Source organism: Candidatus Paceibacterota bacterium (assembly GCA_035452965.1).
Lineage (GTDB): Bacteria > Verrucomicrobiota > Verrucomicrobiia > Limisphaerales > UBA8199 > UBA8199.
This window is the reverse complement of sequence record DAOTCE010000036.1, coordinates 1-49325: the sequence shown is the minus strand read 5'-3', so window position 1 is coordinate 49325 and position 49325 is coordinate 1. Positions and strand designations below refer to the sequence as shown.

Annotated in this window: 28 protein-coding genes; 12 read left to right on the top strand and 16 right to left on the bottom strand. The window is 62.7% G+C overall.

Going from position 1 to position 49325, the window contains the following annotated elements; all coding sequences use genetic code 11:
* Window positions 1-326: 326 nt before the first annotated feature.
* From P5205_19050 to P5205_19040, 3 genes are all read right to left on the bottom strand, one after another.
* Window positions 327-725, bottom strand: coding sequence for a hypothetical protein (locus tag P5205_19050; GenBank protein HSA12462.1), 399 nt, complete (start codon window positions 723-725; stop codon window positions 327-329).
* Between the two features lie 4 nt (window positions 726-729).
* Window positions 730-1248 (bottom strand): DUF3592 domain-containing protein, encoded by a 519-nt coding sequence (locus P5205_19045; protein ID HSA12461.1) that lies wholly within the window; start codon window positions 1246-1248, stop codon window positions 730-732.
* A gap of 435 nt (window positions 1249-1683) precedes the next feature.
* Window positions 1684-1863: a hypothetical protein gene (locus P5205_19040; protein HSA12460.1), complete on the bottom strand. Its 180-nt coding sequence runs from the start codon at window positions 1861-1863 to the stop codon at window positions 1684-1686.
* A gap of 148 nt (window positions 1864-2011) precedes the next feature.
* Between P5205_19040 and P5205_19035 the strand changes: the two genes are divergently transcribed.
* Window positions 2012-3256, top strand: a complete 1245-nt coding sequence (locus P5205_19035; protein ID HSA12459.1) for an ATP-binding protein — start codon at window positions 2012-2014, stop codon at window positions 3254-3256.
* Window positions 3257-3895: 639 nt separating this feature from the next.
* Here the strand turns inward: P5205_19035 and galK are convergent.
* From galK to P5205_19020, 3 genes are all read right to left on the bottom strand, one after another.
* Window positions 3896-5059: a galactokinase gene (galK, locus tag P5205_19030; GenBank protein HSA12458.1), complete on the bottom strand. Its 1164-nt coding sequence runs from the start codon at window positions 5057-5059 to the stop codon at window positions 3896-3898.
* A 262-nt stretch (window positions 5060-5321) separates the two neighbouring features.
* Window positions 5322-6080 carry a hypothetical protein gene (locus P5205_19025; GenBank protein HSA12457.1) on the bottom strand — a complete coding sequence of 253 codons (759 nt, stop codon included), beginning with the start codon at window positions 6078-6080 and terminating at the stop codon, window positions 5322-5324.
* Window positions 6081-6411: 331 nt separating this feature from the next.
* Complete coding sequence (locus tag P5205_19020; GenBank protein HSA12456.1) at window positions 6412-8442, bottom strand: hypothetical protein; 2031 nt, start codon at window positions 8440-8442, stop codon at window positions 6412-6414.
* Window positions 8443-8607: 165 nt separating this feature from the next.
* On the opposite strand from P5205_19020, the gene P5205_19015 reads away from it, so the two are divergent.
* Entirely contained in the window at window positions 8608-9477 is an 870-nt protein-coding gene (locus tag P5205_19015) for a ThuA domain-containing protein (GenBank protein HSA12455.1), read from the top strand.
* A 24-nt stretch (window positions 9478-9501) separates the two neighbouring features.
* On the opposite strand, the gene P5205_19010 is transcribed toward P5205_19015, so the two are convergent.
* Together P5205_19010 and P5205_19005 are read right to left on the bottom strand one after the other, a co-directional pair.
* Window positions 9502-10533: an LOG family protein gene (locus tag P5205_19010; protein ID HSA12454.1), complete on the bottom strand. Its 1032-nt coding sequence runs from the start codon at window positions 10531-10533 to the stop codon at window positions 9502-9504.
* A gap of 81 nt (window positions 10534-10614) precedes the next feature.
* Entirely contained in the window at window positions 10615-11064 is a 450-nt protein-coding gene (locus tag P5205_19005; protein ID HSA12453.1) for a host attachment protein, read from the bottom strand.
* A gap of 193 nt (window positions 11065-11257) precedes the next feature.
* On the opposite strand from P5205_19005, the gene ileS reads away from it, so the two are divergent.
* A complete protein-coding gene (gene ileS / locus P5205_19000; GenBank protein ID HSA12452.1) occupies window positions 11258-14092 on the top strand; it encodes an isoleucine--tRNA ligase in 2835 nt (944 codons plus the stop codon).
* Between the two features lie 72 nt (window positions 14093-14164).
* The gene (locus P5205_18995) at window positions 14165-16093 is read left to right on the top strand and encodes an MFS transporter (GenBank protein HSA12451.1); all 1929 of its coding nucleotides are present in this window, start codon (window positions 14165-14167) and stop codon (window positions 16091-16093) included.
* Between the two features lie 517 nt (window positions 16094-16610).
* Here P5205_18995 and P5205_18990 read toward each other — a convergent pair.
* From P5205_18990 to P5205_18980, 3 genes are all read right to left on the bottom strand, one after another.
* Window positions 16611-17828 (bottom strand): FIST N-terminal domain-containing protein, encoded by a 1218-nt coding sequence (locus tag P5205_18990; GenBank protein HSA12450.1) that lies wholly within the window; start codon window positions 17826-17828, stop codon window positions 16611-16613.
* A 259-nt stretch (window positions 17829-18087) separates the two neighbouring features.
* A complete protein-coding gene (locus P5205_18985; protein ID HSA12449.1) occupies window positions 18088-25920 on the bottom strand; it encodes an autotransporter outer membrane beta-barrel domain-containing protein in 7833 nt (2610 codons plus the stop codon).
* 42 nt (window positions 25921-25962) lie between these two features.
* Window positions 25963-29685, bottom strand: a complete 3723-nt coding sequence (locus P5205_18980) for a delta-60 repeat domain-containing protein (protein ID HSA12448.1) — start codon at window positions 29683-29685, stop codon at window positions 25963-25965.
* A gap of 975 nt (window positions 29686-30660) precedes the next feature.
* Between P5205_18980 and P5205_18975 the strand changes: the two genes are divergently transcribed.
* A complete protein-coding gene (locus tag P5205_18975) occupies window positions 30661-31299 on the top strand; it encodes a DUF1080 domain-containing protein (GenBank protein ID HSA12447.1) in 639 nt (212 codons plus the stop codon).
* A gap of 6 nt (window positions 31300-31305) precedes the next feature.
* On the opposite strand, the gene P5205_18970 is transcribed toward P5205_18975, so the two are convergent.
* From P5205_18970 to P5205_18960, 3 genes are all read right to left on the bottom strand, one after another.
* Complete coding sequence (locus P5205_18970) at window positions 31306-31863, bottom strand: hydrolase (GenBank protein ID HSA12446.1); 558 nt, start codon at window positions 31861-31863, stop codon at window positions 31306-31308.
* Between the two features lie 94 nt (window positions 31864-31957).
* Window positions 31958-33718 (bottom strand): DNA polymerase/3'-5' exonuclease PolX, encoded by a 1761-nt coding sequence (gene polX, locus P5205_18965; GenBank protein HSA12445.1) that lies wholly within the window; start codon window positions 33716-33718, stop codon window positions 31958-31960.
* A gap of 148 nt (window positions 33719-33866) precedes the next feature.
* Window positions 33867-34445, bottom strand: a complete 579-nt coding sequence (locus P5205_18960; GenBank protein ID HSA12444.1) for a hypothetical protein — start codon at window positions 34443-34445, stop codon at window positions 33867-33869.
* A 161-nt stretch (window positions 34446-34606) separates the two neighbouring features.
* Here P5205_18960 and thiD point away from each other — a divergent pair, with 161 nt between their 5' ends.
* The 6 genes from thiD to P5205_18930 all read left to right on the top strand — a co-directional run bounded on the left by thiD (window position 34607) and on the right by P5205_18930 (window position 42816).
* The gene (gene thiD / locus P5205_18955) at window positions 34607-35404 is read left to right on the top strand and encodes a bifunctional hydroxymethylpyrimidine kinase/phosphomethylpyrimidine kinase (protein ID HSA12443.1); all 798 of its coding nucleotides are present in this window, start codon (window positions 34607-34609) and stop codon (window positions 35402-35404) included.
* 59 nt (window positions 35405-35463) lie between these two features.
* Window positions 35464-35757 carry a hypothetical protein gene (locus tag P5205_18950; protein HSA12442.1) on the top strand — a complete coding sequence of 98 codons (294 nt, stop codon included), beginning with the start codon at window positions 35464-35466 and terminating at the stop codon, window positions 35755-35757.
* A 35-nt stretch (window positions 35758-35792) separates the two neighbouring features.
* Window positions 35793-36143 carry a hypothetical protein gene (locus P5205_18945; protein HSA12441.1) on the top strand — a complete coding sequence of 117 codons (351 nt, stop codon included), beginning with the start codon at window positions 35793-35795 and terminating at the stop codon, window positions 36141-36143.
* An 89-nt stretch (window positions 36144-36232) separates the two neighbouring features.
* Window positions 36233-37615: a TolC family protein gene (locus tag P5205_18940; GenBank protein HSA12440.1), complete on the top strand. Its 1383-nt coding sequence runs from the start codon at window positions 36233-36235 to the stop codon at window positions 37613-37615.
* A gap of 20 nt (window positions 37616-37635) precedes the next feature.
* On the top strand, window positions 37636-39561 hold the full coding sequence (locus tag P5205_18935) for an efflux RND transporter periplasmic adaptor subunit (GenBank protein HSA12439.1): 1926 nt from the start codon (window positions 37636-37638) through the stop codon (window positions 39559-39561).
* 15 nt (window positions 39562-39576) lie between these two features.
* Complete coding sequence (locus P5205_18930; GenBank protein ID HSA12438.1) at window positions 39577-42816, top strand: efflux RND transporter permease subunit; 3240 nt, start codon at window positions 39577-39579, stop codon at window positions 42814-42816.
* A 3-nt stretch (window positions 42817-42819) separates the two neighbouring features.
* Here the strand turns inward: P5205_18930 and P5205_18925 are convergent, their stop codons facing one another.
* Window positions 42820-44877 (bottom strand): NAD(+) synthase, encoded by a 2058-nt coding sequence (locus P5205_18925; GenBank protein HSA12437.1) that lies wholly within the window; start codon window positions 44875-44877, stop codon window positions 42820-42822.
* A gap of 462 nt (window positions 44878-45339) precedes the next feature.
* Here P5205_18925 and P5205_18920 point away from each other — a divergent pair, with 462 nt between their 5' ends.
* Window positions 45340-48210, top strand: a complete 2871-nt coding sequence (locus P5205_18920) for a DUF2339 domain-containing protein (protein ID HSA12436.1) — start codon at window positions 45340-45342, stop codon at window positions 48208-48210.
* A 231-nt stretch (window positions 48211-48441) separates the two neighbouring features.
* Here P5205_18920 and P5205_18915 read toward each other — a convergent pair whose 3' ends face one another.
* The gene (locus P5205_18915) at window positions 48442-48945 is read right to left on the bottom strand and encodes a rubrerythrin family protein (GenBank protein HSA12435.1); all 504 of its coding nucleotides are present in this window, start codon (window positions 48943-48945) and stop codon (window positions 48442-48444) included.
* Window positions 48946-49325 lie beyond the last annotated feature (380 nt).

Genomic DNA, 49325 nt, shown 5'->3' with positions numbered 1-49325 from the left:
AGACTCCACTGAGGTCAACTCCATATTACATTCTCATTAACTGACCCCTTTAAGAAAACCGAGCCGGAGGGAGCCGGGCAGGAGACGTCCGGTCCGCTCCTTTCGGTTCGAAATGGGGTTCAGCCAGGACATCCGCTCAGAACGCGCTAGACCCGGATGGCTGACTGAACGGATCGCTTCGCCGCGCAAAACGCTCGGTCGGTGTTCCGATTCAAACGACGAAAACGCAGGTTCGTGTCGGCTGGCAGAGCTCGTCGGAAGAGCTGCGGCAAAAACCGGTTTAAAACGAATCGGACGGCAACGCTTTTTTCTGTTGGACAAATGCCCTAATGGCTGACCCCTTTCCATTTCCCTTTCGAACGACACACGTGCTGGCCTTTTTTGCAGAGCATGGAAATGGTTTTGCCGAGCAGCCAATAAAGAAAAACCTGCATTACAAGCAACGCGAGATTGAAAGCCGGCAACCAGGCAGGTAGCCATGCCAACATCTCGTCGTTCACTGAAGCCGTGGTCAGGATAAACACAGGCATGCACGTCACAAACATGAGCCAGTAAAGCGCGTTTCCCACGAAGGTTTCATGGAAGAAGTCCGGCACAACAGAGCCTTCCACCGGGTTGATGCGGAAGAGGATTGTCCCGCACATTAACGCAAACCCCAGAAGCCCAAAGATAAGCGGCAGCGGATCTCTTCGTGAAACAGTCGGGTTGGCTGGAACATGCTTCATTTATTCAAGCGGAAGGGTTTCCGAAGACCTCTTTTCGCCAGTGCACCGACCAGTACCACAAAATGCCTCCACAACTGGCAAGCAACAGGCCGCCACCTGCAAACAGGACGGTCCAGCCCCAGACCGCTAGAAACTCGTTCAGCAGAGCACTGTCCGGATCTCTGGAAGAATACAGGACCTCAACTGTATCGCCCACCTTGTGACGTCTGGCCAAGGTCCAGCCCTTTAACGGGTATCCGGAGGCGCAGCGCACAACATTCGAGTTACCGTTGGAATCAAGAAAAGAAAACACGGGGTACATTGTAGTTTTGCGATCAAATTCCACCTTTTCCAGAACGACGATTTTCCCGGCAGCCCTGCTTGCGGTGGCGCAGAATCTCCGTGTCGTCTGATACGTGAAGAATCCGACGCATAAGGCCACCAGACCGGCCAGGGTTAAGCCAAGTCCAAGCCGCTTCTGGAAACGGATATCCTTCTGAATGTCGGGAGAAGGCATTTTCAGTCTGGGCATTCTTACTGTCATATGTTCTCCCTTTCTAACAGCAAAATTCGGCAAATGTTACACCGCCTCCGCCGAGCATGTTTTAACCCAAATTATTCAATTCTCCGCAGTGCATTTAGCTGATAACTTCAGAAATCAGGGGGGCCGGAACGAATTCCGGGCCAATGTGGAAGGCCTGCAGCACCCACTGATACTGAATTTGCTTTTGCGCGCGGCACGTACTCAGCGCTGAGCGAGTGAGGGAGAATTGGTTTTCGCACTCAGCAGGCATGCCGTGAGCGTGTCAGGAGGCATGGCCAGAAGTCAAACACTGCTTTTTCCCGCTCGGCGAGGCTTCTTGCCCGGCTCCAGCGGCTGGTCTTGACTTGGCGAACGCGCCCGAGGCCCGGGTGCGTCCGGACCGGCCTGAGGGCGGGCAGACCCTACCGGCAGCCTGGGGCGCGGCGGTATCGTCTTTCAGTCAGTGAGCACATTCTCATAGTGGGGCTTCAGATCCACGTCGTCACGGGGTTCGTAGGTGTATGGCCCCGGGAAGCCCAGTGGCGGCGGTCTGGGCGGCGGATTGTGCCAGGCGCCGAGGTGACGGAGGATGTTCTCGACAACCCGAGGGTCGTCAATGACGGCGATAACGCGCATGGGGTTCCGGCAAACGGGACAGCGGAGCGGTCCACGTGCCAGACGCGCAGGGTGAGGTCGCGCCAGCCTTTGGAGGGAAGTTTGGCGAGCGGCGGGGGTAGGCTAATTATGTGGTTGATTATCATCCAGGCTGTGGTTGATTATCCGCATGATTCGCCGCCATCTGACTGACCATCTGCTGGAAGCCCTTCGAGATACGCCCGTGACGCTGGTCGTTGGCGCCAGGCAAACCGGCAAGAGTACCCTGGTGCAGGCGGCAGAGGTTGCCAAGGGCCGCCAATACCTGACCTTTGATGATGCCGGCCTCCTGGCGGCAGCCCAGCGTGACCCGCAAGGATTCATTGCCGGCCTGAGCACTCCCGTCACCCTTGACGAGGTGCAACATGTGCCGGGACTGTTTCCAGCGATCAAGATGGCGGTTGACCGGCAGCGTGAGCCGGGGCGCTTTCTGCTGACCGGTTCGGCCAACGTCCTGCTGCTGCCGAAACTCTCGGAGTCACTGGCCGGGCGCATGGAGGTGCTGACGCTCTGGCCCTTCTCGCAGGGAGAACTGGAGGGGGTGTCCGAAGGGTTCGTGGACGTGTTGTTCGGGAAGGAGCCGGCTTGGGGCCGGAAAGGGGCGGCTGGTCCGCAACGCGCTGAATTGTTCCGGCGCGCCCTGGCGGGGGGTTATCCCCTGGCGCTGACGCGTCCGTCCCCGGCGCGGCGCGGGGCCTGGTTCCAGTCCTACATGACGACGATCCTGCAACGGGATGTCCGCGATCTGGCCAACATCGCCGATCTCACAGCGGTACCGCGCCTGCTGGCGCTGGTGGCCACTCGGGCGGGTGGACTCCTCAACTTCGCGGACTTATCGAGGAGTCTCGGGGTGCCGCAGACGACGTTGAAGCGATACTTCGCACTGCTGGAGAAGACGTTCCTGGTCCAGTTGTTGCAGCCCTGGGCAACCAACCTGGGCAAGCGCATCATTCAGACGCCGAAGGTCTATCTGAATGACACGGGCCTGCTGGCGCATTTGGTGGGCTTGACGCCGGAGCGCCTGGAGTTGGACGCGAGCCTGGCCGGAGCCCTGCTGGAGAACTTCGCGTTGATGGAATTGCGCAAGCAGGCCGGATGGAGCCAGACCCAGCCGCAATTCTTCTATTGGCGCACCGCGTCCGGTCAGGAGGTGGACCTGGTGCTCGAGGACGCCGCCGGGCGGTTGGTGGGGGTGGAAGTAAAGGCCAGCTCGACCTTAAGCGGCGGCGACGTGCGGGGGTTGCAGGCGCTGGCGGCTGTGGCTGGAAAACGGTGGGTCCGCGGCGTCGTGCTCTATACCGGGACGGAGATTATTCCCTTTGCCGGCAATCTTCATGGCCTGCCCCTGGGGCTGCTCTGGCCTGGGCGCGGGTAGTGTTTGTTTTGATTGTGATGGGGTGATCCGGGAGGGTTGCGCCGGTCTTTTTGTAATGGCTGCACCAGGGCGAGTTTCGTCGGAGCTGTGAGCCGGTCGCCCTCCCCCTTCCCCCTCCCATGCGCTCGGCGCGCATGGGAGGGGGACGATCTATTAGGACGTGATACCCCGGGTGGCGGCCGTCTGACGGCCTTACCCGGGGCTAATTTCTGGCACCGCCTACGGGGTGCTTTGACTGGCGCGCTTGCGCGCGGAGCGGTGGAAGGGGGTAGATAGGACTGATGGGACGAATTGGCTTCCCAAGCCCGCCACGAGATAGGTGCCCCAGTATGCAGGAGCGCTTCGCGCTTTGTGGTGCCAATCGCCGATAGCCGGATAGCCGATGAACGGGGAGAAATGGCAAATGGCAAATTGCTAATTGCAGACGGGCGGAGTCATAAAAGGGGGCAGCGGAGCGGATCCGCGTGCCAGACGCGCAGGATCAGATCACGCCAGCGCTTGGAGGGGAGTTTGAGCGGCGGCGGCGGGGAGACGCCGGGGCGGTGGAACACCCGTTCCGGGGGTAACCCCGAAGTGCGACGGTGGTATCACCCTGCGATTGCGGAAAGCGCAGCTATTTCCGACACCGAAACAAACCGCTTAGCCCGCTTTGAGCACACAGGCGCCCGCAGCGGGGCGGGAGGAGAAGATAGATGTCTGCCGACCGGTTTTTCTCTCGTAAGCCTCATCCAGTTTGCGAGTGAGGCGCTGAACGGCTTCGGTTTCGACCAGGAGCACAGCACAACCGCCAAAACCGCCGCCGGTCATTCGGCATCCGATAACGCCTCCTCCCGCGCCGATCGCCCGGGCGACTTCCACCACCGCGTCCAGTTCGGGGCAGCTTACTTCGTAATCATCGCGGAGGGAGGCGTGGCTGGCGTACATCAGTTGGCCGACAGCAGGCCATTCAGAAGCTTGAATCGCCTTGGCCGCCTCGAGGGTGCGCGCGTTTTCGGTGATGACGTGGCGGGCGCGGCGAAAGGCAACCGGGTCCATCTGACCGCGAGAGGCTTCGAGCATTTCAGGCGTTGCGTCGCGCAGGGACGCAACCTTCAAGGCGCGGGCGGCGATTTCGCATTGTGTGCGCCGTTTGGCATATTCGCTCTCCGCCAGCTTGTGGCGGATTTCGGTGTTGACGATCAAGACCGTCACATCGGGATTCGTCATCGGCACCAGGGTGGTAGTGCGTGAGCGACAATCCAATAATAGCGCGTGGTTTTCCTGGGCGAGAATGGAGGTGAACTGGTCCATGATCCCACAAGGCACACCGGCGTAGTCGTGCTCGGCGTGCTGGCAGAGGAGGGCTTTTTCGACCGGGTCGAGCGGGGGGCCGGCGATGCTTTCGAGGAGGGTGGCAGTGGCAACTTCCAGCGCGGCGCTGCTGGCCAGCCCGCCGCCAAACGGAAGGGTGGATTCGATGACGGCGTCGAAAGCGGGCAGCTTCGTGCCGCGCCGCTGGAAGCCAGCGATGACGCCGCGGACGTAGTTGGACCAGCCGGGCGAGCCCGGGGTGACTTCGGGGCGCATGTTGAAGGCCGCGGTTTCCCCCGTAGTCACGCTGTGCAAGGTCACCTCGCGGCCGGGGTTGCGGTGCGCGGCGATGACAATGTGCCGCTCAATCGCCATGGGCAGCACGAAGCCGTCGTTATAGTCGGTGTGTTCACCGATCAGATTCACCCGGCCCGGCGCGGCAACCAGCCAGCGCGGCGAATGGCCGAAGCATCTCTCAAACAGCTCGGCACTCCGGTCTGCTATCGAATCCAAAGACATAGACTGATGGATAATAGGATAGCCGTCGAAGGCGGGGAAGGCGAATGCTTACGTTCAGGAATGAGTTGTCTTATTCTTCAACCACACCTGCTGATTGAAGGCAGACCACGGTGAGGCGAGACTGTCGGCCAGAACAATGGCGCAATTGAAGCCTGGGGGCACCACTCTTTGAAGGGGAACCGGAGCTCCATAGTTTTCGCCGTGAGCGGCAGAGGCAACCACCCGAGGCCCTCTTCGCCCTCTCCTTCTTGCCACTTCAGAGCTTCAGCACAGCGTGAAACGGACCGAAGCCCAATTTCCTGCACGTGACCAAGTACAGCAGAAGCGCCAGGGCCGCAGCGAAGATCAGACATATAACCACCACAACCTGGAGCGCCCGGATTCGCCGCCTGCGGAATGCCGTTTCGGCGTTGAGAATCGCCCGGCCACCGATGGGCAGATTGCGCGCTTGCGGGCGCTTCAAGCCCGGCGGAGAACCCGGTTTGGGCTCGTGGGCCGCACTCGCAGGCTGTTCTGTCGCCCCAGGCAAATGCAGGCTCGAGGGCTCGGCCGGGCCAAGCGTGGCCGTGCCGAAGCCGGTCTCCAATCCAAAGGCGGCGGGGAGTGCGGCTGAAATTTTAGCCAGACCTGTGCTCATCCGCCATTGGAAATAGGTCATAATGAGCATCGTCAAAACGCTGATCGCCGCAAAAGTGCCTACCACGATCAGCACCGCCTCGTTGGAACTCTGCATCGCCGCCCAGTCCCGCGCGCGCTGCGCCGCAAACGCCTCCTGCATGGCCTGCAACCCGTTGGACAAGGCCTCGGCATTTTGAGCCGCCGCCGTTTTGGTTTCCTGACGGTTCTCCTGAATGGCCAGTTGAGTGGCGCGGAGCTGTTCCTGCAATTGCACAAACACCCGCAGCAACTCCTGCGCACTCACCTGTTCGAGTTGGCTGGTGGCTGGCGGCGGGGAGTTGGTCTCCTCTCCAAGAACCTCCCGCGGGTTGGCAGCCAGCGCCAGCGCGCAAACCATGGCCGCGCAAACGAGTAAACGCGGAGAATTCCTGAGCGGCCCCGACCGGGAGCGGCCCCCAGCGACCGCGCTGCGTCTTCTCAACGGGCAGAACGGTGTCACGCTCATGCTGTATATTTGACCGAGTTGCAGGTGGAGATCAACGCCTAAATGAGGCGTGGTCCGAGCGGGGAGATCCAGTGGCAAACCGGACGGGAAACCCGGAACTCAGGCAAGCGATCGTCACGCTTGCTCGTCACAGCGTTGGCACGCGGGGCAAATGGTCCTTGTTGGAACCGCGCGCGAACTGACCTTGCTCATGGAGGGGGCTGCAATGTTTGGGGCGCCCCAACTATCGGCCGGCGTTCGCCCACAGCGTGTGCATCTTCCGCTGCTCCCGGCTGCTTGCCTTTTCATATCCCTTCAACAGTGCTTCCAAGCCGTCGCATAGTTTAGTCGCGGCAGCCGCATACATGCGGTCAGCCGCCGCCTCGCTGGCGGCAGGCAGGGGCTTGATCTTCCCCTCCCCGATCAGATGCCGTCGCCGGCCCGCTGCGGCGACGCAATTTGCCGCCAATCGCGCGTGGGCGGCTTCATAGCTTGCGCCTAATCCCTCGGCCGCCATACGCCGCGCAAACTCGCGCAGCCGGCCGGCCCGCGCTTCCAACGCGGCGAGGTCGCCTGCCGAAGCCGGACATGAACTGCCGGAGATTCCCAAGGACGATTTGGCTGGTGAAACCATATGCCCTTCTGGTTTGCCATTGCCCAGAGTGATTTCGACCCTGGCCAGCACCGGAGTCTTGGCGTAGGGCAGAAAGACCGTCGCGCGGTCAAAGTGCTTCCACTTGCGCCCGTTGATTCTGACTGCCGTGATCGGCCCCGCGCCGACGGTGGACAGCAAAATCCGCTTGTTCCCGAATCGCACCGGGTCGCACTGCTCCAACTCCGTGATGGCGGGCGGCACATGCGGCACCAGCGTGAGGCCGTCCGCCCGGTAGAGATACTCGAACAAGCCGCGCATGAATGCCGCCGCCGGGCCGAAGCTGTCGTAACAAAGGTTGACTGGTTCATTGGGCTGATAGACGTCGCTGCCGCACTTGGTCAGCGGGTTGTCCATCCGGAACCGCTCCGCGAACGTCAGCAACTGGCGCATGGACCGCCGCGCGTCCTCGAATTTCCCCAGCCGGCAGTAACCCAGCACCATCCGCGCCTCGCAAGTGGACCAATGTCCCCCATTGACCCACGTGCCGTAGCCCCACAGCCCTTCCGCTTTCTCATACATGTCGTCGTAGGACGGGTAGTTGGGCAGCACGAAATGATGCGGCCGCAGTCCGGGCAGGGACGCAATCTTCTTGTAAATCCGTTCCGCCTGCGCATCGTCCACCACGCGGAAGGCAATCGCGTCATGGTTGGGCGACGCCTCAAAGTAACCATGCCGTTCCGCGCCGAACACCCCGTGCCGGACGCCGTCCGGGTCGAGCGAGCGGATGAAGTAGCCTTCGTCGGCCGTCAGCAATGGCAGCCCGCGCCGCGCAAGTTCGCGCCGTTGAGCGTAGAGCGCCGCCTGCTCCTTGCGGCTCGCCAGCTTTTCCAGCTCTATCAGCCGGTCCAGCGCCGCGATGTAGGTAACGGACAGCCCCGCCAGGTAGGCGTTGGCGTAGGTGCCGTCGGGCCGCTTCCATCCCGCGTAGCTCGGCGCCAGGAGATTGCCCGCCGGGCCGGCCAGGAACAGGTTGTTGGCCGGGTCACGCCGCGTCTCGATGAAATTCGCGCTCCGCTCAAGCACAGGCAGGTAATGCGCGATCGCTTTTGCGTCCCGGCTGATCAGCAGCAGTTCCGCCTGCAGGACCACCCCTGCCGCGGTGAATTCCATGCCCCAATCATGAATCCCTGTCCGTCCATCACCTTGTTTATAGACGATCCACCCGGGGCGCGCGGCGTCGCACAAGCACCCATCGGGCGCCACCCAGTCAAACGGCGGCTTGGCCCCGACCCGCTTGCCATCTCCCATTTGGTCGAACCACAAGTCCTGCGCGTTCTGCAAGAACGTTACGAAAGGCTCTTGCAGCAGCGGCAGGATGGCGTAGGTGGTGCCGTACGAATTCTGGATCCACCAGGCGTCCCAGGTCGGGCCTTCGACCAGCCCATTCCACTTCGGCTCATACAGCATCGCCAGGTTTTGGAGCTCGGCATCCGGCTCGAACATCCGTCGCGCCGTCTCCAGCAGGCGCAGGTATTCAACGTCTCCGACCCCGCGATAATGCCTGCCTTCGAACCGCCGCTCAGTTGCATCGGCAGCCATTATGGGGCCGCCTTCCAGTGTTGCGAACAGCCCAACAGCCAGAGCGATTGTGTCCACCCAGTATGCGGGAAGTGTTTTCATGGTCAGTTTGCGATCCGATAGTCTCACACTTCGCCCTGTTTGCCAACACCCGCACCCGGCACAAAACAAGGGCTGCAAAGCGCTGGCGATCCGCCTGGACTCGTCCCCAGGCGCGTCCCTGCAAATCCCGGTTGTGCCAGAAAGCCCGCGGTGTAGTTTAAGCCCATGCACCACATTCCAATCGCGCTCCTCACTCTGGCGACCGCGCTCACGGCCTCGGCCGCGGACAAGAAGGTCGTCTTCCTCGCCGGCCCGCCGAGCCATCACGCGGGCGACCACGAGCATCGCGCTGGCTGCCTTTTGTTTCAATCCTGCCTCGGCCGCATCCCAGGCATCATCTCCGAGGTCTGCAGCAACGGCTGGCCCCAGAACCCGGATGCCGCCTTTGCCGGCGCGGCGGCCATCGTCATCTACAGCGATGGCGGCGGCGGTCACCCCTTCGTCCAGGGCGACCGGCTCAAGATCTTGGGCGAGTTGATGAAGAACGGCGTCGGATTGGCCTGCCTCCACTACGCGGTGGAACCGACCAAAGAGAAGGGCCAACAGGAATTCCTGGACTGGATTGGCGGCTGCTTTGAGCAGCACTGGTCAGTGAACCCAACCTGGCGCCCGGAGTTCCAGCCGCTGCCGACACACGCCATCACGCGCGGGGTGAGCCCGTTCCGCATCAACGACGAGTGGTATTTCCACATGCGCTTCCGCGACGGGATGAAGGGGGTCGTGCCGATTCTTTCGGCGGTGGCGCCCGCCAGCACGATGAGCCGACCGGACGGACCGCACTCGGGCAATCCGGCGGTTCGGGAGGCTGTGAAGCGGGGCGAACCGCAAATCCTCGCCTGGGCCAGCGAACGCCCGGACGGCGGACGGGGCTTCGGCATCACGGGCGGCCACTTTCACTACAATTGGGGCAACGCCGATTACCGCAAGTTGGTGCTCAATGCCATCCTCTGGACCGCCAAAGTCGAGGTCCCCGCCGCCGGGGTGGAGTGCCCAGTCACGGCGGAAGACCTGCGCCAGAACCTGGACCGCAAATAACCGCCACGCGGCTTCCGCTCGCCTTCAAACGCTGTTGAGCACATCAATCAACTGCCGCAGACGGCCATAGTCCTTGCGGTTGAAGTTGAAGGCAACACGCGGCAAATCCACCTGATCGTCATCCGCCCGCTCCTCCGGCGTTGCCTTGATGCGTTTCATGGGCGGACCGAGGTTGATATCAGCGAAGTCCTCGTTCATCGCTTCCAGGGCGGAGTCGCTTGGCGCGTGCTTGAGCCGGATGATGAACAGGTCTTTGACGAAACGGGTGGAGTGGAAGTTGCGGTAGAACCGCGTAATAATCTTCACCGCCAGGTCAATGTTGTCGGTGATTTGGTAGAGGTTCAGATCGTCGGGCGAGATTAGCTGGTCCCGCAAGAGGTGCTCGCGCACATGCCGGTCCCAGGTCTTCCAGTAGGTGCCGCCCGGACGGTCCACCAGCACCAGCGGCATGAGCTGGCTCTTGCCGGTCTGCATCAGCGTTAGGGCCTCGTAACCTTCGTCCAGCGTCCCAAATCCCCCCGGGAACAGCGCGATGGCATCCGAGTGCCGGATGAAGATCAGCTTGCGGGTGAAGAAGTACTTGAAGGTGACCAGCTTTTTGTCCTCGCGAATCACCGGGTTGGCGCTTTGTTCCCACGGGAGCCGGATGTTGACGCCGAAACTCATCTTCGGGCCGGCGCCCTCGTGCCCGGCCTGCATGATACCCGGTCCCGCGCCGGTAATCACCATGAAGCCTGCCGCGGCGATTTTCCGGCCAAATTCGACCCCCTGCTGATACTCCGCTTGTGTCGGCTGCGTGCGGGCCGACCCAAACATCGTCACCTTGCGCACATGGGAGTAAGGCGCAAAGAGCTTGAACGCGTAACGCAGCTCCCGCAGCGCGGTCTGAATGACCCGCACATCGCCGCTGTGCTTGACATCCTTCAGCAGCTTGAGCCCGTTCTCGATGATGTCGGCAACGTTCTCCTCATTGTGCCCTCCGTGCCGGTACTCGATCAGTTCCTGAATCCGCCGCTTCAGCTCAGGGTCCACCGGCGGCCTTTCTGCTCTCTTCATGGAGCCAAGGATAGCGGCTGGCCGCCCGAAAGCAACTGGACCGTGATGGGTGCTTTCGTATTCCGCTCCTGCCCCACGAGGTCAGAAGTGGCGGAGGATTTCCGCCCGGTCCGCCTTCGTCAGGTCGGCCGGGACATTCTTTTCAATCTTAGCCCGCACCTGGGGATCCAGTTCCTCCAGCAGTTGGTGGTTGATCTGGCGGCTGGCGGCCAGCAGGCAGCGCTCGACCTCCGGGCGGCGTGCCAGGGCGTTGAACCGCTGCGCCAGCTGCCGGACCAGCCGCTTGCGCTTTTCCAGCGCGATGTTATGCCGCTCGCCATCCGACATGGCCCCGCTCGCGCCGGCCACACCCCCGCTGCGCGGAAACCGGCCGGCAAGGTCCGTCACCGCGTCCACCAGCTTGCCGTGAGCGTCGGCGCTTTTGAATTCTTCAATGAGTTCCAGCCGCGGTATATGGGTGGGGTGGTTATTTTCAAGTCGGTAGGCTTTCAAGCATCCAAGGTCTGTGACTACAACCAGAGTATTCTTCATAGATTTGCTTCGGCGATGTGTCGCACGGGTCAGCCCTTTGGCGCTGCCCGTCCCGGCATTAAGGTTAGCACAGGTTGTCCGGATGCGCTTCCGGAAAGTCGCACGCCGGACCTTTGTTCAATCCCCGCCGTTGGGCCGTTCGTTTGACACTACTTTGGGCGGCTGGTAATGTCCGCCTTCTTTAAGACGCTGCATGGACTACAAGAACACATTAAACCTGCCGCAAACCGACTTTCCGATGAAGGCGGACCTCGTCGCCCGGGAGCCGGCGCGGCTGAAACAGTGGGAAGCCGCCGGCCTTTATGCCGCCGCACAGGCCCAGCGCGTGGGAGCGGAGAAGTTTATCCTGCACGACGGCCCGCCGTTCGCCAACGGCGACGTTCACATCGGCACCGCCCTGAACAAGATCCTCAAAGATATCATTGTCAAATACAAGACGCTACGCGGGTTCAGCGCGCCCTACGTGCCGGGCTGGGACTGCCACGGGCTCCCCATTGAGTTCAAAGTCACCCAGGACATGCGCAAGGCTGGCGACACCACGTCGGATGCGGCGGCCATCCGCAAGGCGTGCGAGGCCTACGCGCGCAAGTACATTGATATCCAGCGGGGCCAGTTCAAGCGGCTCGGCGTGCTGGGCGACTGGGATAATCCTTACCGCACACTCAACAAGGGATATGAAGCCGAGGAACTGCGCCTGTTCGCGAACCTGGTGGAGCAGGGCTTCATCTATCGCGGCAAGAAGCCGGTGTACTGGAGCATCCCCTGTCGCACCGCGCTGGCTGAGGCTGAGGTCGAATACAAGGATCACGTAAGCCAGAGCGTGTATGTGAAGTTCCCGCTGGCCGGGCACCCCGGCACTTCGGTCGTGATTTGGACCACCACGCCCTGGACTCTGCCCGCCAACCTTGCCATCGCCTACAACTCCACTTTCAGCTACTCGCTCGTGCTGGTCGGCCAGGAGCAGTACATCGTTTCCGCCCTCCTGTTGCCCGCGGTCGCCGCGAAGTGCGGCTGGCAGGATTACCAGATTCTCCGCAGCCTCGACGGCGGGCACCTGGGCCAAATGGAGTACCAACACCCCTTCTGCAACCGCACCGGGAAGTTCTTCCGCGGCGACAGCTTCGTGGACAACGAGACCGGCACGGGTTTCGTGCACTGCGCTCCGGGGCACGGCCTGGAAGACTACCACCTCGGCACCGAACAGGGCCTGCCGATCTATTCACCCGTGGATGACGACGGCAGATTCGCCTACACCGACGACCTGCCGCAGGAGCAGCAGATGCCCGCCGGGATGATCGGCAAGTCCATCCTGGAGAAGCACGGCAAGAGCGACGCCAACGAAGTTGTCTTGCACGAACTGCGCGCCCGCAAGGTCCTCCTGCACCAGGAAAACTACCCCCACAGCTATCCCCATTGCTGGCGCAGCAAGACCCCCATCATCTTCCGGGCCATGGACCAATGGTTCGTCGAGGTGGACCACGCCAGTTTCCGCGAGCGGGCGCTGGCCGAGATTAACCGCGTGGAGTGGGTGCCCGACTGGGGCAAGAGCCGCATCGAGGCCGCCATCAAGGGCCGGCCTGACTGGTGCATCTCCCGCCAGCGCACCTGGGGTGTGCCCATCCCTGCGTTCTATGACGCGCAGGGCCGCCCGATCCTCGATGCGCAGATCGTGCGCAATGCCGCAGCGCTTTTCGCGCAACACGGCTCGAATGTCTGGTTCGAGAAGTCCGCCGCGGAGCTGTGGGCGATGCTCAAGCCGGCGGATTGGAAGGGGCCCGTCCCCGCCTCCAAGTCCAACGACACCCTCGACGTGTGGATTGACTCCGGCTCCTCTTCCCGCTCGGTCCTGATGCAGCGCCCCGAGCTCCGCCATGCAACAGGCAACAAGGAACTAACAGCCTCGGATTGGCAGGCCGACATGTACCTGGAAGGCAGCGACCAGCACCGCGGCTGGTTTCAATCCTCTTTGCTGCTCTCCCTGGCCGGCAATGGCGCGACGCCCTTCAAGACCGTCCTGACCCACGGCTTCATGGTGGACGCCGACCGCGAGAAGATTTCCAAGAGCAAACAGGCCCAGAGCGGTTACGAGAAGCCGCAGACCGCGGACGCCTACGTGAAGAAGTGGGGCGCGGACATTGTCCGGCTCTGGGTTGCTTCGCAGGACTTCCGCGACGACATCATCGTCAGCGAGGAGCGCATCAGCAAAGTGGCCGAGACCTACCGTGTCCTCCGCAACGCCTTGCGCTACCAGCTCGCGAACCTCTACGACTTCGATCCCGCGAAGCACGCGGTGCCGGACGACAGGCTGACCGGGCTCGACCGCTGGATGCTGGGCGCGTTCTCCCAACTGGAGCGGGAAGTCCTCGCCGCCTACGACCGGTACGAGTTCCACGTCGTCTACCAGAAGGTCAGCCAGTTTGTCGCCGTGGAGCTGTCCGCCATATACCATGATGTGGTCAAGGACCGGCTATACACCGACCCGGCGAACTCACCCCGCCGCCGGTCAACTCAGACCGCGCTGCACCGCATGGTCGGCGGTCTCTGCAAGATGCTGGCTCCGATCCTGGCGTTCACCGCCGACGAGGCTTGGGCGTTTGTGCCCGGCAAGACCGCCGATTCGGCCCACCTGCTCACGTGGGAACCGCTTGGCTTCCAGCGCGACGAAGCCGAAAAATCGGACTGGAAGGCCTTGTTCGAGCTGCGCGCGATGGCTCTGCCGGAGCTGGAAAAAGCCCGGCAGGCCAAGGCGATAGGCAAGGCGCTGGAAGCAAAGGTCACCATCGCCGGCTTAAACCCCGCGTTGGCCGCGAACCAAGCCCATCTGGAATCCCTGCGCGAACTCCTGAACGTCTCGCAACTGGAAATCAAGCCGGCGGACGAAGCCGCGCTGGCGGTTTCCGTCGCCAAAGCCGCCGGCGACAAGTGCGAGCGCTGCTGGCATTGGGAAACCGACGTCGGCTCCCAGCCCGAGCATCCCACCCTTTGCGCCCGCTGCGCAAAGGCGGTGCAAGGGCTGCCGACCGCATAGCGCGGCGGCCAACGGGCAACTCTCCGCTTGCCGCTGCCGCGCGTTTGCTGCTAGAACGTGTCGTGTAACAACATGACACCCGCCACCTCTGCCAAAGCCGAAGCGAAACCGGTCGAAACCAAGCACACGACCCGCAACCCGTGGTGGTGGGTCCCGAGCCTCTATTTTTCGCAGGGCATCCCCTACGTGATTGTCATGACCATGTCCGTGGTCATGTACTTCCGCCTCGGCATTTCCACCACCGACATCGCCCTCTACACCAGTTGGCTCTACCTGCCCTGGGTCATCAAGCCCCTCTGGAGCCCGCTGGTGGATATCACGCGCACGAAACGCTTCTGGGTGGTCTCGATGCAGTTCCTGGTCTCCTTCGGCCTGGCGCTCGTCGCCTTCTCGGTTCAGGGCTCGGCGTTCTTCAAATGGTCGCTCTTCCTGTTCTGGATCATGGCCTTCGCCTCCTCCACCCACGACATCGCGGCGGACGGATTCTACATGCTCGCCCTCACCAAGCACGAGCAGGCCTGGTGGGTCGGACTCCGCAGCACCTTCTACCGCACCGCGATGATCGTCGGCAGCGGCTTGCTGGTCGTGCTTGCCGGCGTCCTCGAAAGCAAGAACGGCCTCCCGCCCGTCGCCATTCCCGTCCAGGCCAGCGCCACTGCCCCGGTCGTCTCCGCTTGGGACCCTGCCACGGTCAAGCTCGCCGCCGCTGACGGCGACCTGCGCGTCGTCGTCCAGCCCGCCTCGCTCGACATTGCCCTGGCAGGCCGCACCGCCGAGGAAGCCAAGGCTGTCATCACCCAGGCCAAAGCCTGGAATCGCCAGCATCGCTTCATCGCCGAGGAGAACCCCGTCAAAGCCAAACCCGCTGCCACCAACTGGTGGTCCGTTTATGTCTCCGGCCCCCTGGGCGGTTTTCTCACCAATCACTTCCCCAAGCCGCCCAGAATTCAGGCCACCGACACCCCTGCTGCCGGCAACATCGGCGTAATCTACCTATCCCTCTCAAAAGCGCCCCCTGCCGACCAGCAGGTGGCCGTCAACTTCGGCCGCAAACCCCGGGGCATCGAGTATATCGGTTTTGGCAAGAGCGACCGCGGTTTCCGGCTGGTCGAAGGCGAACGTTTCGTCTTCAACTCCGACAACTGGAACCAGCCCGCCATGGCCGTGATCCAGCTCGATCCCAAGCTGAAGACCGATACTGCCGTCACTTTCGTCACCAGCTCCGGCAACATTCCCCTCGCCTGGTCCATCACCCTGTTCTTCGTCGCCGGCATCTTCCTCGCTTTCAGTTGCTGGCACAGCATCATGCTCCCGCGCCCCGCCGCTGACGGCCCCGTCAAAACCCATCACAGCCTCCTCGGTGAGTTCTTCGCCACCCTGGGGTCCTTCTTCCAGAAACCGGGTGTCCTGCTGGCCATGGCCTTCATCCTCCTCTACCGCTTCGACGAGGCCCAGCTCGTCAAGGTTATTTCACCCTTCCTTCTCGACGCGCGCGAAGCCGGCGGCCTGGGGTTGACCACGAGCCAGGTCGGCCTCGTCTATGGCACCTTCGGCATTCTTGCCCTGACCTTCGGCGGCTTGCTCGGCGGCTTCACTGCGGCCAAACACGGTCTTAAGAAAATGCTCCCCATCATGGTGGCTTCCATGTACCTGCCCAAGCTTGCCTTCGTTTTCCTCTCCTGGACCCAGCCCTCCAGTTTTCTCGTCGCCTGCGCTGCCGTCGCCCTCGAACAGTTCGGCTACGGCTTCGGCTTCACCGCCTTCATGCTCTACATGCTCTTCTTCGCTGACGGCCCCCACAAGACCGCCCACTACGCCATCTGCACCGGCTTCATGGCACTGGGAATGATGATCCCAGGCTTCTGGAGCGGGTGGGTTGCCGATCTGGTGGGCTACAAACACTTCTTTGTCTGGGTCATCTGCTCCGCCGTCCCCGGATTTGTCCTCGCGATGGTGCTCAATCGCAAGATTGACCCCAACTTCGGCAAGAAGACCGGGTAGCCGACCCATCGTTTGTCGTGGGCACAGCTCATGCGCAGCCTGCTCAGGGTTTGCCACTGGCTTACCGCTAGCCAACCACTGGCTTCGCACGCCGGCTTTTTGAAGTTTTTCGCGGATTTCCAAGGCGCACCGATGGCGATCCGCCGTCTCAAACGTCCTTTTTGACCTCCAACACCGCCGCCGGATGGGTGACGGCGCTGTTCAGGTGGTGTCCATCGGCTTGCTGCTGGGTGGAGGATAGCTTGTTGGGGCGGTCAGGCTACGGTGTGTATCCCATGGGGAGCGCTCCCCATGGGATACACACCGTAGCAGCACCGTGCCGTCGCCGGATCACCAAGCCAAAGGCGCCTGGATTAGAGGGGACTGGAACAGGCAGGCAGGCGGCACCACTGTCTCAAAAATGGACAGTGCGCGGGTCGAATACTGGGGCTCGGCATCCTTCCCCGGAAGGACGCATACCGGTGAAATTCGGGAGAATTCTATTTCACCTTGGACCCAGATCGTCGTGCTGGCTCTTTCAGCCCCCGGCTACTGGGTTCGCCTGCTCCAGCTTCTTCACAAACAGCGCCAAGGACGCGGTGTAGCCGTGCAGGAAACTCTTCTCACCCACGGGGCCGATCTCGCCGTTGCAGAAGAAGCCGGCCAATCCGATCGGGCCGAAACGCTGCTGGACCATTTGCGCGTCGTGATTTGGGCTGCCGAACAAACTCTGTCCGCGCCCATTGCAACTGCACAGGCAGCCGCCGTAGATCGGAGTGTCGCCCAGTTGCTTGCGGGCGCGGGTGAGCAGCTCCTGCATGTCCTCGTCGGCGGCGGCGGCCGAACGGCGCTGGAACTGCACCGTCTGACCCAGGTGCGGCAACGCTCCCACGGCAATGCTGCCCGAGCGCGGGTCGGCGCCCAAAAGGTTGCGGATGAGAAAATCGCCGCGATGGAAGTCCTCCAGGTACTCGTTGACGACCAGGCCGATGAAGAGGTTGCCGCGCGCGGTTTTCTGCTGGTCTGCCGGGAGCTGGTTGAATGTTTCGGCCAGGACTTCGTAGGCCGGTCGATTGCCAATCTGGTGAATGATGTTCTGCTCCACCTTCGTGAGGGTCCAGGTCTCACCAATGGGCGTGCAGCCTTGCGAAGTTACGCCCACCAGCCGCACGGCTCCGCCGACCGAAATCGCCACACCGCCTTCTTCGAAAACCTCGCCGTTCAGATAGACCTGGGTCGTCTGCTCGTTAGGTTCACCGCTGGCCAGGCCGCCCAGCACCGGTTGCGGTGCGTAAGCCTCGTTCCAGGTTCTGAGCCAGGTTTCACTGTCCAGGTGGAAGGGATCAATGAAGACCAGCCAGCCATTGGATTGCCCGGGCTCGACGCCAGTCTCCAGGTGCCAGTAAGCGGGGCCGTTGGCTTCCTCCAATTGTTCCTGCGCAATGTGGATCGCCTTCAACTCGGCTCCCGGCAACGCATACAATCCCAGCGTCAGGCCCGCGTTTTGCTCGACCTCATGGTCGCCGACGATCAGGCTCCGGCTCGAACAGCCGGCAAGCAGCGGAATTCGGGCATGCACCCGCAGGATTTCCAGCACCTGCCGGGCATGGGGGAAGAAGCGCGGGGACATGAACACGAGCCCCAGCGAAACGCGCGGCGCATCTAGCTGGACGCGCAAACTCTCCGCCCACTTTTGGAGGCCCGCCTCATTGAAGTCATGCGGCCAATGGGCGGCCGTTGAATGCTCACGGCCCATATAGCCAACTTAGCGAGGAAGGCGCGGAATGCAAACAAGAACAAGATGGCGGCGCCAAAGAAGTCAGGGGGAGTGACAAAATCGTCGCAGAAGCACGAAAACACGGCAGGCGAAAAGCCAGTTGGTGTCTGATGGGCGGGCGATGGATGGCAACGGAGAAAGCCGTGCGCCTGAAAGTCGATTGGGGGGTGCGCGAAGGCCGGCGCTCTTGACCAGCCACCCGGGATCCATGGGACATCAACTCAAAGCGGGTTTGGCGTTAGAACGAAAACCGCAGCTCCCCCCCAACCATGTGTACCGAATAGTCATCCCGCAGTTCGCCGTTGTATCGCACCGAGGTCGAGACGCCTTTCCCCAACAGCAACGTCAGCGCCGCCCCCGTGCTGAGGCCGTTCGGATCCAGGTCCCGGCCGGGCAGCCTGAACGCGGCTTGGGGCGAACCGGCATAGGATGCGATGATTTCTCGATCGTCAATGTTGAACTTATAGTTCCAGGCCGCGCTCAGCTCCGGGATGAGTGTGAAATTGCTGCTTCGCAGCACGCAGGCCAGTCGCACCCCCAACTCGGATGCCAATGCCTGCGTCTGTCGGTCCCGCAGCCACAGGCTCACGCTATCCGCGCCCGACTCCTCGAAGCTGTCTTCGTCAAGGTAGCTGTATTGCAGGGACGCAAAGGGTTCCAGCGCCCAGCGTTTGAACTGCCAGACGTATCCCCCGGAGATAAAGCCGCCGAGGGCGTGGCCGTAGTGTGTGCTCTGCGCCGTGCGGGAAAGGCCGCCGACGGCGAGATTGCGGTGACAATCGTAATCGTTGTAGCCATAGGAAAGCACGCCCTCAACATGGACGTGGTTCCTGAAATAGCTTCCGTAAGCTGCGCCGGAGTAGCTTTTGATGTCGCCGCCACCCCGACGATCGTCCAAGTTCAGGTGGGTTGACGCGTAGGCGGCGCTGAGCCCCAGCGTCAGCGCGTCGCCCAATGCCCGATCGTAACCCAAGGATAACCCCCATGGGCTGAAGCTGTAGCCGGTGTAACCGTCGTCCGAATCCAGGTTGCCCCACTGGCCAAAACCAGTAAACCAGATGCTATTCAGCAGGTTCGCTTCCCTTTGTCGTTCCCGGGCGAGGAGGCTGCCGATTTCCCCGGTGGCGCCGGCGTAGGCCAGCAGCATGGGATTCTGGCCAGGCACCATGGCATCCCGCGGGTCGCCCGTGGCGGAGGCGGCGTTCAGCCGCAAGGTGTCCAGTCGTTGCTGCATGCCGCGGCTATATTGCCGCACGAGATTATGAGTCACGAGGCTGTAGTCGTCGTACGAGTCCGGACTGAGGCTGGAAAAGGCCGCGGGAAACTCCGGCTCCGACAATTGCTGGAACGTGTCGAGCACCTGGGCCAGGTCGCCGTCGATTCCGGGCAGGACTCTGTCCAGGTAATTGCCGACCGCCCGCTCGACACGGTTCTGGGCCACCGTAGTGAAACTCCGGGCCTCCGCTTCCACCCGGGCGCGATCGGGCAGATAGTGCAGCCCGAACGTGATCAGGGGCCGTGGCGCGGGCAGGTTCGTTTCGGAAAACGTCCCTGTCAATCCGTTCGTGGCCACGATCACATCGTAGAGAGTGCTGCCGATGGCAAACGGCCCCGCCCCTCGTTGGACCTTGAACTCTCCCGCCAGTTCCGCGTTGGCCGGGGTGCGAAAGAAGCCGCCGCTTCCATCCCGTTGCAACTGCGTTTCAAAAAGGCTGTTACTGCCAAACTGGTAGCCGGAGTTGAGTTGCAGCGCGCCCGCCTCGATCTTCATCCACCGCACGGTTGCCAACTGGGACAGGGAAAACGTGCCCGCACCGCTCTTGATTGCCTGCTCGAAGCCAGCCACGTTCCCGCCACCGGCCAGGCTGCCCGCTCCATGTAACGTCAGCCGATCCGTGCCCGCTCCTGCATTCACGGTGCCCTCCAGCGTCGGCGCGCCCGACAGTTCCAACGTGTCATCTCCGGCCCCAAGCAGGATGCCGCCGCGCGTGTAGGAGTTAGCCAGCAGGCTGACGGTGTCATCGCCCGCGCCGGAGTCTATGGCGGTGCCGGCGACCCACCCCGTGGCGTTGAAATTAGTCGAGGTGAGGGTGCCGCTGTTGTAGATGGTGTCGTGGCCGCTGCCGGTCTGGATTCCGAAGACCGAGGCCGAGGCGGCGCTGAAACGATACTCATCATCGTTGTCTTCGGTATCAACCCAAACGCCGGCGGTCGCATGGGAGGTGACCGCGATCGTGCCTTCATTGAGAATGTAGTTATTGCCGTTGCCCGTTAGGATCCCGCCGGCGCGGGCGTTGGCGTAAGCGGTGCCGCGCGCTTCTTCGTCCCGGAAGACGCCCACGTTTTCATCGGCGTAGGCGTTGGCGAAACTGTCGCCATAAGCGGTCACTGAAATCAGGCCCTTGTTCACAAGCACATTGTCGCCGTTGCCGGCCAGGATTCCTTGGGCGAGCGCGTCCGTGGTCATATACGCGACGCCGGCGGGGTGATAATCGCGGGAATGTCCGTTGGCATACACGTCGCCCCGGGCACGGCCCTCAACCGAAAGGACGCCATTATTCACGAAGCAACCCGGGCGGTCATCGAAACGCATGCCGACGGCATGGACGACAGAAGTGCCGGAGCTTTCGGCCCCCACACTGCGGACCCAGACGCTGCTGTGGGCATAGCCGATGCGCAGCCGATTGCCGGCATCATCTTCCCCAGCGGAGGCCAGCACGTGCACGGCGCCCTCATTGAAGAAGAAATTCGTGGCGCTGGCGCCCGCTGCCGGGGTAAACCCAGTCGCGTCGGCGTAGAGGTTGGCCTTCGCATAGGTATTCTCGGCACCAGTGTCGGCCTCGGAATAGGAGGTGGCGCGGGCAACGATGTTCATCTCGCCGGCGGCAGTGTTGCTTACGACACCGTCGGCCTCGATGCCGATCGCATAGGCATCCACGTCAGCAAACGAATTGGCCGTGGCGCGGTAATCGCGCGACCAGGAATAAGACTTCGGGACCGCGTGGCCCCAGGTCGTCACATCAAGTGAGCCATTGTTGACAACGGAGTTCTGTCCCGCGCCTGCAGCGATGCCCTTGCCGGTGGCCGCGACATAGGCCAGCGAGTCGGATCGCGGGTAGCGATACCAAACGTGGGTGTTGGCGGAGACAATGCCGTCGGACCGCGCGTTGACTGTAATGCTGCCGTCGTTGGACACCGCATCGGCGCCGCTGCCGGTGGCGATACCTGTAGCATTGGCTGTTATGGGGACATAGCTGGCGCCGGATTTTCCTCCTGCCACGGAAAGGGCGTCCCGTCCACTATCACTGTTGGCATAAGAAGCATTGCCTAGCGCGTCGGTGGTCTTTACGGCTGCGTTGACTGTAATCGTTCCGTTGGAACCGTTAATGAGCGTATTGCCATCATTGCCGGCGAGAATGCCGGCCGCAGTCGCCACTGGGCGCGCGTAGGCTTCTGATAGGGTGGATTCGAACTCGGCAGAACTGACCGCGTAAGTCTTGGCCAGCGCGACGGCGGAAGAGGTGATGGAGCCGCTATTCTGCGCGAAGTTAACCGCTGCCCCCAGGTCAATGCCAGCAGCATTGGCGGTGGCGGCGGCGTGGCTTTTGGCCTGGGCCCGCGTGTCGAGATCAAGCGTGATCTCCGAATCCGAATCGGCCTGCGCGCTGGCATATCCCAGGACGTTGATGGCTCCGGCGTTGCCGACGATGTCCGTGCCGGCGCCGCCCTGGATGGCGGCGGCGGTTACCGTGGCGTTGGCCGATGAATCGGCGAGCGAGGGGAGCAGGAATCCCGTGAACAGATACGTGGTGCTGGAAGACTTGGCGCCCGAACGGGCGTCCACATTGATCTCCCCGCCGCCGAAGTTCACCAGTGTGTTGGTTCCGCTCCCCCCGTCCAGGCCGGAGGCGGTGACCTTCGACGAGCTGCCCCCATAGGAATCAGTTATGCCGATGAACTGTCCGCCGAAAGCGAAGGCCTCCCCCCACCCCATCCAGGTGCTGCTGTTCCCAACGTTGACCGTGCCAGCGTTAAGGATGGTGTCATCACCCCCGGCCCCGGCAACGCCGCTGACCCGGGCCTCGGCCCCCAGGGACGCCAGGCTGAAGGAAAGGAAGTCCATGGTGATCGCCTGACTGTCCGCCCTGGCTAAAGCGCTGTCACCGGAACGAATCTGGCCGGCATTGATCGAGCCTGCGTTGAGAATCCAATCGTTATCCTCCCCCGCGTTGATGCCCTCGACGATCGAGTGCGCAAGCGAAGTGGAGATATTCAGGCCAAACAGGCCCATCGATCCGGCTGTACTCTCCCCCCGCGCCGCTGCCGTGGCATCAATGCCGCCGAAATTGGCGATGCTATCGGCGTCGCTGCCGGTGTGTACGCCGCGCGAGAACGCATCCGCGGTCACCCCTGATACGCCAAAGCCAACGCTGAAGCCCGCGTTGAGTTCGGCCGTGGCCGTGTCCACCTTCGTGTAACTGGAGACGAGCCCGGTGCTCGCGTTGGTAACGAAGTTCTGACCGTTGCCCGCCTCGATGCCTGTCGCCGTGGCCCATGAATTCATTCCAGCCGTGCCCACCTGAACGCCCATAAATTGAAAGTTGACTCCACCCACATCAATTTGCGACCAGGCCGTGGCGCGGTTGGTGCCGCCGTTTAGAATCACGTCGTCGCCGGCGCCGGTGACCAGTCCCAGTGCGGCAGCGCTGCCGACGACGGTGGCGTTCATGAAAGACCCGCCCCCGGCCTGGAAGACGTAATTGCGCAGGTCGGTCTTGGAGTGGGCGAGGACCGAAACCGAGCCGCCGGTGGCGTTGAGGATGGTCTGCGCGCCGGCGTCATTGCCCGCGTTCATGCCGACTGCGCTGGCGATGTTGGTCATGCCAGCATCCGCCGAGGCGTAGCCGATGAAATTGGCGGCGGCATCAAGGCCGTCAATGGTGGAATTGGCGGCGACATCCACTGCTCCTTGGTTTCCGAGCCAGTCAATGCCGGTACCGCCATCAATACCAGAGGCGGCGGCGGCGGCGGTCGAGCCGACGTCCACGATGGCCGCGCCCAGTTCAGCGAAGTTGATGGCGATGCTCTCGACCGTCGTATTGGCGGTTGCATGGGAGGAAACCAGAGAGGTGTTGGCAATGGAATCGTCCCCGGCGCCGCCGGTGATGCCGGCGGAGGTGGCGGTGGACGTGGTTTCGGCGGTAGCCATAGCGAAACCGGCGCTGACGCCTTTGGGGGCAACCGCGACCGTGACCGCGATGCTGTGGGAATCCCCGGTGGCGGTGGCGGCCGAGACGATGGGGGCGGTATTGGTGACGGCGTCGTTGCCTGCGCCCGCATCAATGCCTGCGGCGGTTGCGTTCGCCTTAGTGGTGCCATCCGTGAGGGTCGCGCCGAGGGCCACGCCTTCCCACGCGCCGGAAATGCTGGCCGCGACTGACACTGAACTGGCGTTGGCGATGGCCGAATTGGTTATGGCTGTCCGGTTGATAATGGTGTCGTTGCCGTTGCCGGTCTCAATTGCTTTTGCGCCCGCGGTGGCGGCGGTAGTCGTGTCCGCCAGCGACGCCCCGAGGGCGGCGCCTTGCTTGGCGCCGCTGAGAGTAACCGCAATGCTGGTGCTGGCAGCATCGGCTACGGCTGAGGATTTGAGATAGTTGGTGCCGTCGCTGATGATGGTGTCGTCGTCCGCGCCGGTGCGGATCGCGGTCGAGTAGGCGTGCGCGGTGGCGTCGGCTTTGGTGGCGGACACCCCGGCCGTGACGCCTTCGGCGGCACCCGCAAAGCCGACCGCGACCGAGAGCGCCAGATTGTCGGCCCCGGCGCTGGAGACGATGGACCCGGTGTTCAGGATGGTGTCGCCGTTGGTGCTGGTCCCCTGGCCGGAGAGGTCAACGCCAAAGGCGTCGGCGCGCGAAGTCGTGGTCGCATCGCCGAGGGCGACACCCGCGGCGAGGCCGGTCTTGGAGAAGGCGATACTGAGGTCGAACGAGCCGGAGAAGGTATCGGCATTGGCGGCGCCGGTGACGGTGCCGCTGTTGATGACGGTGTCGGACCCGGAATCCAGAATGCCGACGGCCAGGTTGGTGGACTGAGCGGAGGAATCAGCCAGGGTGACACTGCCCGAAACTCCATCCAGCGTCCCGTTCAACGCCACGCCCACTGAGACAGCTTGATTGGTGGACCCGCCGATAGCGCTCACGCTCGCGGTGTTGTGGATGAGGTCGTCGCCGGTTCCGCCGTCGATGCCAATCGCGGTCCCGCTGGCGACGGACCCGGCATCCGCGTAGGCGACGCCGGCCGCGACGCCCTCCTTGTCCACGGCAACCTCGACACTGATGCCCACGGAGCTGCTCTCGGCCGTGCTCGAGGCGAGGATCGGAGCGGTGTTGGTGATGCGGTCGTGTCCCGCGCCGGCTGAAATCCCGGTGGCTTTGGCCAGGGCATCCGATGATGTATCGGTGATAGTCACACCCGCGTTCAGGCCCTTGGTGGAGCCTTTGAACGCGAAGGCGACGCCGACGGAGTCGCTTTCACCATGCGCGCTGGCCTCGAGGCTCCCGGAACTGCGCAGGATATCGTTTCCACCGCCTCCGTCCAGTCCGACAGCCTCGGCCTCCGCCGCCGTGGAGGCGTCGGCGAAAGCCGCACTCGGGATGGGGATCCAGTTGGTTTTCGACAGTGAAATCTCCACACCAATGCCGATAGAATCAGCGTAGGCTTCCGCGAAGGTCTTTTGCGGACCGAGATTGTCAATGGCATCATCGCCTTCACCGCCGGACATCCCCATGGCGGTGGCCCAGGCTTTGGTGTCAGCCCGGGCGAAGGCGGGCCGGGTGTTGGTGGCCGTTGCACTCCCGGTAATGCCGGTCAAAGCTGGCATCGTGCCAACGAGCCCGGCACCTCCGGGGGGGGCGTTGGCTGCGATGCCCATGGAGACGGGCGGACTGATGGCCACGGTGGCGTTCCATGAGTCAGCGTTAGCGAGGCTGTGAACATAAAAAGTCCCGTTCGTTTGGGCGTTCAAGAGGGCGTCGTTGCCGCCCCCGCTGTCCATGCCTGTGGCGTGGGCTTGCGAGAGGGTGTTTATTTTGCCGACGTCCTGGCCGATAAAACTCAGAAACCCTTCGATCAAGAGCCCTTTCATTTTGAGTTCAACCGCGTAGATGTCTGTTTCCGCGCTGGCATCCACATTCATGGTGCCGAAATGGCTGATGACGTCACTGGAGGCGCTGCCAACGATGCCGGTGGCCATGGCGCGGGCGATGGTGGCGTCGTCCACGTGAGCCGCCCCGACCATTTCGACGCGCATGGAGAATGTGCCCGCATCGGCCATGGCCCCGACGCCGATGCTGCCATAGTTAGTGATGGTCTCCGGGGTCGCAGAAATGGACGAATCATATAGGCCGGCGGCAATTCCGGTGGCGCGAGCGTCTGCCGTGGATTTGGCGTCACTCCAGCCGGTCAGATCGAGCGGCACATCCAACAGGCTGATCGAGCCCTTGTTGATTTGGGAGAGGGAGTCGGCGTTGACCTGAATGCTGCCGGTATTGAGGATGATGTCTGGATTGCGGCCGCCATCAATCCCCACGGCCTGGCCCTCTGCCGTCGTGGGCGCGCCGGTGAAAAGGACATCGAGCTGCAGTATGAATTCTCCGATCGTGGTATCCACGCGCGAGGTGGAGATGAGGCTGGAAAAGTTGGTGATGATATCCTGGCCCGCGCCGCCGGCGATGCCGAGGCTGAGCCCCGTGCCGATAGTGCTGGACATGACGAGCGGAACATTGATCTCGGTGAAGGTCTCGGCCTTCAGCGCGGCGGTGCTGAGAATCGAGTCCTGCCCGTCCAGGCCGGCAACACCGGTGGCGGTCGTTGCCACCATTTCCAGCGGATTGGTGCTGGTGTTGATCACGGCCATGGCGTTGGTGGGAAAGAGGTTGAAGATCAGGTCATTGCCCGGGGTGCCGAGCCAGGCCACAGCCTCGTTGGTCACGGCTCGGGCGCCTAGAGCGACCCACAGCGTCATAGCCGTCACCAGGGCGGCCCTGAAAGCGTTGGTTTTTGTTTTCATAATGCCGGTAGGGATTGCTGGTTCTCGATTCCTCAGTCTGGTTCAGGGCCAAAGCAGACGGTAAGAGCGTGCGGGGGGGCCGGCGGCGGAGGTGTCCAGGAACTCCAGCAGGCCATTGGTCCCAGCCGTCAGGTTCGTCCGGTCCGACCAGATCAGCAGGTCGGTCGAGGTCTGGAGCCGGTAGCCGAGTCCCGGCGGGCCCTGGCTGTGCAGGAGCAAACCCTGGCCGGGAAGAGCATCAATGAACAAGACGGGGGCGCCGGGGACAGCGTAGAATTGCCCCATCAGGCCGATGAGACCGCTGGAGCCGCTGCCCATTCCTCCAACCGCGCGGCCCGAGGCGCGAACATAGAAGGCCTGCCCGAATGGCAGCCGCAGCCCGGCAATCTGCCAGCCGCCGGGAACCCGGGCACCGTTGCCAAGCGGGCTGTAACTGACACCGTCGCTGGATTGCTCGAATGTGACCTGTTCGAGTTCAGGCCCCGCGCCGCTTCGCTGCCAGCTCGCGGTTGTCCCGTCGGCATCCACAGTCAGTGACTGGAGGGCCGCGCTGCCGCTGGTCAACCGGCCGATCCGGTCCCGCGGTTGGCCGCCCAACGTTGCGAACCGGCCGCCCGCGAGGACTTTCCCATCCCCCTGCAATGCGAGCGCCAGCACCGCCTGATCCGCGCCCGGTCGAAAGGTCGGGTCGAGGCTTCCGTCCGGATTCAGGCGGCCAACATTGGTGCAGGGTTGACCGCCCAGCAGCGTGAACTCGCCCCCGACCACGACTCGGCCATCCGCCTGCACCGTCAGACTGGATACCGGGCCGTTCGCGCCCGAAGCAAACTCGGTGTCCAAAGTGCCATTCGGGTTCAGGCGGCCAATATGTTGGCAGAGATCTCCGGCCAGGCGGGTGAAGGCGCCGCCCGCCAGGACCTTGCCATCCGCCTGCACGGCGACCGCGTGCACCGTGTCATCCGCGCCCGGGCCGAAAGAGACCTCCAGCGTCCCACCCGGCGTCAGACGTCCGATCCGATTGCAGGATTGGCCGGCGAGGTTGGTAAAGGCGCCGCCCACCACGATCCCTCCATCGGCTTGCACGGCCAACGCGCGGACCGAACCGTCGGCGCCGGGATTGAAGCCTGCCTCGGGGTTGCCGCTCGTGTCGAGCCGCGCCAGACGCAGGCATGGAGTCCCGTCCATCTGCGTGAAATCGCCCCCCGCCAGAATCCGCCCGTCGCCTTGCACTGCCAGGCAGGACACCACCCCGTCCGCGCTCGGGTTGAATGACACGTCCAGGGTGCCCTCCGGGCTCAGCCGCCCCAGGCGATCGCAGGAGACTCCGCCGAGGTTGGTAAACGCCCCGCCCACCAGAATCTTCCCGTCGGTTTGCACTGCCAGGCACTCGACCAGGCCGCTGGCCTGCGGGTTGAACGAAGCATCCAGGGCGCCGTCGGGGTAGATTCGGGCAACGTGGCTGCGCGCCTGCCCGAGGAGCATCGCAAAGTTGCCTCCCGCCAGGATCTTCCCGTCCGCCTGCACAGCCAGGCTGCGCACCTCGCCGGCAGTGGGATCATAGGTATCGTCGAGACGTCCGTCGGGATGAAGGCGGCCGATGTGGTTGCGCGGCTGCCCGTTCAACGCGGTGAACCGGCCAACGACGACCGACTTCCCGTCCGCCTGCACGGCCACTGCGTTAACGGGCGCGTTTGCTGACGGATTGAAGTTGGTGTCCAGCACACCGCTGGCGTCAAGCCGGCCGATGTGTTCCTGGGGCTCTCCGCCCAAGGTCGTGAACCAGCCCGCGACGATGATCTTCCCGTCCGGCTGGACCGCCAGATCCTTGATGCTGTTGTCCGCCCCCGGGTCAAACGCGGCTTCGATGTCGCCGTTGGCCTCCAATCGGCCAATCCGGGCGCGGGCCTCTCCCCCAAGGTTGGTGAAGCCGCCCCCCACCAGGATCTTGCCGTCGGCCTGGACACGCACGCATTCCACGACGTCGTCCGCCCCCGGGTCGAACGACGCGTCGAGACCGCCGTTGGGGTCCAGCCGTCCCAGGTGCGCGCGCTCCTGGCCGGCCAGCCGGTTGAAGTTGCCCCCGACAACGATCCCGCCATCCGCTTGCAGCGCCAGGCTGTACACGGTGTCATCGGCCGTGGCGCTGAAGCCGGTGTCGAAGCTGCCGCTGGCGTCCAGCCGCCCAATGCGCTCGCAAGCCTGACCGGCAAGAGCTGTAAATTGACCACCCACCACGATCTGGCCGTTGGTCTGGATTGCGAAGCAACGAACCGGACCGTTCGCTTCCGGGGTGAACGTGTCGTCCACACCGCCGTCCGGGTTTAACCGGCCGAGCTGATTGCGCGGCTTTCCGTCCAGGCTCGCGAACTCGCCGCCCACCAGGATTCGTCCGTCGGCTTGGATGGCCAGGCTATAGACCGGGCCGTCCGCTTCCGGGCGGAAAGCGCTGTCCAGACTGCCGTCCGCATTCAAACGTCCGAGGTTTGTGCGCGACTGGCCGCCCAGCCGGGTGAAGTGTCCCCCGGCCACGATCTTGCCATCGGCCTGCAAGGCCACGCATTCGATGACGGCCTCCTCGCCGGCGTTCAGCGTGGCATCCAAGCTAGCGTCGGGATGCAGACGGCCGATGAAATTGCGCGGCTTTCCGGCGAGCGTCGAGAAGAGTCCGCCTGCCAGGATCTTGCCATCGGGTTGCGTTACCAGACACATGACCGGGCCGGCTGGGTCGGGCCGAAACGCGTGGTCCACCCCGCCGCCGAGGTTGAGCCGGGCGAGATTGGTGCGTGCCTGCCCGCCAGCTGCGTTGAAGAACCCGCCCACAACAATCCTCCCGTCGGCCTGCCTGGTCAGAGAATACACCGGTCCGTCCGTGGCCGGGCTGAACGTGGTGTCCAGGGTGCCGTCCGCGTTCAACCGGGCCAGGTTTCTGCGGGGTTGGTTCGCCAGGTTGGTGTAGCTTCCGCCCACAAGTATCTTGTGATCCGGTTGCGGCAACAGACTGTAGATCACCGGCAGCGCGCCCCCGCCCGCATCCGGGTTGAAAGCCACATCCAGACTCCCGTCGGCGTTCAAGCGGGCGATTCGGTTCCGGGGCTGGCCGCCCAGCGTGGTGAAAAAGCCGCCCGCGAGTATCCGCCCGCCCGGCTCCAGGGCCAGGGTTTGCACCGCGCCGTTCGCTCCTGGATTGAAGGTGATATCGAGGCTGCCGCAGGCGTCCAAACGCGCGAGGTTGGTGCGCGGCTGTCCCCCCAGCGCGGTGAACAGGCCGGCTACCACGATCTTGCCGTCTGGCTGTAACGCCAGGTCGTACACCGCCGCGCCTTTTACATCCGGATTGAAGGCAGCGTCGGGTGTGCCGTCGGCGCTCAGCCGGCCGATTCGGTTGCGGGTCTGCCCGCCCAGCTTGGTGAACACACCGCCCACCAGGAACTTCCCATCCGGCTGCACGACCAGGCACGACACAACACCGTTCGCGCCGGGATTGAAGGTCTCATCCAGGCTGCCGTCGGCGTTCAAGCGGGCGATGTTGGTGCGGCTCTCGCCGCCCACGACCGTGAATTCGCCGCCCATGATGATCCCGCCGTCCGGCTGCACCGCCAGGGCATGGAGAGGACCGTCTGGCACGGGAGCGAACCCGTCGTTGGCACTTTGCGCGAGTGTAAGCCGCGAGCCGCCCGCCCACAGCGCAACCACGGCCACGACCACACACGGGATACGCGCCCGCCGCATCTGGTAGTTCGCATCAGGGGATAGGATTGGTTTCATAGCCTTACCGGGATACATCAAAGTTGATCCTGGGTCGCAAGAGGGGGGCCTCCTCGCCGAGAACTGCGGAAGCTAACACGACAGGAGAATGACTCGAAGCCGGACGCAGGTTATGGAAACTGGCGCCCGAGGCCTGGAGGACGCAGGGCAGGGAAAACCACATGCTCACGGGCCGACCATGGGGGCAGTTCGAAGATACAGTCCGCCTTATCAGTTCTCGGCCCTTTCGAGAGCTTCGTCTGATCGGATCCTTCATTGCCAGGACTACTCTTCGGTTGTGAAATGGCAGACTGATCACCCGGTCGCCCATAGGAGGCGGCAGCCACCTCGTGGCTATCTCAGTCAGTATTACAAGACAGACTCTTCCGCTTCGCTCCCATTAGAATTTCTGCCTGCCCCTATGTCAATGAGCTCTTTGGCTTCTTGCGGATTTCCGGGGAGCACCAATAGCGATTCGTCGTCTTTTACTCCCTTTCTTGGCTCCAGCATCTCCGCCGGACGGGCGGCGGCGCCGTTACGGTGGCCGAACACTGGCCTTGGCTTGCGGGTGGCTGGACGATGGCTTGATAGTGCGGTTGGGCTACGGTGTGGTTCCCATGGGGAGCGCTCCCCATGGGAACCACACCGTAGCACCACCGTGCCGCCACCGTATTACCAAGCCAGCTGGAGCACGAATAACCTCTGGTTCACCCAGGCCGGCTGGAAAGCCGACAACCCCTCCCCCGACAACGCCTCCCGCTGGGACGGCACCCACATCTACAGGGCCCCATGAACTCCCCGCCAAAACCCACCAAACCTATACCAAACCAGATTCAATTTGGCCCAAAACGCCCCATTTTGACCCATTTTGCCCCCCCCTCGCAGAAACGCCGCACAATCTCGCAGTATTCCCCGCGAAGGAACGCACTTTGGCCCCCTCGCTTTGGGCTCCCTTTTTACTTGCGCACCGATGGCGCCGGTTTAGTGTCCGCGCTCATGAAACCGATACTGCTTTCTGCTCTGGCATTTGCTACCCTCCTGGCCGTAACCGCCCGGCTGTGCGCGGGTGACGTCGAGCCCGGCTTTACTCCTTTGTGTGACGGCAAGACCTTCAATGGCTGGAAAATGGCGGAGGAAAACAAGGACACCTGGACGATCCAGGACGGCGCCTTCGTGGCCCGCGGCAATCGCTGTCACCTGTTCTACATGGGGGACGGGAAGCCATTCAAGAATTTCCATTTGAAGGTGGACGTGATGACCGAGCCGAATTCCAACGGCGGCATTTACTTCCACACGCGCTACCAACCGGAGGGCTGGCCCAAGGGCGGTTTCGAAACCCAGGTCAATAACACCCACAGCGACTGGATCAAGACCTGCAGCCTTTACGGGTTGCTCAATATCGCGAACTCACCGGCCCAGGACGGCAAGTGGTGGACGCAGGAAATCCTCGTCCAGGGCAACAGTGTCACGTTGCTGGTGGACGGGAAGAGAGTCTTCCAATACAATGAGCCGCCCGGCACCCAGCCCGGCAAGAACTTCGAACAGAAGATTTCCGAGGGCACCTTTGCCCTGCAGGGCCACGACCCCAAGAGCGTCGTCCGCTACAAGAACATCCGGGTCAAGCGCCTCGATTGAGCAGACTCACTTCACCAGCGGCAGGATCTGCCTGAATTCGGCGGTGCCCGCCTGCTGAAGCAGTTCGAAGAGGGCCATCTCCGTGGACACAATGGCCGCCCCCGCGGAGCGCATGCGGCCCAAGCCGAACCGGCAGTTCTCCGGGGTCCGCGAGGAAACGGCGTCCGCCACGACGAATACCCTGAAGCCTTGTTCCAGGAGGTCGAGGCAGGTCTGCGTGACGCACACGTGGGCTTCGATGCCGCACAGGATGGCGTCTGACACATTCTTCTGCTTAAGGGCGGGAACGAAGCCGGCTGCGCCGCACGCGCTGAAGGCGACCTTCTCCATCGGCGCAAAGCCAGGGATGGCCGCGGCGATTTCCGGCACTGTCGGCCCCAGCCCCTTGCGATACTGCTCGGTCACGAAGATGGGAACCTGGAGGACGGCCGCTCCTTGAACCAGGCGCACGGTGTTTTGTGCCACCCGCTCTTTCTCAAAAATAGCCGGCAAGAGCCGATCCTGAACGTCCACCACGACGAGGCCGGCCCGTGCTCGCGTCAGACGAAGTAAGTTGTTCCGCATGCGAAGAGTCGTTTCGGCCGCAAGCGTGGAAGTGATTGCGCCGGCTGTCAAGCGACCCCGGCGCGGTGCGGTTGGGATCAGATGTGTGTGAGGCTCAACGCGCTTTTGTCCGTTTCCGGCCCAACTCCTGCCGCAGGGATTTCAGCGGCAATGTGTTTACCACATCATCTCTGGTGAGCCAGCCTTTGCGGGCGATGCCAGCGCCCAGGCGCAGGAAGCCCGCGTGTTCCAGCCGGTGACCATCGCAGTTGATCGCGCACCTCACGCCCTTGGACTTGGCGTAGGGCCACAGCCGCCAATCCAGGTCCAGACGCATCGGGTGGCTGTTGAGTTCGATCCAGGTGCCTGTTTCCGCGCAGGCGTCAATGACCGCCCGCTGATCAACCGCGTAAGCCTCACGTTCGAGCAACAGCCGCCCCGTCAAGTGTCCCAGGATATGGACGTAGGGATTCCGCGCCGCGCCAATCAGCCGCCGGGTGATTTGCGCCTCAGTCTGGTTGAAGCTTTGATGAACGCTGGCAATCACCACATCCAGCTCGGCCAACAGGTCATCCGGGAAGTCAAGCGCGCCATCCTTCAGGATGTCCACTTCCGCGCCGGCAAGCAGGCGGAAATCACTTCCCTCCTGAGCCAACTGGGCGTTGATGGCGGCGATTTCCTTGAGCTGCTGCCGGACGCGCCCCGTGTCGAGGCCGTTGGCCTGGAAGGATGACTTCGAATGATCGGTGATGCCCCAGTACGCCAGTCCCAGCTCGCGCATCGCCGCGGCGATCTCCACCGGCCGCTGATGCCCGTCGCTCCAGGTCGAGTGATTGTGCAGCGACCCCTTCAAGTCGGTCCACTCGATCAGGCGCGGGAATGACCCCCGCTCCGCCGCCGCGATTTCCCCCATGTCCTCGCGCAGTTCCGGCGGGACGTAATGCAGGCCGAGCTGCTCAAAGATCTCCTCCTCGGTGCGGCATTTCACGAGCCGCTTCGGGTCGCGGGTCTCCTCCGTCGAACGAAACAGCCCGTATTCATTCAGCCGCAGGCCGCGGTCAATCGCCCGCTGCCGCATGACGATGTTGTGCTCCTTGCTGCCGGTGAAATACATCAGCGCGGAGGAATACTCCGCGTCGCTCACGACCCGCAGGTCGGACTGGATGCCTCCCTTGAGGAGCGCGCTGGCTTTGGTTTCACCCTTCGCCAGCACCTTCTCAACGCCGGGCTGGCTGGTGAAGAACGCAATGACCTGCGCCGGCCTCTTCGACGAGGCCAGCAAATCAATGTCGCCGATGACTTCCCTATGCCGCCGCAGGCTGCCCGCCGTGCTGCACCGGATAACATCCGGGTGCGACCGCAACGCTTCCAGGATCGGCTCCGCGCAAGACAACGCCTCGCTGATGAGGTGGCGCGAGGCGTAGGACCGGCGACGATGGATTCCCTCAAGGATGTTCGTCTGCGTCTTCTCGCCAAATCCCTTGATCCCGGCGACACGATCCGCCTTGCACGCCTGTTCGAGCTGCTCGACTGATTCGATCCCCAGCTCATCGTGCAGCGCCTTGATCTTCTTGGGGCCAAGCCCCGGGATATCGAGCATCGCCACCAGCCCGGGCGGAGTTGCGGCTTTGAGATCCTCGTAATACTTCAGCCGGCCGGTCGTGACGAGTTCGGTGATCTTCTGCTGCAGCGCTTCGCCGATGCCCTTCAATTCGCCCAGCCGAGCCTCGGCGACGACCTTATCCAGTGGCTCGGTCAGAGCTTCAATCGTGCGCGCAGCGTTCTGATACGCTCGGGTCTTGAACGGATTCTCGCCCTTCAGCTCCAACAGCGTCCCAATATTGACCAACACTTCCGCTACCTGGTCCTTGTCCATGTCCGGAATATGCTGCTCAACGCTCGTCGCTCAAAGCCTAAAATCCGCTGTCCGCAACTCCCTTGTTGCCCCACAGGGAAAGGGCAATCTATCCCTTCGCACCCTGTCGGGCGTTGGCGTAGAAGAAAGCGGCCGTGGTTGAGGGCGTCTAACGAGGGTCAGTGCCCGGCGGAGTCGTCCAGTGGTAGGTCGGACCCGCCGTTCGGGCGGACGCCGGCGTCCAGGTCTTTGCGGTTTGGGTTGGGGTGCGGGTGGCCGGAGACGGTGCTTGTGCCGGCCCACCTGAGTCAGCCGTATAAGTCGCAGCACGGACGGGGACATAGCCGCGCGTCGCCGAGGCCGACACCTCCGGAGCCGTGGATACCGCAGCCACTGCGGGGCGGTCCGGGTTCACGGGGTAGGCTACCGTCCTGTAAACCGGCGTCGTATAAACCGGCCTGGCATAAGCGGCCGTGGTGGAAACGGGGGCAACATACACCGGAGCAACGTAGAGTGGCCTGGCATAGACCGGGGCATAGCTGTAATAACCGCATCCGCCGTAGTAACCCGGCCAGCCTAAGCCAAGAGAAACGCCCCAGCCACAACCGGAGTAACCAAAGCCGAATCCGCCCCTATACCAACAACCGCCCCAACTGCCACCGTGGCAGCCGCCATGCCCCCTGGCGAAAGCTGCCGGCATGATCGCAAGGGCTGCCACTCCAATCGTTGCCATCCAGATGCGCTTCATAAGTTGTTACGTTCTAAGATGCTGGGGCTACAATACCAGCCCGTCCGCCAATTTCAAGGCACACGCGCCGCCTGGACCCAAAGGGTCTCGCCGCCCTCGTTTGAACTCCCCTACTTACATTTCACGTTTCGCGTTCCGTGCCCAGGCGCTAGACTCAGCAAATGTCGAAGCGACCTACACTCCCGGTAGCCCTCACAATCGCCGGTTCTGACAGCGGCGGCGGTGCGGGCATTCAGGCCGACCTGAAGACCTTCGCTGCAATCGGCGTGCACGGCACAAGCGCGATCACTTGCATTACGGCGCAAAACCCAAAAGGGGTGTATGGCATCCAAGCGTGCAATGTGAACATCGTGCGCGGTCAAATGGAAGCCGTGTTCGAGGCGTTGCGCCCAGCCTCCATCAAGACCGGGATGCTCTACTCGGCCCCGATCATCCGCGCCGTCACCGTGGCCCTGAAACGCTGCCAGCGCGTGCCACTGGTGGTGGACCCGGTGATGGTTTCGACCAGCGGCGCCCAGTTACTGAAGCCGGATGCGGTCAGGGCTTTGTGCGCGAAGCTGCTACCCCTCGCCACGCTGGTCACGCCCAACCTGGACGAGGCCGGCATCCTGGTCGGGACAAAGCTGGGCTCCGTGACCGATCTCCGCGCGGCGGCTCGCACGTTGTATCAGCAGTTTGGCTGCGCGACTCTGGTTAAGGGCGGGCACCTTCCTGGGCTCAGACAGGCGGTGGACATCTTCTACGACGGCCGGCAGGAGCTACTCCTCAGCGCCCCCTTCATCCGGAGCGTGAGCACCCATGGCACAGGCTGCACCTATTCCGCCGCGATTGCGGGGCACCTGGCGCGGGGTTGCTCGTTGGCGAACGCCGTGCAACGGGCGAAAGAGTTCATCACCCAGGCCATCGCCCGAAGCCAAACCGCCGCCGGTCAGGGTGTCCTCAACTGCTTTTGGCGCTAGTTATTTGTTGAGCAAACCAGCCCCGGTTGGTGTATAATGCGCGTGAACATTTAGAGATTATGAAGGCTTCGAGAATATTCATCACGTCCCTCGTGGTAACGTTCATCCTGGCTTCCGTGTCTGGCCTGGCCGCCGACAAGAAAACCGAGAAACCGAAACCTTATCCGCTTAAGACGTGCGTTGTGAGCGATGATAAGCTAGGTGAAATGGGGGCCCCTTATGTCTTTGTCCACGAGGGTCGCGAAATCAAGCTCTGCTGCAAGTCGTGCTTGAAAGACTTCAAGAAGGACACGGCCAAGTACATCAAGAAGGTTGAAGAAGCCGAGGCAAAGGCCAGGAAGGACAAGAGCTAGACCATGCCCCAAGAGGTAACTGCCTCCCGAATCGTGTGAGACCGTTGTTGGCCATCCTGTTCAGTCTGGCGCTGGTTTGGGCTCAGAGCGCCCCATTCATCTGCGCCCAGGTGGCCCCGACAACGCCGGGCAGTTCGGGCTGCGTGTGCTGCAAGTGCGGCAACGCCGACTGCTGTATGAGCGAGACTACCCCTCGCTCGGAACCTGCGCCGGTTACACCCGCCCCGAGGATTTCGCCAGCAAGTCAATTGCTTCTGCTGGCCCCGGCAGCGATGGCTTTCGCGGTTTCCCCACCCGCCAGTTACGTCATTTTCTCAACGCCCGCAGTGCCGCATCGCGCGGCATCCCTCCCTCTCTACCAGCAGAACTGCTCGTTTCTGCTCTGATTTTCCTCTCTTCACGCACGTAGTGTGTACCGCGCCGGCGCACTACGGAAGCGCCCTGCCGTGCCTGCGCTCAATGTATTTCCTTAGCTATGAAGACTTATACCATCTTAATCTCGCTCATGCTGCTGGCGGGTTGCCGGGGCGTGCCCGCCAAGGGTGAAAAAGAGGCTCGCCGCCAAGTCCAGGCGGTCGCCAGCACTTACCGACCGGAAGGCCGGAAGCCGGCCCTGCCGGCGCTGACCAGCCAGTCCAGCCTTAGCAACTTCCTCACCTACGCGCTGCTGAACCAGCCAAAGGTCGCGGCGGCGTACTTTGACTGGGTTGCCTCGGTGGAGCGAATCACGGTGCAGCGGTCACTGCCAGACCCGCAGCTCACGTTTGAGATGGACATCCAGGACGTGGTCAGTTCGGTCATGCCGGGGCTGATGATGAGCTTTCCCGGAATGGGCAAGCTGCGAGCAGCCGGAGCCGTGGCTGCGGCGGCAAGCCAGGGCGGCTATTTTACGTTCAAGGCAGCTTCACTGCGAAGCGCTTACGACGTGAAGCGGACTTACTACCAACTCCATTTCCTGGAGGAGAAGATTCGCGTCAACCGCGAGAACCTGGGCCTGCTGCAAGAGTTGGAAAGACTGGCACGCTCTCAGAACGAGGTGGGCAAGTTGACGTTGCAGGACGTACTGCGGGCGCAAATCGAGCAGGAACGGCTTGGCAACGAGATCCTCAACCTGGAGGATTCCCGCGCGCCGCTGCTAGCGCAATGGAAGGCCGCTCTCGGAGTTGATCCGACCGACCCGATGCCGGTGCCGGCCCGGTTTGAGTCCACCCCGCTGGACGTAACAGCGGACAAATGGCTGGAGCAGGCGCTGGCGGAAAACACTCTGCTCAAGGCGATGGCCGCAGACGTACACGCGGCCGAGGCCGCTATCCGGCTGGCCTACAAGGCGCGCATGCCGGACACAAGCGTCGGTTTGATGGCCGATGTGAAGATGAGCCCGGTTCTATACCGGCCATTTGGCACCGTAAGTATCCCGCTATGGCGGGACAAGCTGGCGGCGCAGGTGGCTGAAGCCCAGGCGAACAAGCGCGCGGGCGAAGCGCGCCTCACAGCGAACCAGATCGGGCTGGCGGTGGACGTGGCTGAAAGAGCCTTTGTGTACCGCGAGACCACACGCAATCTGAACGTCCTGCAGAAGACGTTGCTGCCGAAGCAGCGGCAATCGCTCGAGGTGGCGCGGTCGGCCTACATGGCCGGGCAGGTGGACTTCCTGAATCTGACCGAAGCGGAGCAGACGCTGCTGCGCTTCAACCTTGACGAGGTCGAAGCGCGAACGCAGCGGGAGCTATCGCTGGCGGAGCTTTCCCTGATCATGCAGGGCATGCCGCCAGCCGGTGGAGGTGCCGCGCGCATGGAGATATCCTCGCCGGGCATCGGGGCCGGGAATAGGATGAACCAGGGAGGAATGAGCCAATGAGTTGGTTGAAGACGTTACCGATGAAGATTCGAATCAAAAGCGGCCGTGCGACTGCATTTCTTGTGGCGCTGCTGGTGATCGGCGGCGGAGCGGGCCTGGTATTGACCGGGTGCGGCAACGATCACGACAGGAAAGGTCAGACCAAAGATGAGCACCTTTACACCTGTGGGATGCATCCGCAGGTAGTTCAAAACAAGCCCGGCAATTGCCCGGTCTGCGGGATGAAGCTGACGCCCGTGCGGAGGCAGGCCAGCGCGTCCGATGCGACAGCCTCGGGCGAGCGGAAAATGAAGTTCTACACGTCCACAATGAATCCGGGTGAGACGAGCCCGGTGCCGGCCAAGGACAGCATGGGCATGGACATGGTGCCAGTGCACGAAAGTAAGGGCGGCGCGAGCGCTTCCCAACTCATTACCGTTGAACCGATGACGGTGCAGAATATGAACATCCGCACTGCCACGGTCACGCGCGGGCCGCTGCGGCGCGTGGTGAGGACAGTGGGCGCGATCGACTACAACGAGGCGGGGCTCGCCGATGTGACGACGAAGTTCAAAGGCTGGATTGAGAAGCTCTATGTGGACGCCACGGGACAGCAGGTGCACCGCGGTGAGCCGCTTTTCGATATCTACTCGCCGGAGCTTTACAGCGCGCAGAGGGAATATGTCATCGCGCTGGAAGGGACCACCGCGCCCGGCGACGTGGCGCTCAAGGCCAGCGCGCGCACCAAGCTGAAGTTCTTCGACATTTCAGATGAGCAGATTGCCGAACTCGAGCGCACGCGAGAGCCGCGCAAGACGCTGCGAGTCGTCGCGCCGCAAGACGGATTTGTGGTGGAGAAAATGGTCGTGGAAGGCCAAATGGTGGACGCCGGCATGAAGCTCTACCGGCTGGCGGACCTCGGGCTGGTGTGGGTGCAGGCACAGATCTACGAACAGGACCTTTCCTACGTGAAGCTCGGCCAGGAGGCAACGGTGACGCTTTCCTACCTCCCTGACCGCGAGTTCCGCGGGCGGGTGACCTACCTCTATCCGAACGTGGATGAGAAAACGCGGACGGCGCGCGTGCGCATGGAGTTTCATAATCCCGGATACTTTCTGAAGCCTGGAATGTTTGCGACGGTCCAACTCCGCTCGGAACTGGCTCCTGCCGCCCTGCTCGTGCCCGACATGGCGATTCTGCGCAGCGGCGAAAGGAACACGGTATTTCTGGCGCTGGAGGGAGGCCGCTTCGAGCCGCGCACCGTTGTGCTCGGACCGCAGGCGGAGAATGACACCTACCAGGTCATCAGCGGTTTGAGCGAAGGGGAGCGAATCGTCACCTCAGGCCAGTTTCTGCTCGACTCTGAAAGCCAGCTCCGCGAGGCGATCCAGAAGCTGAGCGGCCCGCAGGGCGGCACCACGGCCACAACCGCACCGCATGCGGGTCATGTGGCGATGGGCGCAGAGGCAGCGGTCACCGCAAAGCAGACGAACGTCATGAAGTACGTCTGTCCCATGCCCGAACACGTTTCCATCAGGTACGATCACCCGGGCAAGTGCTCCCTTTGCGCTATGACGCTCGTGCCGGTGGGTGGCGCCGCCCTCTCGAAGATGCAGCCCGGCGGCAAGCTGCTTTACTACACCTGCCCGATGCCCGAGCACAGCGAAGTGCACGAATCCAAGGCAGGCAAGTGCCCCAAGTGCAGCATGACCCTCATCCCGGTGATGGAGCAGCCGAAACCCGAACCGAGCACCAACACACCCGCCGCGATGGTCAGGCCCGCTAAACTCTACACTTGCCCCATGGCGTCTGACGCGGACGTGGTCTCCGACAAGCCCGGCAAATGCCCGAAGTGCGAGATGGATCTGGCATCCACAGCCACGGTGGCGCACGGCAAGATCGCGGAGGCGAATTGGCGGAAGCAGCATCCGGCGGGCGGGCCGCCGGCTCACGAACATCAACACTGAGCGCGAACGCCGGCCATGCTCAAAGGCATCATAGATTTCTCTCTCAAGAATCGGTTCGTCGTCCTGCTGGGGACGCTGGCGCTGGTGCTGGGCGGCGTGTACGCGGTGCGAAACGTCCCGCTGGACGCCATCCCCGACTTGTCGGACGTGCAGGTCATCCTTTACACCGAGTGGCCCGGCCAGGCCCCGCAGATTGTGCAGGACCAGGTGACGTATCCCATCACCACGAAGATGCTCTCGGTGCCGAAGGCCAAAGTCGTCCGCGGCTACTCTTTCTACGGCTTCTCCTTTGTCTACATCATCTTTGAGGACGGCACCGATATCTACTGGGCGCGCAGCCGTGTGCTGGAATACCTCAGCGGACTTAGCGGACGTCTGCCCCAGGGCGTCTCGCCCAGCCTCGGGCCCGACGCGACCGGTGTCGGCTGGGCCTTCATGTATTCGCTCAACTCCACCAACCGCGACCTCGCCGAACTACGCTCCATGCAGGACTGGTATCTGCGCTACCAACTGGCCTCGGTGCAAGGCGTCGCGGAGGTGGCCTCGGTTGGCGGCTTCGTGCGGCAATACCAAGTGACCGTGGACCCGACCAAGCTGCGCGCGTACAACCTCTCGATCTCCGAGGTCGCGATGGCGGTCAAGCGCAGCAACGGCGAGGTGGGCGGCCGGTCCGTTGAACTCGCAGAGAAAGAGTTTATCCTGCGCGTGCGCGGCTACGTCAGCGAGCTCGACGACCTCCGCAAAGTTGCAGTGGGCGTCGGGGACAAGGGAGTGCCAATCTTGCTGGGCCAGGTGGCCGACGTGCAGTTCGGTCCGGACATGCGCCGCGGCATTGCCGAGCTGAACGGCCGCGGTGAGACGGTCGGCGGCGTGGTCGTGGTGCGCTACGGCGCCAACGCCCGCCAGGTGATCCTCGACGTGAAGAGAAAGCTGGACGTCGCCATGAAAGGCCTGCCGCCCGACGTGACGTATTCCATCGCCTATGACCGCAGCGCGCTAATTGAGCGTGCCGTCAAGACGCTGGAGCAGAAGCTGCTTGAGGAAAGCATCGTGGTGGCACTGGTGTGCCTTGCGTTTCTCCTGCACGTGCGCAGCGCGTTTGTGGCCATCGTCATCCTGCCGATCGCCGTGCTCATCTCGTTCCTGGTCATGTTCGGCCAGGGCATCAGCTCAAACATCATGTCCCTGGGCGGCATCGCCATCGCCGTCGGCGCGATGGTGGATGCGGTAATCATCATGATCGAGAACGCCCACAAGCACCTGGAGCGCAACCAGGGCAAGCGGCCTCACTGGGACATCATTCGGGACGCGTCCGTGGAGGTGGGGCCGACGCTGTTCTACTCGCTGCTCGTGATCACAGTTTCGTTCTTCCCCATCTTTATGCTAACCGAGCAGTCGGGCCGAATGTTCAAGCCCCTCGCCTATACGAAGACCTACTCGATGGCGGCGGCAGCGATCCTCTCGATCACCCTCGCGCCCATCCTCATGGGCTTCTTCATCCGCGGCAAAATCCCTGCCGAGGAGAAGAACCCCATTAACCGCTTCCTCATCTGGCTCTACCACCCGGTCATTGACTTCGTCATCAAGTGGCGCTGGACGGTGGTCACACTCGCCGCGACGCTCGTCCTCTGGGTCTTCTTCCCGTGGAATAGACTGGCAGCCCGGCTGCTGCCGGACGGTCCCGTCAAGGAATGGGCCTTTAAGATCGGCAAGGTATTCCCCTACCAGAACATCGGCTCCGAGTTCATGCCGCCGCTCTACGAAGGCGACCTCCTCTACATGCCCACGACTTTCCCGGGCCTCGGCGTGACTGAGGCGCGCGCGATCCTCCAGCAGACCGACCAGATCATCAAGAGCTTCCCGGAGGTGCGCCACGTCTTTGGGAAGATCGGCCGGGCCGAAACCGCCACCGACCCCGCCCCGATGGACATGATCGAAACCACCATCATGCTGAAGCCCGAGGAGCAATGGCCCGCCGTGGACATTAGAAACGCCAACGGCACCGTCATCGCCCACCGCCGCCGCACTGTGGACGAGCTCACCGACGCTATGAACTCCGCCATCCAGTTCCCCGGCCTCAACAATGCCTGGACCATGCCCATCAAGACCCGCATTGACATGCTCGCCACCGGCATCAAGACGCCCGTTGGAATCAAGATTGCCGGCCCTGACCTGGCTGAGTTGGAACGCGTGGCAGCGGAGGTCGAAACGGTCGTCAAGACGGTGCCCGGCACCCTCAGCGCTTTTGCCGAGCGCACCATGAGCGGCAACTACATTCAGTTCAACATAGACCGTGACGCTATCTCCCGTCACGGCCTCAACGTTGCCGACGTGCAGGACGTGCTCGAAGTCGCTCTCGGCGGCATGCCGCTCACCACCACCGTTGAGGGCCTGGAGCGCTACAGCGTCAACCTTCGATACAGCCGCGACTTCCGCGAGAACCTCGGCGCCCTGCGGGAAATCGTCGTCCCCACGCCCACCGGCGCGCAAGTTCCCCTCGGCCAACTCGCCACCATCGAAACCGTTCGCGCCCCGATGGGCATCAAGAGCGAAGCCGCGGTCCCCAATGCCTGGATCTACGTGGATGTCAAAGATATTGACGTTGGCACCTACGTCCAGATGGCCATGCGCGCCGTCAACGAAGCCGTCACCAAAGGCGAGATTAAGGTCCCTATCGGCTACAACCTCTTCTGGAGCGGCGAATACGAATACATGGTCAAGGCCAAGCACCGCCTTATGATCGTCGTCCCACTGACCCTGCTCATCATCACTCTCATCATCTACCTCAACACCCGCTCGGCCATAAAGACCGCCATCGTTATGCTCGCCGTGCCATTCTCCCTGGTCGGAGCCATCGGCATTCTCGCGCTGCTAGACTACAACTTCAGTGTCGCGGTATGGGTCGGCATCGTCGCCCTGGCCGGCCTGGACGCCGAGACCGGCGTCGTCATGCTCCTTTACCTCGACCTCGCCTACGAGAACTGGAAGAAGCGCGGTCTGATGGGCAATCTCGCTCACCTCCGCGACGCCATCTACCACGGTGCCGTCAAACGCGTTCGCCCGAAGGCCATGACTGCGTGTGTCATCGTCGCCGGCCTCGCACCCATTCTCTGGAGCCACGGCACCGGCGCCGATGTCATGAAACGCATCGCCACCCCGATGATTGGCGGCGTCATCACATCCACGATCATGGAGTTGCTCGTTTATCCCGCCATCTACTACCTCTGGCGCTCGCGAGAGCTGAAGCGGCCTTGACGCTTAGCTCGGCACGTTGTCTCGCAACTCGCTCAACCACACCTCGGCCTCGGAATCGCTGGGGGCGCGCCAGTCGCCGCGCGGAGAGAGCGCGCCGCCGGAGCCGACCTTCGGGCCGTTGGGCATCGCCGAGCGCTTGAACTGGCTGATCTTGAAGAAGCGATAGAGGAATACCCCCAGCCACTTCTTGATGGTCCGCAGGTCATATTGGTGCCGCTTCTCCGCCGGCAGCAGGTCGGGCCAGGCGCCGCGGTTCTTGTCGCCCCACGCGTGCCAGGCCAGGAAAGCGACCTTGCTGGGCCGGAACCCATGCCGCGTGATGTAGTAGAGGTTGAAGTCCTGCAGCTCGTAAGGCCCCACCACGTCCGCCGTCTTCTGGGCCGGGCGGGCGGACCTGCCTTTCGCGTGGGGGACGAGCTCGGGCGAAATCTCCGTCGCCAGGATCGCCCCCAGCACATTATTGGTGGCCGCGTCGAACTCCCCCGACGACACGACCCACCGGATCAGGTGCTGGATCAGCGTCTTGCTCACCGAGCAGTTCACGTTGTAGTGCGACATGTGGTCGCCGACGCCGTAAGTCATCCAGCCCAGCGCCAGTTCGCTCAGGTCGCCCGTGCCCAGCACCAGCGCGTTGTGTTGGTTGGCCAGGCGAAAGAGGTGCGAGGTGCGCTCGCCCGCCTGCACATTCTCGAAGGTGACGTCATACACGGGCTTGCCGCCGGCAAATGGATGCCCGATGTCGCGGAACATCTGCGCGCACGACGGCCGGATGTCAATCTCGCTGGCAGTGACGCCCAGCGCCTTCATCAGTTTGTGCGCGTTGCGGAGCGTCAGCTCGCTGGTGGCGAATCCGGGCATGGTGTAGGCCAGGATGTTCTTCCGCGGCGGCCCCAGCCGGTCCATCGTCCGGGCCGCCACGATGAGCGCCTGCGTCGAGTCCAGTCCGCCCGAGACGCCGATGACTATTCGTTTGATGCCCGCGTTCGACAACCGCTTCAGCAAGCCGTGCACCTGGATGTTGTAGGCCTCGAAGCACCTCTGGTCGCGCTCGCGCGCGTCGCTCGGCACGTAGGGGAAACGGGGGAACTCCCGCCGCAACGCCACGCGGCCTCTCGGGACTCGAAACTCGAATGGAATGCGCCGCATCTCCCGCAGGCGCGCGCGGTGGTCCGCCACCGAATCGCTGAAGCTGCCCAACCGCATCCGGTCGTGCATCAGCCGCTCCAGGTCCACGTCCGCCGTGATCATCTGCTCCCTGTCGGCAAATCGCGCCGACTCCGCCAGCAGGTCGCCGTTTTCGTGGATCAGCGCGTGCCCGTCCCAGGCCAGGTCCGTCGTGGACTCGCCCGGCCCGGCGCACGAATACAGGTACGCGGCGATGCACTTCCCTGACTGGCCCGCGCACAGGTTGCGTCGGTATTCCGCCTTGCCGACCGTGATGTTGCTGGCCGAGAGGTTGAGCAGCACGGTTGCCCCCGCCATAGCCGCATAGGTGCTGGGCGGAACAGGCACCCACACGTCCTCGCAAATCTCCGCATGCAGCCGGAAGCCCTCGAAGTTGCCGGCCTCGAACACCAAGTCATTGCCAAACGGCACGCGCTTGCCCAAGAAGGTGACCTCGCGGCTCACCGCGTCGCGACTGGAGGCGAACTGCCGCTTCTCGTAGTACTCGCGGTAGTTCGGCAAGTAGGTCTTGGGCACCAGCCCCAGCACCTGCCCGCGGTAGATCACCACGGCGCAATTGAACAGCTTGGCCTCGAACATTAGCGGCGACCCCACCACCAGCACGGGGGTTAAGGCGGCACTCGCCTTGACCAACTGCGCCACAGCCGCTTTGCTGGCGTCCAGCAGCGCGTCCTGGTGAAACAGATCGTCGTTCGAGTAGGCCGAAAGGCCCAGCTCAGGGAACAGCGCGACGGCTACCTGGGCCCGGGACGCCTGCCGGGCCAGCGCCAGCGTGCGCTCCAGGTTAAAGGCCGGGTCGGCCACGCGTAGCGATGGGATGCACACCGCCGCCCGGATCATGCCGTGCGCGTAGATCGAGTCAAAACGCTCACTCATAAGCTATCACTTACCCCATACCGGCATTCTTTCCAACGCCAAACTCGCCTCTATTCCAACGCCTTCCGCGAGCCCCGTCAATGCCACGCCAACCCTCTGGCATGAGCTTCAGCCAACGCCCCGCCGCATACACTCCGCGGAATGAAACCAGCCCATCGGTTAAACCAATACTGCCGCAAAGTTTATCAATTAACACCCTGGCACCGTATGGGGCTAGGTTTGCGGCATGAAAACGAATCAGCACACGCTGCGGGTCCGGAAGCTTCGAGTTTGCGCTGGCATGCTTGCGGCCCTGCTCCTAGTCTCGGCAGCGTTCTGGATGGTGTGCTATTTCGGGCATGCTTGTGGGCAGTTTAGCGCGCAGCCGAAAGTCCCGGCTCCTGCCCTGGGCGACCTCCTCGCCGCCAGATAACGGGGGCAGCTGGGAGGAGTTAGCGCCGACGGCGCCAGGAAAACACGGTTATGAACGAACCAGAGCGGTTGGAATTGGAGCGGCTGAAAGAGCGACAAGCCCGGCTGGCGCACGAGCTGGCCCAGTTGTCCGCACACCTCAGCTCGTTGGAGGAGCGTCTTAATGTGGCGCGACCGGACGCAGCGGCGCTGGCAGCCCCCCGACCGGAAAGGCCACCCAATGCACAGCAGCCGGCTGCCAAGCCTGTTGCCACTCCCTCGACGGCAGTTCCGCCCATCATTCGCCCCGAGCCGGTCGTGCCGCGAATCAGCGTTCGCATTCCCCCCGCATTAACAAAGGTGTCCACCGTGCCGCCGGCGGCCACACCGCCAAACAGGCCACCCGTGGTAACCACAGCGACAACCGGCGAGAAAGGCTCGTTCGAGATGCGCCTGGGCACTTACTGGCTGGTGCGCGTGGGCATTGTGATGGTGCTCACGGCGCTGGTCTTCTTCGGGAACCTCGCCTACCAGAACTTCATCAGCCAGCTTGGGCCGGGCGGCAAGGTTGCCCTGCTGTACCTTGCCAGCGCGGCATTGCTGCTAGCCGGCGGGTGGTGGCAGCGCAGAGCGGTCAAAGAATCCCTCAAGAACTACGCGCAAGTGCTCTTCGCGGGCGGCCTGGCCGCCGTCTATTTCACCACCTACGCCGCGCACCACATCGAACGTCTGCGGATCATTGCCAGCCCCGGGCTGGATGGCGGTCTGTTGCTGGCGTGGGCGGCCTTCATGGTGTGGATTGCCGACGGAAAGAAGTCCGAGGTGCTGGCGTTGTTCGCTGTGGGGCTCGCTTACTATACCTCGATCATCACGCGCGTCGGCTACTTCACGCTTTACTCGAACCTGGTCCTGACCGCGGCGGCGGTGTTCTTCCTGGTCCGCAACCGATGGGCCACGCTCACCTTCGCCAGCCTCGCGGCCACTTACACCGCGTATGCCTTCTGGCGCTTCTTCAGCGGCAGCCATTGGCACTGGGCCTCGCCGGAACAAGGACTTTGGGCGGGCACCTGGTTTCTCATCAGCTACTGGCTGCTGTTCACCGCCGCAGTCTTCCTCTCCCGGGACGAGAAGTTCGCCGGGCAAAACCGTGCCAGCTTCCTCACGCTCAATAACGGAGCCTTCTTCGCAGGCTTCGTCCTGACGATGCTGCAAGTCCAGACCGGCGGATTCTGGAAATTCGCCTTGAGCTACGGAGTTGGGCTGCTGGTGCTGGCGGAGGCCGCGCGGCGCTTCCTGGCGGCCGAAGCCCACGCAAAGAACTCCTACCTCACGCAGGGTTTGCTGCTGGTGACGGTGGGCTTTATCGCCAGGTTCTCCGGCCTGCAGCTTGCGTTGATTCTCGCCGTTGAGAGCGTGTTCCTGCTTATCGCCGGCCAGCACCGCCAGAACCTGGTCTTGCGGATTGGGGCCTACATCTCCGCGGCGTTGGCGGTCGGCTGGGGCATGGACGGGATGCAGGAGTTCGACACCCCCGGGCTGTGGCTTGGCGTGGGGTTGGGCGCGCTGATGATGGTAAACACCGTCTTGGCTCACCGCCAAACCGCGGCGGCCACCGAAGTGCTGCTGCGCCCGCAGCCAAGCTACTTCACCGTGCTCGCGCTGGTCATCTGGTTGGTCGTCACCTGGGACAATACCAGCCAGAACAACTTCCCGTTGGTGTTGGCGATGGAGGCGTTGCTCCTAACGCTCTCCATTTACGTCTTGCGTGTGCGCGAAGTGACTCTGCTCAGCCAGGGCTACTTGCTGCTCGCGCAGTTGGCGTGGGTCTTCAATGCCTCGGCCGCCAGCCCATTGCCGCCATGGTGGAATCCGGCGGTGATGATCGCCATTACCCTCGGGCTGAGTCATTGGTGGCAGAGGGAGACGATCCTGCAATTGCGATCCCAAATTGGCGTCGTCTGGCAAGGGCTATATGCCCTGGCCACGGTGGGCGTGCTCTACGGCTGGCTCGAGCCGAAGATTGGGGCGCCTGCCTGGCTGGCGGTAACGAGTCTGCTCGCGGTCGCCCTGACTGCGTATGGGGTCTTCACCCGCGCCTGGCTGCTGGCTGCCTGCGCCCAGATCTTTATGCTGGTCAGCGGCGTCCAATTTGCGCTTCAGCTGAGCGAGGCGAAGCCTGCCTGGGCTCTGGCGCTCCTGCCAATTGCCGCGCTGGGCCTGCTTTCGTATGGAACCACAAACTGGTTCGCACGCAAACCCGACCCTGCCGGGCGGGTCAGCCAGCCCTTGCTGCAAATCGCGCTGGTCTATCGCTGGGTCGCGCTGGCGATGTCCATGTGGTGGGTCAGCGCCTATATTCCCTCCCGCGAGCGGATTTGGCTGCTGGCGCTGCTCGGACTGTGTATTTTCCTGTGGGCAGGCTGGCAGCGAAACCGGGAGGCTTTACTCTTCAGCGTCCCATACACGGCAGTTGCTCTGGGGTTGTTCTGGCTGCCGCTGATCGAGGCACCCCGGATCTATTGGCCAAACCTGCTGGCCATTATCATCCTGCTGGCCCAGCGTCAACTGGCCCGGCGTTTGCCTGACCGCTACCCGCTCCCTCCGGAAATTCACACGACGGCCATCTTGGTCGGCGGACTGAGCCTGTGGCGATTCCTCTCGCTCTGGGTGCTGGAGCAACAGCCCGGCGGCTTCTATCTCACCGCCGGCTGGTCTTTGTTGGCGCTGGGATTCTTCACAGTCGGCATCGTGCTAAGGGAGCGGATGTATCGCTGGATGGGACTGGGCGTGTTAGCCTGCGCCCTGGGCCGCGTGGTGATCTTCGATGTCTGGAAACTGGAGACTCTCTATCGCATCCTGAGTTTCATGGCGCTGGGTATCGTCCTGCTCGTCCTGGGCTTCATCTACAACAAGTATCAGGAGAAGCTGAAAGAGTGGTTGTGAAGACAACCCAAGCGTGGACGCTTTGCCGAGATGTCCATGCTATTGCGGCGTATGCCCCAGTGAGGCATACTTCACTCGGCTAGCGCATTTTGCCTTGGGCTTGGTGCGGTCCGCCTCGCCCTCAATTCCCACCTTATCACGCCGGGAGTTCCTCACCGCTTCCAGCCTGCTCGCGCTCAAGAGCAAACGCGCGCGCCGGGTGCCCCCGGGCACCGGACCGAAGGCCAAGTCTTAAGATTGCACCTGGATGTAGCTTGATCCTTTCACGCCGCAGATCGGGCATGCTTCAGGGGGCGTCCCAAATTCGATGTGGCCGCACACGGGACAGAGATAGATCTTTATCTCGGGCAGATCCTTGCCTTCCCGCACTGCTGCCAAAGCGGTTTGGTATAGCTGCGCGTGGACCGCTTCCGCCTTGGCCGCGTAATCAAACATGCGTTTGGCTTTGTGCCCATCCGCTTGCGCCTGCGTGAGCATCGGCGGGTACATCTTGGTGTACTCATACGTCTCGTTGTCAATGGCCGCTTGAAGGTTCTGGGCAGTGGTTCCAATGCCGTCCAACGCGCCGAGATGTCCCTCGGCATGAATGCGCTCGGCTTGCGCGGCGGTTCGGAACAGCGTTGCGATGTTCCGAAAGCCCTCTTTCTCGGCCCGCTTCGCGAAGGCCAGATATTTTTGACTGGCCTGGCTTTCGCCCGCGAATGCTTCTTTCAGATTGTTGATAGTATTGCTCATAGGTTGTACATGCTTGTTTATCGGCAGCGGCCAATCTTAAGCAGTCAGGCACAAAAGAAAACTCTTTTCGAGCCAACGCCGATTAACTGATCTGATCTACTTGGCAGGGGCAGGCACCCGCAACCGTCTAAGTCGGGGCAATGTTGTAGCGTAACTTTAATGCAGATTCGGCTCTGAAGAATGGGGCTTTGCCCTTTACCAGCTCCAAAATCCTGCTTTGACCATATCGACCGCCTATGGAGAGAAGCTAGGCCATGAGCGGCAAAGGGGGAACCACACTGGACAACCAGGAGTATTTGGGGAAGGAATAGCGCTATGAACGTAATCCACTCCGTTCCCATAGCTTGGGAAAAGCAGGGGTGAACCGATTGATTTCCGAG

Excerpts from the sequence above, each read along its gene's own strand:
- polX (HSA12445.1), bottom strand. The coding sequence starts at position 33,718 with ATGGACAAGGACCAGGTAGCGGAAGTGTTGGTCAATATTGGGACGCTG.
- P5205_18935 (HSA12439.1), top strand. The coding sequence starts at position 37,636 with ATGAAGATTCGAATCAAAAGCGGCCGTGCGACTGCATTTCTTGTGGCG.
- P5205_18960 (HSA12444.1), bottom strand. The coding sequence starts at position 34,445 with ATGAAGCGCATCTGGATGGCAACGATTGGAGTGGCAGCCCTTGCGATC.
- P5205_19025 (HSA12457.1), bottom strand. The coding sequence starts at position 6,080 with ATGGTTTGCGCGCTGGCGCTGGCTGCCAACCCGCGGGAGGTTCTTGGA.
- P5205_18925 (HSA12437.1), bottom strand. The coding sequence starts at position 44,877 with ATGAGTGAGCGTTTTGACTCGATCTACGCGCACGGCATGATCCGGGCG.
- P5205_18920 (HSA12436.1), top strand. The coding sequence starts at position 45,340 with ATGAACGAACCAGAGCGGTTGGAATTGGAGCGGCTGAAAGAGCGACAA.
- thiD (HSA12443.1), top strand. The coding sequence starts at position 34,607 with ATGTCGAAGCGACCTACACTCCCGGTAGCCCTCACAATCGCCGGTTCT.
- P5205_19020 (HSA12456.1), bottom strand. The coding sequence starts at position 8,442 with ATGAAAACACTTCCCGCATACTGGGTGGACACAATCGCTCTGGCTGTT.
- P5205_18970 (HSA12446.1), bottom strand. The coding sequence starts at position 31,863 with ATGCGGAACAACTTACTTCGTCTGACGCGAGCACGGGCCGGCCTCGTC.
- P5205_18975 (HSA12447.1), top strand. The coding sequence starts at position 30,661 with ATGAAACCGATACTGCTTTCTGCTCTGGCATTTGCTACCCTCCTGGCC.
- P5205_19035 (HSA12459.1), top strand. The coding sequence starts at position 2,012 with ATGATTCGCCGCCATCTGACTGACCATCTGCTGGAAGCCCTTCGAGAT.
- P5205_18950 (HSA12442.1), top strand. The coding sequence starts at position 35,464 with ATGAAGGCTTCGAGAATATTCATCACGTCCCTCGTGGTAACGTTCATC.
- P5205_19050 (HSA12462.1), bottom strand. The coding sequence starts at position 725 with ATGAAGCATGTTCCAGCCAACCCGACTGTTTCACGAAGAGATCCGCTG.
- P5205_19005 (HSA12453.1), bottom strand. The coding sequence starts at position 11,064 with ATGAAGAATACTCTGGTTGTAGTCACAGACCTTGGATGCTTGAAAGCC.
- P5205_19040 (HSA12460.1), bottom strand. The coding sequence starts at position 1,863 with ATGCGCGTTATCGCCGTCATTGACGACCCTCGGGTTGTCGAGAACATC.
- ileS (HSA12452.1), top strand. The coding sequence starts at position 11,258 with ATGGACTACAAGAACACATTAAACCTGCCGCAAACCGACTTTCCGATG.
- P5205_18930 (HSA12438.1), top strand. The coding sequence starts at position 39,577 with ATGCTCAAAGGCATCATAGATTTCTCTCTCAAGAATCGGTTCGTCGTC.
- P5205_18940 (HSA12440.1), top strand. The coding sequence starts at position 36,233 with ATGAAGACTTATACCATCTTAATCTCGCTCATGCTGCTGGCGGGTTGC.
- P5205_19015 (HSA12455.1), top strand. The coding sequence starts at position 8,608 with ATGCACCACATTCCAATCGCGCTCCTCACTCTGGCGACCGCGCTCACG.
- P5205_18915 (HSA12435.1), bottom strand. The coding sequence starts at position 48,945 with ATGAGCAATACTATCAACAATCTGAAAGAAGCATTCGCGGGCGAAAGC.
- P5205_18980 (HSA12448.1), bottom strand. The coding sequence starts at position 29,685 with ATGAAACCAATCCTATCCCCTGATGCGAACTACCAGATGCGGCGGGCG.
- P5205_19045 (HSA12461.1), bottom strand. The coding sequence starts at position 1,248 with ATGACAGTAAGAATGCCCAGACTGAAAATGCCTTCTCCCGACATTCAG.
- P5205_18990 (HSA12450.1), bottom strand. The coding sequence starts at position 17,828 with ATGGGCCGTGAGCATTCAACGGCCGCCCATTGGCCGCATGACTTCAAT.
- P5205_18995 (HSA12451.1), top strand. The coding sequence starts at position 14,165 with ATGACACCCGCCACCTCTGCCAAAGCCGAAGCGAAACCGGTCGAAACC.
- P5205_19010 (HSA12454.1), bottom strand. The coding sequence starts at position 10,533 with ATGAAGAGAGCAGAAAGGCCGCCGGTGGACCCTGAGCTGAAGCGGCGG.
- P5205_18985 (HSA12449.1), bottom strand. The coding sequence starts at position 25,920 with ATGAAAACAAAAACCAACGCTTTCAGGGCCGCCCTGGTGACGGCTATG.